Genomic DNA, 57,671 nt, shown 5'->3' on the forward strand with positions numbered 1-57,671 from the left:
GAAGGCGACCTTGCCGGTGAGCAGGCCCTGGTTGTTTCGTGTGGTGTCCATGCGGCAAGCCTGCGTCCGGTCGCGGAGCCCATCCAGGCACCGGCGGTACCTGGTTACGCGCCGCCGCACGCGGGCACACTGGGGTCGTGGACCGACGTGAGCTGGCAGTGTTCCTGCGCAGCAGGCGGGAGCGGATCGCCCCGGCCGACGTGGGCCTGCCCGCCGGGCAGCGCCGCCGCACGCCGGGGCTGCGCCGCGAGGAGGCGGCGCGGCTGGCGTTCATCTCGACCGAGTACTACACCCGGCTGGAGCAGGGCCGGGGTCCGCGTCCGTCGCGGGAGGTGCTGGCCGGGCTGGCCCGCGCGTTGCGGCTCTCCGACGCCGAACGCGACCACCTCCACCACCTGGCCGGGGAGTCGCCGGGGCCGCCGCCCGGGCCACCCCGGGAGGTACGCCAGAGCGTGCTGGACCTGCTGCACCGGCTGCCGCAGGCGGCGGCGTTCGTGACCTCGGCGACGTTCGAGGTGATCGCCTGGAACGACCTCGCGGCAGCGCTCATGGAGGACTTCTCCGCGGTGTCCCGGCGGGACCGCAACCTGGTCCGCCGGGCGTTCCTCGGCCCGCACCTGATGTACGGCGTGTCGGACGCGAGCGAGTTCGCCCGCCACTCGGTCGGACGGCTGCGCGCCGCGGCGGCCCGCTATCCGGACGACCCGGAGATGGCCGCGCTGATCGCCGAGCTGATCGCCGGGAGCGAGGAGTTCGCCCGCCTGTGGGCCTCGAACGAGGTGGGCGGCGCACGGACGCTGTGCAAGACATTCCGGCATCCGCTGGTCGGGCCGGTGACTGTCAACTGCGACGTCCTCGACATCACCGACCGCGACCAGCAGGTGGTCATCTACACCGCCACGCCCGGCTCCCCCTCGGAGGAGGCGCTGCGGCTGCTCTCCGTGATCGGCACCCAGCGGATGACCGTCGAGCACTGACCCGCCCGCCCTCGGTGGAACGCCACGGGTGTCCGGGCGGCCTCCGGCACCCGCGGCGTACCACTCGCGGTGGGTCAGCAGCCGATACGGGTGGAGCCCATCGCCACGTCGTCGTACCAGAGGGTGTCGGCGCCGCCGCCGTAGCTCTCCCAGCCCAGCTTCAGGTCGGTGAGCTGCGGTCGCCAGGTGCGGTTGTACCACTGGCCGTCGATGTCGTGCGTCGGTACGCCGTCGGCGGTCAGCCCGGTCACGGCGACACCGTCCAGCCAGGTACGCAACTGGCCGGCCGAACCGTCCACCATGAACTCCAGGCAGGCCCAGCGGTTGGTGGGCAGCGGCACGCTCTGTGCCACCCCGGCCGGGCTCTGCTCGGGCAGCGTGGCGTCGTCGGAGGCGCGGTTCCACTGCAGCGCGCCGTTCTGGCCGCCCAGCCGCAGGTCGCGGTTGCCGTCGGCGGCATCCGTCATGGTGATCATCGTGGTGTGGTCGGTGGGCTGGGCGGTGGTGTGCCGCACCCAGATCCGGGCGTACCTGACGCCGCCCAGGCCGCTGAGGTTCTTCGTGGTCCGGACGAACACGTGGTTGCAGTACCCGGCCGCGCCGTTGATCCGTACCGCGCGGCTGCCGCTGTGCGTGGTGGACGTGTCGATGGTGGCCGTGCCGGCGCCGGAACAGTCCGGGCTCACCACGCTCCAGTCGCCCGACGGCGTCGAGCCGGTCTGGTTCTCGAAGCCGTCGCAGAGCACCGCCCCCGCGCACCCGCTCGGCGGCGGGGTGGTCGGCGGCGGCGTCGTGGGAGGTGGCGTCGTGGGCGGCGGCGTGGTCGGTGGAGCAGTCGTGGGCGGCGCGGTGGTGGACGGCGGCGTGGTCGGCGGGGCGGTGGTCGGCACCGTCGTGGTGGGCGGCGGCGTGGTCGGACCGGCGCCGTTGCACGGTACGCCGTTGAGGCTGAACCCGGTCGGCGCGCCGCCGGCGGTGCCGTACGTGCCCTGCACGCCGAACCCGGTCGAGCCGCCGGCCGGGATGCTGCCGTTGTACGACATGCTGCGGGCGGTAACCGTCGACCCGGACTGGCTCACTGTGGCGTTCCAGCCGTTCGTGACGCGCTCGTCCCCGGCATACGTCCAGGTGACGGTCCAGCCGGACACGGCGGTGTCGCCCGGTGACACAGTGATGTTCGCGGTGAACCCGCCGGGCCACTGGTTGGGTGTGTAGTCGACCCGGCAGCCCTGTGCGGCTACGGCCGGGCCGGTGAGCAGGGCCGTACCGGCCGCGGTGACGGCGGCCAGCGCGGCGACGGCCGCCACGAGCGGGGCGGGGCGGGCACGGAGAATCGTCATGGGAAGTCCTTCGGCGTCGGACAGGGCGCAGCCGCGCGTCCTCGTCGGACGCGGCGGTGCGCGAGGGTGCGGCGCGGCGGTGCGCCACGGTGAGTGGTCGATGCGTACGACCGATGTGCCCGGCTCGAAGGCGGCCCGGTCAGCCGCCGGGGTCCGGTTCTCGCGGACCTCGGCGGCGCCCGAGCCCAATCTATTTACCGTCGCCTATCCAATCAAGGCCTCCGCCCGCGCGGATGCCCGTCATCCCGGATCGGCGCCCACGCCGCTGCGCAGGGGTTGCCAGCCGTCGCGGTAGCGCACGCCGCCGGGTCGCAGCCGGACCCGGTCGTGCGGCGTACCGGGGACCGGCTCGGTCCGGATCACCTGTGGCCGGTCCACCACGACGCAGACGTCCTCCCCCGGCCACCACCAGCCGCAGGAGCGGGCCAGGTCGGCCCAGGTGTCCAGGTGTCCGGCCTCGTCCGGCCCGTACCGGGCGAGGCCGAGCCGGCGCAGCACGTCGTAGTAGGCGATCCAGGACGCGTCCTGCTGCCCGTACCAGCACACGGGCACCGGACCGTCACCCGCGAGCGCCGCACGCACCGGTAGGTAGAACCCGTGCGCGAGGCTGCGGTGCAGCGCCGCGCGTACCCCCTGGTGCAGCACGACGGCGAGCGGTACGCCGCCGTCGAACGCCCGCTGCGGCGCCAGCTCGGGCCACGGCTCCTTGGCCTTGCCCCGGCGCGCGGGCGACAGCTCGGGATCGGTGTGCACGACGCCCGCGCTGAGCGCGCCCCGGAGCTGGGAGACGACCATGGCGATGTCGCTCGCCAGCAGCGGCGTCCGGGGCGGCCGCACCGCCCGGATGCGCTCGTGTAGCCGGTCGAGGGTGGGCCAGCCGCTCACCAGAGGCAGTGCCTTCGCCGGCGAGTCGACCCATTCGAAGCGAGGTCGCGGCCGCGACGCCCTCGCGTAGACGGCGGTCAGGCAACGCTCGGCGGTCTGCCGGTCGGCCGGCTGTGTGGACAGGGCGTGGTCGAGCCATTCCTGGCGGATCCGGACGGCCTGCTGCCACAGTTCGTACGGGATCTTCGCGGCGTCGTCGCGCCGCGGGGAGGCGCTCATCGCGCCGGGGCGTCGCCGCCCTTCCGGTAGGAGATCATGGAACGACTCTGACCCATGTCTCGGCACCGCTCAAGCGAATTCCGTACCGTGACCGCATCCGCAGTGCCCGGCCCGGAGAGAAGGGAACACCGTTGCCCGTGGACAGTGACCGTTTGACCCGACCCCCTGCCATCACCGCGCAGATGCTCATCCGCCGGCCCGCCGCCGAGGTCTTCCAGGCGTTCGCCGACCCGGCGGTGACCACGAGGTTCTGGTTCACCAGGAGCAGCGGCCGGCTGGAACCCGGTGCCGTCGTCACCTGGGACTGGGAGATGTACGGCGTCTCCACGGTCGTGACGGTCAAGGACGTGGAGGAGAACCGCCGCATCCTGGTCGAGTGGGATCCGGAGTCCCCCACCCGGGTCGAGTGGCGGTTCCTGCCGGGTGCGGACGACACCACGCTGGTCCGGGTCACCGAGACCGGCTTCGCCGGCACCGCCGACCAGGCCGTGAGCAAGGCGATCGACTCGATGGGCGGCTTCACCATGGTCCTCTGCGCCTGCAAGGCGCTGCTGGAGCAGGGCGTGCTGCTGAACGCCGTCGGCGACGCCCACCCGGCGGGCTTCGAGGACTGACCACGCCCGCCGCAAACGAAAGCGGCGTCCCCGCCGTCCGGCCGCCGCTGCCGGCTCGGCGAACCGGTCAGGCGCCGGCCACCGGCGCGAACAGGGGCGGTGCCGGATCGGTTGCCCGGATCGCGGCCACGAGCTGCGCCAGCTGCGGGTAGTCGTCGCGGGCCGCGCGGAGAAGGTGGTCCGCGTCGGCGTGGTTGCCGAGGTACGACTCGGCGGCCGCCCGCAGAAGGAGCGCGACGGCACAGAGGTCGACCGGCTCGGCACCCGGGCGGACGTCGAGGAGCAGCGAACGCGCATCCTCGGGCCGCTGGTTGAGCAGATGTGCCAGGCTCATCGCGATCCGGGCGGAGAACGCGTGCGGCTGTGTCCGGGCGGCGATCCCGGCGAGTTCCGAGATCTCCCGCACCTCCCGCCATGCCACCGGCGAACCGGTCACCACCGCGGCGTACAGGTACCACAGCCCGAACTGGACGCTCAGCATCTGCCCGATGGCCGCGGCGGTCGCGGGATCGGTGCTGCCCGCGCGAGCCAGCGCCGCGAGCCGCTCCGCCTCCGTGATCAGTTCCGCCGACCGGGTGGATTCCGCCATCAGTCTCTGCTGGTAGGCAGCGAGCGGATCGCTGCCGGCCCGCGGCTGAATCCCGACCCGGTGGACGTCACCACCCGCTCGGGTGACCGCCCACAGTGCCCTGATCACCTCCTCCTGGTAGTAACCCGCCCGCAGCCCGTCACGGGCGGCTGCCGGAGCCCGGAGCCAGCGGAGCAGGTTCTGGCCGTCGCTGCAGGTCGAACGCCCCGGAAGGAGGAGGTTGGTCAGGCCGAGCAGCGCCCCGACGAACGCGGCGCAGAGCAACGTCAACCGCGTCAACGCCGTACCGGTGGACGTCGACGCGACGGCGAGTGCCGTCGCGACGCACAGGTTGGTCAGCGGGCCACCGAGATTGAACAGCACCATCCGCAGCGGCAACCCCGGCATCGACGGCGAAGGCCGGACCGCCACCTCGTTGCGCCAACCGTTGAACGGCGCGATGCGGACCGCGACGACCGGTAGACGCAGCAGCTTCGCCACGACGAGGTGCCCGCACTCGTGCAGGACGAGGTGCAGCCACAGCGACGCGCAGGTGAGGCCGGCTGCGGCGATCGCATCCGTCACGGACTCGGTGACGAGCAGCGCGAACGCCGCCGTCTCCACCGCCAGGAGGAGTGACACGGCGACCAGCCGGCGGCGGAGCTTCACCAGGAGAGGGTACGGCCGGACGGGCGGCCGCGGGGGTACACGCGCCCTCGCGCCCGGCCACGACCCTGCGGTACGGCCTGATGCGACCGGAGCTGCGTGCCGAGGCCGGCGCCTTCACGGCCGAGACCGTCTGACGCTCCATTCTCGCTCCGAAGCTGTGTCATCCCGCGTGCGTTGACGCCGGATGACACTCTTGCGCCGATGGACGCGTTCGTCTCACAGTTGCCGGCGCTGCTCGGCGTCGTCGTCGGTGCCCTCGGTACGGGTCTGGTGACCTTCCTGTCCACCAGAAGTCAGTGGAAGCGCGGTCAGTCCGTACGGTGGGACGAACGACGACTGGAGGCGTACGGCGAGTTCGCACAGGTGCTCAAGGAGATCCAGGCGATCTCGCTGCGGGTCCTGTCCGCGGCGGACGGCGACAAGTACCGCTCAGGGTTTGACAAAGCCGCGGCGCTGCCCCGGCTCGCCGACGCCGACATCAGGCACACCCTCGCGTGGGAACGCCTGTTGCTGCTCGGGGACGCCGCCACAGTCGCCGCCGCGCAGGACTGGCGCGAGGCGGTCTGGCGACTGGAGCACCGAGCCCGCGAGGTCGGGGAGACCACCGAGCCGCTGAGCGGCCTCTATCAGCAGGCCAACGCGAGCCGTGACCGCTTCTATGATGCGGCTCGACGCGGCCTGGGCGTGAGCGGCGGATCAGTCGCCCAGTCCGACCGCCTGCAGCAACGCCTCGCATCCCCCGAGGACCACCAGCCCGAGGCCCCCCGCAGCTGATTCTGGACTTCGTCCCGCTCCGGGTGCGATGAGTTCGCCCGCCCTGGCCGGTCTGAACTGTGTATCCGATCGGATACGGAGAACCGGCAGACCGCCAGGAGGGACGAGAACCATGACCGTTGCCGACACCACTCCCCAGCCCGTCGCCCGCGGATTGCACCGGACGCTGTGGGTGCTCCAGGGCTTCCTCGGCGTCTTCTTCATCGTCGCCTCGGCCGGCCCCAAGCTGTTCGGCGAGACGAACGCGGTCCAGACCTTCGAGGACATGGGCGCCGCGCCCTGGTTCCGGTATTTCGTCGGCCTGCTGGAACTGGCCGGCGGCATCGGGCTGCTCGTGCCGAGGCTGGCCGGCCTGGCCGCTGTCGGGCTCGCGCTGCTCATGATCGGCGCCGCCGTCACCCAGGCGTTCATCCTGGACGGCGGCGCGCTGGTCCTCACACCGGTGGTGCTGTTCTTCCTGTTCGTGTTCATCGCCTGGGGCCGACGCGACTCGATAGGCCGGCTCTTCAGGCGATGAGCGGGCGGTCCACCAGGGGGTGCGTCCGGCGGCCGGTCAGGGCGTCCAGCGCACCCCCGGGTTCACCCGCCCGGACCAGTCGAAGAGGGCCATGTTGTCCCACCCGTTCCCGGTTCCGTTGATGTTCGCCGGGTCCCAGCCGTTGCCGGGGACGGCGTACCAGGTGGGTTCCCAGTAGAAGACCCCGAGCGCGCCGGCGTTGCGCGCGGTGTTCTGGACCCAGTCGAACTGCTGGGCCTGCCCGGCCCACGTCGTGCTGATGCCGTCGCAGGTGGCGTCGCCGATCACGTTCGGCTGGCCGTCCGCGTCGTCCCGGGTGAAGGGGTACGCGGTCTCCACGATCACCACCGGCTTCCCGTAGCGGTTCCGCAGGTCGACGATGTTGTTGTAGAGGTTCGCCAGGCTGCCGTGCCACATGCAGTAGTACGACAGGGCCGTCATGTCCCACTGCACGCCCTGGGCGCGGATGCCGTCGTAGAACCAGCGGGCGTTGGCGTTGCTGTCGGCGTTCGCGGTGTGGATCATGACGGGGATGCCGCCGCCGCACGTCTTCACCGCGTTGTAGCCCTGCTTGAGCAGCCCGGCCAGCGGGGCGAAGTCGTTGTTCACGACCTTGCCCTCGTTCCACAGCATCCCGACGTTGATCTCGTTGCCGATCTGCACGCTGTCCGGCAGGGTGCCCTGCCCGCGCAGGGCGGCGCAGACGTCGTAGGTGAAGGCGTACACGTCGTTGCGCAGCTGACCGAGGCTGTGCCCGGCCCAGGCGGCCGGCTTGTACTGCTTACCGGGGTCGGCCCAGGTGTCGGAGTAGTGGAAGTCGATCAGCACCTTGAGGCCTTTGGCCTTCGCGACGCGTGCCTGGGCCAGCACCTTGGTCTTGTTGTTGTAGCCACTGGCCGGGTTGTTCCAGACGCGCAGCCGGACGTAGTTGAGACCGACGGACCGCAGGATGTCCAGCGGGTCACGGGCCACCCCGCCCGCGTCGTAGTACTTCGCGCCCAGGTCCAGGCTGCGCTGCAACGAGGAGACGTCGGCACCGCGCATGCTGAGCGTGTTCGCGGCGGCGACCGGCGTGGGCGTACCCCCGAACGTGGTGGTGACGGCGAGGACGACGGCCGTGACGGCCCCGACCAGGGCGCGGCGGCGGTGGCGTGTGGTCACGAGACTCCCTCTCAGCCGACGGTGCACGGGGCGCCGTTGAGCGAGAACGCGGTCGGCGGCGCGTCGCTGGCGCCCCACCGGCCCTGGAAGCCGAAGGTCGCGGATCCGTTCGACGCGATGACCCGGTTCCAGTCGACGTTGCGGGCGGTCACTGTGGCGCCGGTCTGCCCGACTGTGGCGTTCCAGGCGTTGGTGACCTGCTGGTCGCCGGGGAATCCGAACGTGACGATCCAGCCGTCGACTGGCGCCGTCCCGGTGTTCTGCACCGTCACCGTGGCCACGAAGCCACCGGCCCACTCGGACTGGTTCCGGTAGGTCACCCGGCAGGTCGAGGGCGGCGGTGGCGGTGGAGTGGACGTCGTGGGCACGGTGACCGTGTTGGAGGCGATCGACACGTTGCCGGCGGCGTCCCGGGCCCGCACGTAGTACAGGGTGCGCAGCGGCGTCGACGGGGGCAACGGCCCGGTGTACGTGGTCCCCGGCACGGTGGCGACGAGCGTCGAGGTGAACCAGCCGTCGAACCGGTAGACGTTGTACCCGAGCACGCCGACGTCGTCCGTCGACGGCGCCCAGGACAGCGTGGCGGCGGAGCCGGTGACCTCGCCGACTGTGAGGTTCTGCGGGGCGCTCGGCGGGGTGGTGTCCGGGCCGGTGTCAGTCACCGGGGTGACCACCGTCAGCGTGTCGGTGGCGGCCGAGCGGCGGCCGTCGCCGTCGCGGGCCGACACCCGGAACGAGTACTGCCGGCCCGGCTGGATGTAGTTGGTGATCGTGGCGGTGGTGACGTCGCCGAGGCCGAGGCTGTAGATCACGTCGTCGAACGCCTGGTAGTAGGTGATGTCGTACCCGACGACGGGGCAGCAGCCGCGCGTGGCGGCCGTCCAGGTGAGGGTGACCGAGGTGGTCCGCACCTGCGTGGCGGTCAGGTTCGTGGGCGGGCTCGGCGGGAACGGCGTGGTGCTGGGCGGTTCGGGCGTGCTGGGCGTCGACGTGGGCGGCGAGACGGTCCCGGTCGGGTCCGCGGCGGGCACTGCCGCGCCGCCGGGCGCCGGCGCGGCAGCGGGGTACGCGGTGCCGGCGCCGGCCGACGGCACGGCGATCAGTGCGGTGCCGAGCACGGCGGCGGACAGCACGACGGCGGCCGGCAGACCCGGCCGCAGGCGGCGGAACAGCGAGGACGACGAGACGGCAGCCATACGTCGACGATGCCGCCAATACATCGATGATCGCCAACGTATCCCACGCCTCGGTCGGCGCGGCAGCCCGTCGCGGGGCGCAACCTCTGCCTGATTCATCGTTTTGCGCCGCTTATGTCAGCAATCAGCCACAATCGGGACGACAGGGTGAGCCGCTGCGGAACGGCCACCGCACGCACGAGCGGCTGGACGGGAAGCGGCGATGGCCACCTTCGAGTACCGCTGCCCGCAGGACGGCAGCTTCGACGTCGTGATGCCGGTCGGCACCGCGGGGCCGTCGACGAGCTGCCCCCGATGCGGGTCTCCGGCGACGCGGGTGTTCTCCGCACCGCGGCTCGCCCGCATGCCGGCGGCGCTGCGCGAGGCCGTGGACCGGACCGAGCGCAGCGCGGAACAGCCGGAGGTGGTCGGGCGGGTGCCCGGCCGTCGCCCGGCGCGCCGCTCGACGAACCCGGCCCACGCCCGCCTGCCCCGATGGTGACCACGAGAAGGGCTCAACGCCGTGCCTGAACTGCTGTTCTCTCTCGACTCCACGAAGAGGTTCACCGACCAGGAGAAGGTCGGGCACAACCGCTGGCATCCCGACGTCCCGCCCGTGGCGACGGTACGGCCCGGACAGTCGTTCCGTGTCCACTGCCGCGAGTGGTTCGACGGCGCGATCCACAACGACGACTCCGCCGAGGACATCCGGGACGCCCCGCTGACCCGGGTGCACGCTCTCAGCGGCCCGTTCGCCGTGGAGGGCGCCGAGCCGGGCGACCTGCTCATGGTCGACATCCTCGACATGGGCCCGATCCCCCAGGAGTCCGGTCCGCTGGCCGGCCAGGGCTGGGGTTACACGGGCATCTTCCCCACCGGCAACGGCGGCGGCTTCCTGACCGAGCAGTTCCCCGACGCCTACAAGGCGGTCTGGGACTTCACCGGCCGCAAGGCCACCTCCCGGCACATCCCCGGCGTCTCGTTCACCGGGATATCCCACCCGGGACTGATGGGCACCGCCCCGTCCGCGTCGCTGCTCGCGACCTGGAACCAGCGGGAGGGGGCATTGATCGCCACCGCGCCCGACCGGGTGCCGCCGCTGGCCCTGCCTCCCGAGCCGCAGGACGCGATCCTCGGCAGCCTCACCGGCGCCGACTTCGACCGGGTGGCCGCGGAGGCGGCGCGAACCGCTCCGCCCCGGGAGAACGGCGGGAACCAGGACATCAAGAACTTCACCGTCGGCAGCCGGGTCTTCTACCCGGTGTTCGTACCGGGGGCCAACCTGTCCCTCGGCGACCTGCACTTCTCCCAGGGCGACGGAGAGATCACCTTCTGCGGCGCCATCGAGATGGGCGGCTTCGTCGACCTGCACGTCGACGTGATCAAGAACGGCATGCAGACGTACGGCGTCGCCGAGAACACGATCTTCATCCCGGGCGACACCCCGCCGCAGTTCAGCCAGTGGCTGGCCTTCTCCGGGCTCTCGGTCACCCTCGACGGCGAACAGCGGTACCTCGACTCGCAACTCGCCTACCAGCGCGCCTGCCTGCACGCCATCGACTACCTGACCCGCTTCGGCTACCAGCCGGAACAGGCGTACCTGCTGCTCGGTGCCGCACCGATCGAGGGCCGGCTCTCCGGCGTGGTGGACATCCCCAACTCCTGCGCGACCGTCTACCTGCCCACCGAGATCTTCGACTTCGACATCCGCCCCTCGGCCGCCGGTCCGACCCGGATCGACCCGGGCAAGGGCGCCCCGAAGGCCACCATGAGCTGAGCAGGTGACCACGCCACCGTTCCGGCAGGACAGGGCTGCTCAGGGGGCGGGCGGGCGCCGGAAGCTCCCCGCCGCGCGGGGCGCGGGGATGTCGGCGGTGCGCCGCATCGCTGCGGCGCGACCCGGCGTGTAGCCGTACTCCCGGGCGAAGGCGGAGATGAACGCGGAGGGGCTGGCGTACCCGATGCGGCGGGCGACCTCGCCGACCGGCCGGGTCTCCAGCAGCGCCAGCGACGCGCGCAGGCGCAGCTTCGTGCGCCACTGCGAGTACGACATGCCAAACTCGCGGTCGAAGTCGCGTTGCAGCGTCTTGACGCTGACGTGCAGGCGGTCGGCCCACTCGGCGAGCCCTGTCGTGTCACCCGGGTCGCGGGCCAGGGCCGTGGCGACCGCCAGCGCGACGCCCGTACCGCCGGGCTGCCGGTCGTCGGGGTCGGAGCGGAGGGCGAGCCCGGCCATGATGCGGCTGCGGGCGGCGGGGGCGTCGCGTTCGTCGTAGCCGGCGGTGGTGAGCGCGAGGACGAGCCGAGCGGCCTCGGCGTCGACGGTGGCGACGCCGGCCCCCAGCCCGTCGAGGGCACCGGGCACCTCGCGCAGGCAGATCCGGTAGACCGTCTGCCGGTCCGCCGCGTGCACCTCGTGGGTCACGGCCCGGTGCACCCAGAAGACCTCGTCCGGCCCGAGGAAGGTGGTGTGCCGACCCTGGCGGGCGGAGAGCAGACCGTCCGGTGACCAGTAAAACTGGTGCAGGAAGTCCTCCCGGTTCTCGGCGAACGCCAGCCGGGTCACCGACCGGTAGCGCAGGAGCAGGATGCCGTCGGGGCGGCCGAGGCCATAGCCGAATTCCTCGCAGCTGACCGGATCCGCCGTGATCGGGCCGGTGACCATCACGCTCTGACCTCTCCCCGACATCGGTTGACCTCTCGGCGACATTCCGCCCCCGGAAGTAAGGCTAGCCTAAGCTCTGCAGCCCAGCGGGGCTGCACCTCTGTGTTGAGACCCGAAGGAACTGGCAGATGTCCGTACGACAGCACTGGCGTGTGATCGCCGCCGCCGCGGTGACGCTCGCCGTGGTCACCGGTTGCGGATCCGACGGCGGCGACTCCGCCGCGAAGTCCGGCGACGCCGCGACCCGCGTCTTCGCCGCCGACAACGGTGACATCACGATCCCGGTCGCCCCCCAGCGGGTCGTCGCCACCGGCTACGCGGTGCCGGTCCTGATCGAGGCGGACGCCGCACTGGTGGGGATCTCGAGCTGGAAGCGCGGCCTGGCGCTGATGACCGAGCAGGACCGGGCCACCTACGAACGGCTGCCGAAGGTCGCCGGCGAGGCGGCCGCCGAGACCAACTACGAGGCCGTCGCCGCCGCCAAGCCGGACCTCATCGTGATCGGGGTGCCGAAGCCGGCTCTCGGCAGCATCGACATGAAGCGGCTGGAGAGCATCGCGCCGGTCGTCGCGATCGGCCCCACCACGCCCGCCGCCTGGCGCGAGCTGTCCCGCCGGCAGTCCGACGCCGCCGGTCGCGGCACGAACTTCCAGGCGGCCAAGGAGGCGTACGAGAAGAGGGCCGCGGAGCTGAAGGACAAGTACGGCGCCGCCCTCACGGGCCTGAAGTTCGGGCACGTGGGCAGCTACGGAGAGATCGCCAAGGGCACCTTCCACCGCGAGTTCGCAGGCTCGTGGGGCACGAACATCGCGCAGGACGCGGGCGTGACCTACTACGGCGAGGTCAAGGAGAAGGGCGGCGGCGGGCTCGACGTCACCGAGTACCCGGCGATCGAGGAGCTGCCGACGAGCCTCGGCGAGGCCGACGCCATCACGTACACCGTGCAGCCCGACGGCACCCCCGCCGAGGCGGTGAAGCAGGTGCTCGACTCCGCGCTGTGGAAGAACCTGCCCGCGGTCAAGGCCGGCCGGGTGTTCGGGTTGCAGTACACGGAGGCGGCGACGTACGAGTCGGCCCTCCGGACGCTCGACTCCGTCGACAAGGCATTCGCGCCGCTGCTGGCCCGATGACTGTCGACCGTCACGACCCGGCGGGCCGGGTCGCCGCCCACCACCGCGCGGGCACCGGCACGGTCCGGATCGGCTACCCGATCGGCGTACGCGAGGTCCGGGTCGTCGCCCGGCGGCGGCTTACCCCGCGCATGGTGCGGCTGACGCTCGGCGGCCCGGCCCTCGCCGGCTTCCACACCTACCAGGCGGACGACCACGTCAAGCTCGTCTTCCCGGATCCGGACGGCACCCGGCGCGATCCCGTCCCCGACGGGCGGGGCATGCTCGACTGGCCCCGCCCGCTGCCGACCACCCGCAAGTACACGGTGCGCCGCTACGACCCCGCCGCCTGCGAGATCGACCTGGACTTCGTGTTGCACGACGGCGGCGTCGCGTCGGCGTGGGCGGACGCGGCGGCGGTGGGCGACGGGGTGACGATCGCTGGCCCACCCGGCGCGAAGGCGTTCCCGCACAGCTACGACCACTACGTCTTCGCCGTCGACGCCACCGCCCTGCCGGCCGTCGCCAGGTGGCTGGAGGAGTCCCCGGCCGACGTGTCGGCGCACGTGGTCGCCGAGGTCGACGACCCGGCCGAACGGGACTACCCGCTGGCCGCGCGCGACGGGGTGGCGGTGACGTGGCTGGTGCGTACGGCCACCGGGTCCACGCTCGCTCAGCAGGTGGGTTCGCTGCGCCTGCCGACCGGCCGGGCGTTCCTCTTCGCGGCCGGCGAGGCGAACGACATCAGGCCGCTGCGCGCCTGGAGCGCCGGCCGCCTCGACTCGCTGATCACCGGGTACTGGAAGCGCGGAGTAGCCGGGCTTGAAGACTGACCTGTCCCGCCGGGCGGCGTTCCTGCTCGTGTCCGCCGCGCTGCTCGTCGTCGCGGCGGGCGCGAGCATGGCGGTGGGCGCGCGGCCGGTCGCGCCGGTCGAGGTGTGGCGCGCGCTCACCGACTTCGCGGCCACGACGGACCATCTCGTCGTACGCGACATCCGGCTGCCCCGCACGATCCTCGGCGTCTGCGTGGGCGCCGCACTCGGCGCGGCCGGGGTGCTGATCCAGACGCTCACCCGCAACCCGCTGGCCGAGCCCGGCATCCTCGGCGTGACAGCCGGGGCCGGCTTCGCCATCAACCTGGGCGTGCTGGCGGGCGTCGCCGGGTCGCAGGCCGGGCAGCTCGTGCTCGCGGTGGCCGGCTCGGCGCTCGCCGCCGTCGCCGTCTACGCCGTCGGGCGGGCCTCACCGCTGCGGCTGGTCCTCGCCGGAGTCGCGCTGAGCTGGGTGCTGATGGGTGTCTCGCTCGGGCTGCGGCTGGGCTTCCCCGACGTCTTCGACAGGTACCGGTTCTGGTCGGTCGGGGCACTGGCCGGCGCCGAGCAGACGCCGCTGGTGCTGCCGGTGCTGGTGACAGTGGCCGCCCTGGCCGCCGCGATGGTCGCGACCCGGCCGCTGAACGCGCTCGCCCTCGGCGAGGACGTCGCCCACTCGCTCGGCGCCCACGTGACCCGGACCCGGGTCACCGTCCTGGTGCTCGTCACGCTGCTCACCGGCGTCGCCACCGCGGTCGCCGGCCCGATCGCGTTCGTCGGGCTGATGGTTCCGCACCTGGCGCGGCGGCTGGCCGTCGACTCCATCCCGTGGATCATGGCGTACTCGATGCTGCTCGGGCCGATCCTGCTGCTCGTCGCGGACGTCGGCTCGCGGGTCCTGCTGCCCACTGGCGAGGTCCCGGTGTCGATCGTCACCGCGTTCCTGGGCGCTCCGGTGCTGATCTGGGCGGTCCGCCGCTACGGGGCGGCGGCGCTGTGAGCACCGTGAGGCTGCGGGCGGGACGGCTCGCGATCGAGGTCGAACGGCGCTCGGCCGTCGCCTCGGCCGGGCTCGTCACGACCGCGGTGGTCCTCGCGCTGCTGACCCTGAGCCACGGGCCGGAGTGGGCGACACCGGCCGAGGTCTTCGACGCCCTGTTCCGGGGCGGCGACGCGGCCTTCGTGATCCGGGAGTGGCGGCTCCCCCGGGTGGCCGCGGCGCTGGTCTTCGGCGCCGCACTGGGCCTGGCCGGAGCGGTCTTCCAGAACCTGACCCGCAACGCGCTGGGCAGCCCCGACGTGATCGGTCTCGACGCGGGCGCGTACACCGGCGCGCTTGCCGCGATCACCGTGCTGAACGGCACCGCCGGGCAGCTCGCCGCCGGGTCGGTGGCGGGCGGGCTGCTCGCCGCCGCGCTCATCTACCTGCTGTCGCTGGACTCCGGGCTCAGCGGCGTCCGGCTGGTCGTCATCGGCATCGCGGTCAACGCGATGCTGACCGCGCTCAACTCCTGGATCGTGCTGCGGGCCGAGATCGACGTGGCGCTCGCCGCGACCGGCTGGAACGCCGGCTCGCTCAACGGCGTCGACTGGGCCGAGGTGCGGCTCCCGTTCGCCGTCATCGGCCTGTTCGTCCTGCTGCTCGTCGTGATCTCGCACGCCATGCACCAGGCGGCGCTGGGCGACGAGATCGCGCGCACCACAGGCGTACGCCTGGGCCGGCTCCGCCTGCTGCTGGTCCTGGCCGGTGTGGGCTGCACCGCGACAGTGACAGCGGTGGCCGGGCCGGTCGTGTTCATCGCGCTCGCGGCGCCCCAGATCGGCCGGCGGCTCGCGCGGGCCGCGGGCGTACCCCTGGTGCCGGCGGCGCTGACCGGCGCGGTGCTGCTGCTCGCCGCGGACCTCGTCGCGCAACTGCTGCTCGCGCCGGTCGCGTTGCCGGTCGGCGTGGTCACCACGGCGATCGGCGGCTGCTATCTCATCTGGCTGCTCGGCATGGAGGTGAAACGACGGTGACCAGCCGTCTGACCGCGGAAGACGTCACGCTCGGCTACGGCGAGCGGGTGGTGTCGACGCGGGTGAGCCTGGCCGTGCCGGACGGTGCGTTCACGGCGATCGTCGGCCCCAACGCCTGCGGGAAGTCGACGCTGCTGAAGGCATTCGTCCGGCTGCTCACACCAGCGTCGGGCGCGGTACGCCTCGACGGCCGGGACGTCGCCGAGCACCGGCCGAAGCCGTTCGCCCGCCAGGTCGGCTTCCTGCCCCAGGGCCTCGTCGCGCCGGAGAACATCATTGTGCGGCGGCTCGTCGCCCGGGGCCGCTACCCGCACCAGTCCCTGCTCGGCGCCGGCTCAGCCGCCGACGAGGAGGCCGTCCGGTCGGCCATGGCGGTGGCCGGCGTCACCGACCTGGCCGAGCGGCCCGTGGAGGAACTCTCCGGTGGGCAGCGGCAACGGGTCTGGATCGCCATGGTGCTGGCCCAGGAGACGCCGTACCTGCTGCTCGACGAGCCCACCACCTTCCTCGACATCACGCACCAGTACGAGCTGCTGGCGCTCTTCGCCAAGCTGCGCGACGAGGGGCGCACCGTCGTCGCGGTGCTGCACGACATCAACCAGGCGTGCCGGTTCGCCGACCACATCGTGGCGATGAAGGCCGGCCGCGTCGTCGCGCAGGGCCCGCCGGCCGACGTGGTGGACGCCGACCTCATGCGGGAGGTCTTCGGCCTGCCCAGCGTGGTGATGCCGAACCCGGTCACCGGCACCCCGATGGTGGTGCCGACCGTGTAGCAGGATCCCCGCGTCGGTATGCCAGAGTCGACCTGAGCCGGTCGATCGGCTCGGAAGAACCGGTACGACGAGAGGACGGACACCCTGATGCAGAAGTCATCCCTGACCGCGCTGGCCCGCGAGCAGCTGGAGCGCGCGCACACCTCCTCCAGCGGCCGCAGCAGCTCCACCGTCTACGGCGGTCACGAGCACAAGCTCCGCCAGACGGTGATCGCGCTGACCGCCGGCCAGATGCTCAGCGAGCACGAGAACCCCGGCGAGGCCACCGTCCACGTTCTGCGCGGCCGGGTCCGGCTCGGCGCCGGCGAGACGTCCTGGGACGGCGCACCCGGCGATCTGCTGATCGTGCCGGACCGCCGGCACACGTTGGAGGCGCTCGAAGACTCCGCGGTGCTGCTCACCGTCGCCAAGCGCTGACGGCCGCAAGCCGTTCCGTCGAGACTTGCCGACGGTCCGGCCGTAACCGGACCGCCCGCCCGCCGTCAGGCGCGGGTGCGCTGCCGCTGCCGCGTCGACACGATCGCGACGACAGCCATGAGGACCGCGACGACCAGGGACGGCAGGGCGTCCGGCCGGCGCAGCAGTTCTCCTGTCAACCCGGCGTTGTCCAGCTGGTGCAGCGTGCCCAGCAGCAGGGTGGGGACGACGGCGATCAGCAGCCGCTGGTCGGCCGTCGCCACCCACAGGAAGGCGCCCACCCCGGCGATCACCATGCCGGCGGCGACGATCCGCGGACCCGCGTCGACCATGCGGAGGCCGCCCGCCGGGATCAGGTGCAGGACGAGGATGCCGGCGGTGACCAGGACGGCGTTGGCCCGGGGTGCCGGCGGCACGTCCGCCGGGCGCCGCAGGCCCAGCACGATCAGCGGCGCGGCGACGACCGGCGCCCACCACTGCGGCAGGCCGTTGAGGAACAGGTACGGCGAGATCAGGCTCGGCACCACCGCCGCGGTCACCGCCAGGACGGCGGCGGTGCGGGTACGGCCCGCGACGAGCGCCACCAGCGCGGCGGTCAGCACGACCTCGTGGACGCCCTGGTTGCGCAGGACGGTCAGCGGGTCCGTGAGCCCGCCGTACTGGAACGCCTCGACGAGGTCGTCCAGGCCGATGAGGACTCCAAGCGCCAGCACCGCCAGGGCGCCGAGGTGGAGGCCCTGCCAGAACAACACGGCGGTGGGACGGGCGGCGGTGCTGCCGCCGTACACCCGCAGGCCGCCCCGGACGAGCGAGGCCGCCTCCCGGGCGCTGGGCCAGCGACGGGTGGTGGGTTCGTCACCGATCAACGTGTCGAGCAGTTCGTCGGCACGGTCGCGGCGGTAGCCGGCCGGGTAGGCCCGCAGCAGCATGCGGTAACGCTTCTCCAGGACATCGGAAGTCATGCGGGTCTGATCCTCACGGTGGAAGGGTGACGGGCACTTGCCTGCGATGCGACCCGGCCTGGCAGGCGGTCCATGACCACCCGGGCGGCCTGGGCGAGCCGGTCGGCCTCTTCGGTGAGTACGCGACAGCCCTCGTCGGTGAGCCGGTAGTAGCGACGGGCACGCCCGTTGACGATCTCCTCACCGTCGGCGGTGACGAGGCCCTCGCCGAGCAGCCGGTCGATCACCGAGTACAGCGATCCGGCGGCGAGGGTCACCCGCCCGTCGGACAGCTCGGCCACCCGCTTGATCACGGCGTAACCGTGGAGCGGCCCGCCGAGCAGGGCCGCGAGGACGAAGTACGACGGTTCCCGTAGCGCGGGACGCGATGCCGATCCCATGAACCGAATATACATCCTACTTGAGTATCCGTCCAAGGTGACTGTTCACAGTGACCCTTGCCCAAATCACCTTAATGATTAAGGTAATTGGATGAGCACATCGACTGACTCCTCGGTGGCGATTTCCGGAGCCGGCCTCTCCGGCCTCTGTCTCGCCCAGTACCTGACGCGCGCCGGCATCGACGTACACGTCTACGAGCGGGACCCGGGCCCCTTCGTCCGGCGGCAGGGATACCGGATCATCCTCGACCGGTACGGGCTGGCGGCGCTGCGTGAGAGCCTGCCCCGGCCCCTGTACCGGCTGGCGCTGGCCACCGGTGACGAGCCCGGCGGGCACCTGCGCTTCACCGACAGGCGGCTGCGGGACGCCTTCACGATCACCTTCAAGGACGACCCGCACGAGACCCGTCAGGTGGACCGGCTGACGCTGCGGTCGATCCTGCAGTCCGGGCTGGACGGACGCATCCACTACGGCAAGGACGCCGTCGCGGTGGACAGCGGCGGCCCGGCCGGGCTGCGGTTGCGGTTCTCCGACGGCGGAGCCGCCGCGGCAACAGTCGTGGTGGGCGCGGACGGCGTCGGCTCGGCGCTGCGCGCGCAGCTCATGCCGGACGCCGACCCGGCGGACACCCCGATGGTCGGCATCTACGGCCGGTCGCCGCTACGGCGTGACGGCGCGAGCGTCATCCCGGACGCGCTGCGTACCAGCGGGGTCCTCGCCATCGCCGACCGGCCGGGCAGCGCCTTCTTCTTCACCTCGATGCGGTTCGGCGAGAGCCCGCGGGAGGCGTTCACGCGCCTGGCTCCGGGCAGCTACGCCCCCACCGGCGACGACTACGTCATGTGGGCACTGCTGCTCCGGCGGGACGAGTTGCCCACCGGCGTCCGCGGGGACCTGCGGGCGCTGCGGCACGTGGCCGCCCGGAAGAGCATCGACTTCCATCCGCTCGTCCGGCGGCTGGTCGACACGGCCGAACTGGACGCCACGGTGCTCAACCTGTTCGCCACCGGCCGGCGCCCGCACCGGTGGACGGTGCCCCGGGCGACGATGATGGGCGACGCCGTACACGTCATGCCGCCGTTCGGCGCTCACGGCGGCAACACCGCGCTGCGCGACGCCGCCCTGCTCGGCCACAAGCTGGTCGAGGCCCGGCGGAACGGCACACCGGTGGAGGAGGCGATCGCGCGATACCAGAACGAGATGGTGCCGTACGCCTTCCACGCCGTCGACAACGCCGCGAGGCTGATGCACCGCCTCACCGGCGGCGCCGCCGCACCGCACTGGGTGCTCACCCGCGTGCTACCTCGGCTGCACCGGGTCACCGTGCCGGAGGCATGATTGCCCGCATGTCCCACGATTCGGCCCGCGCTTCCGCGATCGCCGACCTCATGCGCGCCGGGCGGGAGACGTCGCGACTGTCCATGGTGTTCCGGTACGCCATCGCGGAGCGGCTGGGCCTCGCCGTGAGCGACCTGGAGTGCCTCGACTACCTGGCGGACATCGGCTCCGCTACTGCGGGGCAGATCGCCGAGCGGACCAACCTCACCACCGGTGCGGTCACCAGCATGCTCCGCCGGCTCCAGCAGGCCGGCTACGTGACGACCGAACGCGACCCGGCAGACCGGCGGCGGGTCGTCGTCACCATACGGCCGGAGCGGATCGCCGACCTGGAGCGGCCGTACGAACGTTTCGCCGAGCGGGCGGGACGGCTCGTCGAGGGCTACAGCGCCGAGGAGGTCCGGCTGCTGGTCCGGCACCACGACCGCCTGCAGGCGATGTACCTCGCCGAGTTGGATCACCTCCGCGACGGCGACACCGCGCAACGGTCCGTCTGAGCCGGCGTCTCCCGCCGCTCCACCGCTATCCCACGGTCGCCAGGAAGTCCGAGTAGAACAGGCCCAGGCCGGCCGCGACGCAGACACCGGCCACGATCCAGAACCGGACCACGATGGTGGACTCGCTCCATCCGGCCAGTTCGAAGTGGTGGTGCAACGGCACCATCCGAAAGACGCGCCTGCCGGTGGTCCGGTACGAGACGATCTGGATCACCCAGGTCGTGGTGATGATGACGAACAACCCGGCGATCAGGATCGAGAGCAGCGTCGTACGGGTCACCACCGCGAGCCCGCCGATCAGGCCGCCCAGCCCGAGCGCCCCCACGTCACCCATGAAGATCCGCGCCGGGGAGGTGTTCCACCACAGGAAGCCCACGCAGGCACCGGCCGCGGCGGCCGCGATCATCGCGATCTCCAGCGGGTCGCGGACCTGGTAGCAGTACTCGTTCACGCGGGCGTACCCGTCGTCGGCGCACCAGTGCCGGTACTGCCAGAAGCCGATCAGCGAGTACGCGCCGAGCACCAGGATCGACGCGCCGGTGGCGAGGCCGTCGAGGCCGTCGGTGAGGTTCACGCCGTTGGACATCGCCGTGATCACGAAGATGAAGACCATCACCGCGCCGACCTTGCCGACGTCCAGCCAGCTGATGTCGCGGATGAGCGAGATGTGCTCGCTGGCCACGGTCTGGCCGTTGGTGCTGGGCACGTACAGCGCGGCCACGCCGAACCCGCCGCCGACGAGCGCCTGGCCGAGCAGCTTGCCCTTGGCGGACAGCCCGTCGGAGTTGCGCCGGCGCACCTTGAGGATGTCGTCGAAGAAGCCGACCGCGCCGCAGAAGACGAACAGCCCGAGCAGCACCAGGGCCGTCATGGTCGGCCCCTCCTGCGCGATCTGCCGTTCGGGCAGCGTGGTCAGGGCGAGGTGCCCGGCGACGTACGCGAGGACCGTCGCCACGATGAAGACGACGCCGCCCATCGTGGGCGTGCCCACCTTGTGCTCGTTGCTGGCGAGCCCGATGGACCGGATCGGCTGACCGGCCTTCAGCGCGGTGAAGACGCGAACCGCCACCGGCGTGCCGAACAGGGAGATGACGAACGCGACAGCGGCCGCGACGATGACGGCCCTCACCGGCGTACCTCCACGAGGTCCGGATCTCGTACCGCGTTCCCACCGCTCTTCGCGAAGTCGTCGACCACGACACGTGAGCTTGCCATCCGGCGGCGGACGGAGCAGCCCCCCGACCGTCACCACGCCGAGGCTGGCGCGTACGCCGTAGCGTCGACGGCATGAGAACGATGGTGGTGTCGCTCGCGATGATGCTGGTGCTGGTGCTCGCGCTCGTCGTCTTCGTCGCCCGGCGCGACCGGACGAGGCGCCCGTCGGACGAGGATTCGGCTGCGGTCCGCCAGGCGGGCGCCGACCGGCACCGGCACGACGCGCAGCGGCAGGTCGCGTCGGGCCTCGCCGAGCGGCACCGCAACCCGCCGAGCACATAGTCGCGACCCGGCGGTGTGGGCCGGTCTTATCGGTGGCCCCGCGGCGACCCATCGCGCAGGATCACCTGGTGGTCCCACCCGACACGGTTCTCTCCGACCTCCGCGAGGCGTGGCGCCGCACGTTGGCGGACAGCCTTCTCGGCCTGTACCTGCACGGCTCGATCGTGACCGGCGACTTCGACGTGAACCGCAGCGACCTCGACCTGCTCGCGGTGCTCGCGAGTGACCCGGACGAGGAGCTCCTCGACGTCCTCGCCGACCTGCACGCGGACCTCGACCGGCGGCACCCGCTGTGGGCCGGCCGGATCGAGGTGGAATACGTGTCGCTGGACGCGGTGCACGCCGGGCCCGGCCGGAACCACATGATCGCCCGGATCAGTCCCGGGGAGTCGTTGCATCTGCTGCCCGCCACCACCCACCGCGTCGTGACCTGGGCCGCCGTGCACGACTACGGCCGTACGCTGCTGGGACCGCCGGCAGACGAGCTGCTGCCCGCCGCCGACCCCGGCCTGGTCCGCGCGGCCCTGCTGGACCACGTCCGCGACTGGCCGGCCTGGGTCCTCGAGATGACCCCACCCGGAGCCCAGTCGTACGCGGTGCTCACGCTCTGCCGGGCCTTCCAACGGCTGCGCAACGGCCGGCAACTGTCCAAGCGGCAGGCCGCCGAGCAGACCGCCGCCGCTCTCCCGCGATGGGCGGACCTGATCTTCTGGGCACGCGACTGGTGGTACGACTCCGGCCAGGACAGCGATCCCGGCCGGTTCGACGAGGTCAAGGCGTTCGTGCACGAGGTCAGCGCCGCCATCCTGGCCGAGGAACCCGACACGGCGGTCGAGACGGTGAGCTCGGCGATGGCCGCTCTGCTGCAGGGCATGACCGAGGCGTCCTGGGCCGTCGAACGGGCCTTCACCGAGATCCGCTTGAACTACGACCTCTTCGTACCGGACGCCGACGGCGGGCGCTGCCGGTTCGACGGCACCGACGACGAGGTGCTGGTCTGGGGCAGCCGGCTGCTGTTCGACCCGTACGACGGGGTGGGCGAGCCCTCGCTCGGCGGACACCTGCAGTTCGACGCCCTGACGATCAGGCTGCCGCACGTGCCGGTGGAGGTCACGGACGACCCGTCTGAGATCCGCCTCTACCTGCGGCTGACGCTTCGCGAAGACGGCCTCACGCTGACCGCCGGCATCGACGTCGACCTCCTCCAGCCGGTGTTCCACTATCCGGCAGGCGAGCACACCGTCATGCGGATCACCGAGGAACTCAGCACTGTGGACGAGACTGTGACCGCCGCCCACCGGGCCGTGGACGCCTTCGCCGGTCATCACTCGCTGTTCGACGACATCGGCTTTCCCCGCCGGCCGTGGGCGTCCTCAGTGACTGCAGGGTAAAGACGTAGCTGACCGACCGTGTAGTGCCTCCCCAGCCCTCCGACTGAATTCGCGTCGGGTCGGTCAGCCGGCGGATGCGTCGGATCCTGTTCGCCCCTCGTAGCGGTCGAGCAGGATCGGCACGCCCGTATGCACCCACCACGGCGCGTGAACGGCACCGGCTGACATACCGTGGCCCGGATCGAACTCGGGGACGTACACGATGGCCCTGGAGTCGTGCCACGATTCTGATTCGCAGTTGTCGAAGCGCTCGCCGATCACCTGCGCGATGGCATCCGTGATGAGCGTCCTCAACTCGAACCAGTTACTCGGCAGCGGGGTGTCGGCGAACCGCGCGCGAAGCCCCCGCCACAGGTAGGCATCACCGGGCAGAGAGTATTGAGTCGGCTCGCGCTCGAGCAACGCGCCGACGAGTGGTGGACATCGAAGCAGGAGCGACGCTCGGATCTGCCGGTACAAGGCATCGTCCGATGCGACGAGCCGCACCTCGGCGACGCGAGTCCGAGCAGTAGCGATGGTCTCGATCGCCACGACAACGGCATCGGCGCGAGGCCAGCCATGCCTACCCGCGCCGAGCAACGGAAACGCCACGCTGCGTGCATCGACCTCATCGGCGACCTCCAACGCTCGCCGGTAGCACGCCGCCAACACGGATGGGTCGCGTCGGCCCGCGCTGTAATTCGGGCCGACCGTGTGGATGACCGCTCGGGCGGGGAGATCCCCGGCTGTCGTTCAGCCGGCCTCGCCTAGGGCGAGGCCGTTCGGGAACCGCAGGACGTATTCGCGCAGGATCGTCGGCCCTCCGCGACGATGGATGGCACCGTTCATGCCGCCACCCACGCGCATGGCACTGTTCGCCGAGCTGACGACGGCGTCCACCGCCTGCGTCGTGATGTCTCCGAGGACCGCGGTGATGGCCGGCACCGCGCCATTCTGTCAGAGCGACCGCGGCGCCGTGCGCTCGCGCAGTCGGGCGAACCCGTCGAAGCCTCGATCCGCGCGTTCCGATCGCGGCGCCCCGCACGGTGATGTCTCCTCGATCGAGGTGGAGGGTCAGGACTTCCGCCACATCTGTTCGAAGTCGGTGAAGGCGAGCTGTTGTTGATGGTTGACCACGTTGTCTCTCACGTTGAGGATCAGGCACCGCTCAGTGCCGTTGTTGCGCGGCCCACGCAGGCCGCGGCCGATCATCTGCTGGTACACGTTCGGACTGTAAGTCGGCCTGGCCACGACGACGACGCGGGTCGCCGGCGCATCGAACCCTTGGTGCAGTACGCCGTAATTGGTGAGGACTCTGATCCTGCCCCTGCCGAACTGTTCGATGACCTGTTGACGACGCTTCGTCGGTGTCTCGGAGTCCACGGACGCGGAGCGCACGCCCTTGTCGTTGAGGACAGCGGCCAGGAACCGTGCGTGGTTGACGGAGGTGGCGAAGACGAGCACCGGCCATTCCCGGTCGAGATCGAGCAGAGCGTTGATCAGGGTCCGGTTACGCGAGTGGTCTTCGGCGAGACGCCGTTCGGCGTCGGGTGGGAGGGTGCCTCTGCCCATGGACATCATGCCGAGTTCCTGCGACGTGAGTTCGAGCTCGCCACCTTCGAGGACATCGTGGTCCGTGCGGGCGAGGATACCCATGTCCTGCAGCCGGCCGTAGGGGTTCTCGCCCAGCGCTCCTTCGTCGAGACGGTTGCTGCCGTAGCGAGTGATCAATCGTTTCGTCTCGTCGGTGCTCTTGCCGCGGAACGGGGTGGCGGTCAGCCCGATCAGCGGTCGTGTCAGACGGTGGTGGGTGATGCCCATCCGTTCGAGCAGCGTGGTGTAGCCCTTGGTTGTCGATCCGTGGGCCTCGTCGACGATCACCAGCAAGGGCTCGCGCAACCACTGGTACGCAGGCTGGTGCAGCCGGGCGGTCAGCTGGTCGTCAGTGGCCACGACCAGGTGCGGGTTACCGGTGATCTGGGTCGCGTCACGACTGTTCCAGAAACGGCTGATGCTGAGACGGGTGCCGCCGAGACCGCTCTTCTCCCAGACGTACTTCCAGCTCTGGACGGCCTGCTCGCACAGCTCGTTCGACTGGGCGATCCACAGGATGGGCCGGCCCGGGCCGTCGGCGCCGAACGTCTTGAGGTAGCGGATGACCGCCTCGGCGGCAACGCGCGTCTTGCCCGCACCGGTGGGGAGGCTGAGCATGCCGCGCATCGGCTGCTTCTGCATCAGCAGTTGCAGCATTCGGGAGGCGAGTACCTCCTGGTAGTCGTGCAGCGGGTAGTACGGAGTGGGCCCCTCGGCGGTCTCCAGCGGCGGCCGGGTCTCCTCCTTCGTACCCGCGTACCGTTCGTCGAACCCGAGATCGGCGACCTTCTGTCGGGACTTGGTGTCCCCGGTGAATGGCAGCTTCAGACTCTCGTCGATCAGTTTCAGGTCGCCCCGGTGGTGGCGCAGAATGGCGTCTCCGTGGGCGTGCAACGCGAGTTCGGCGATACGAAGATCCTCGATCACTCCGCCCCTCTGCGCCTTCTCCCAGGCTAGCAGGCCCTCGGGGAGCCCTCGCCGCAGCCGTTCGGCGCCGACGAGCAGAAGAATCTTCTCGATGTCGTCGTCCGTGGCGCGGACCCGCTTGAGAGTGTCCTGGTTCTTGGCCTCCTCTCGCATGTCGAGGATCGTCTGCACCTCGGCGGGCGACAGTCGCAGGTCGAGCTCCTTCGAGACCGCCTGCAGGATCTTCCGGTCGTCGGCGGGGTGGCGCACGTAAACCACCCTGTCCCGGCTCGCCGACTCGAGTGAGGTCGTCCGCATGCCGGCGGGAGTGCGCTTCACCTCGTCGAGTTCGCCGCACACCACATAGGACCATCCGTTGGCGAGCCTGCTCCGCAGAACGGTGAGGTGCGGGAACTCTGTTACGACGGGGACCGGTTCGGTCTCCTCGGCGGTACGGATCTCCATGCTGACGGCGTCGGCATATCTCAGCATCCCCCACGTCTCGACCATGTTCTCCACGTCGGCGACAGTGGGTGCCAGCAGCGCGGGAACCCTCTCCATGACGAGGGTGTCGTACTCGACGCGGTCTGCGGTGACGCAGATATGGTCGTCCGGTCGTGTACCCCAGGTGTCGCCGATGCGGCACCGCGTCTCGCCTCCGGGCCAGTCGACGCCCGAGCGCAGGACGAGCGCGTAAGCCTTGCCGGGGACCGCGTCCTCCTGTGAGCTCTCAACCGTCTGCACCACGTAGCGCCACAACGGGCCCGGGATCCGATCGACCGTGGACGGCAGCCCGAGCACGTCGGCGACGTCGCTGTCGACGCTAGCCACAGGCAACACGTCGGCGTACTCCTGCATGCCCGGGTTGACCGTCATGGGTACGGGCAGCAAGCCCTGACTGCTGTCGATCCTGCCGTGCCGGCGGACCATCCACACCAGCGGAGACGGGATGTGAAGCGTGCTGCTGTGGGCCCGAGCGGTCCAGTCGCGCACCAGTCGCCCGCCGGGCAGGTGTGTGACGAACAGTGCCTTGCCCTCGTCGCTGAGTTCGGTGAGAACGCCGAGCGGACCGGGCGGGGTGGTGCCGTCGACCTCGAGCGCCGACATCTTCCGCAGCCGGACGTGCTTGTCCAGGCTGTCGTTCAGACGCTTCAGCGCGAACTCGCGGTACTCCCCGAACCAGTCGTCCTCGCGAGGATCCACGCTCATGTCGGGCACGTCGGACATCCCGAGTGCCGTCAAAGTCGGCCGGTCGAGGCCGTGGACGCGCAGGTCGACGGCCAGATCCTGGTCACGGCTGCCGTCAGCGGGAACCACCCGCCCGGGCAGCAGACACTGCGCCAAAGGCCGGAACCGTCCCGCGACGGTGCACACCCGAAACGTGCGCAGGGGGTCAGGGAGGGCCTTGCGGACCGCGTCGGCCGCATCCTCGGGTGCCACCCGGCGCACGAGGGCCCACAACGCCTGCCAGTCCTTCTCGCCGTATCCGTCGACGCCGCGGTCCAGAACCGCCCTGAGCTTGCCCAACGGCGTCGCCTCTCGGACCCCCAATTCGTTGAGGTCGCTGCGCAGACCGATCTCGTCGGTGACGACCGCGTCGACATAGACCAGGTCGTCGGCGAGTTCGTCGAGGCCACTGCGCTGATACAGGCCGGGGTGGTCGACGGAGACCATGCCGTGGGACTCGGTCAGCACGATCCGGGCCGCGCGGGCGGTCGCGGCGTGCTCGGAGTTCTCACGGTGCAGGCCGGCGAGGATGCGGATCGCGCAGACGGACGCCTCAGCGGTGCCGTCGTGTACCAACGACTGCAGCCACCGCACGACCGACGCCTCACTCAGGTCGGCGTTGTCGAAGATCAGGCGCGCTCGGGCGCGGCGCTCGCGCTGCTCGATCGACGGGTGGGTCCAGTCCAGCGGGCGCCCGGTGTACCCGACCCACAGCTGCATCAGGGCAGCGGGGATGTTCTCCGGAGGCATGGAGAGCTCGTTGGGCCTGCGCAGCACGCCGAGCTGGTCGGGCAGCGACGGACGCACCGCGGTCGTCTTCCAGACCTGCCTGGTCAGCCGATCGTCGGCCCACTGCGGCGCCTCCCTGCCCCGTCCGGGCAGCAGAGTCAGGTAGGAACCAGGATCGGCGGAGTCGACCAGCTCCGGCAAGGATTCGACGATGAGGAGCGCCGCCTGCACGATCAGTTCCTCGTTGAACGGGTTGTTGTCGTACAGGTTCTGCCGGTCCTCGCTGGTCTTCCACGGTGCGTTGAGCAGGCCGCGCAGTGTCGTGGCGTAGTTGGTGGGGAAGAACGCCCAGAAAGTGCCCCGCTCACCGCGACCCTTGTCCTCCGGCACCGCCCACGACACGTCGATCTGCGGACGGTCGTGCAGTTCACCGGCGCCCTGCTGAGCGGTCGCAGAGGGATGGAACGTGCGGGTGAACACCCTCCAGCGAGTGGTCTCGTCCTTTCCCGTGGTGGCACTGCTCTGGAGGGTGAAGCTGCTGCCGTCGCTGCGCACGAACAGTTCCCGGACCATCGGCAGGCGGTTGCCGGAGCGGTCCTCGAGGATCAAAGACCGGACGTGCGGTGAGAACAGTTGGAACTCGGCGGGAAAGCCACGCAGGTCGCGGCTGAGCCGGGCGGCCTTGCCGGGTAGCAGCGGCAGCCGCACGACGGTGGCGGCCCACTCGAGCAGCTCGGCGAGGATCGGATCGGACGCGGCCTCCAGAGCAGTGTCCAGGACTCTGCCCATTCGCAGGATGGGGATGTCGACGGCGCCGGGGACGACGGCCCGGATGGTCTGTTCGGCCCAAGCCCGGTCGAAGCCGAAGGATCCGGTGGTACTGAAAAACTGAGGTGTGTCGCTGACGCTGAGCACGGACTTGACACCCACACCGAAGCGGCCGATCTGCCCACCCCGTTTGCGGGACACGCCCATACGCAGGATCGTGTCCGCCCCCGCGGGGGTCATCGGGTTACCGGCGTTGGCGCAGTAGAGGTAGTAGTCGGTGAGGATCACCCGGATCTCACCGTCCGGCAGGCCTCGCATCTCGTCGGCACCGTTCTGGACGAGCTCGTAGACCTGGCGGTCACCGTATCCGCCCTGGGTGATGCGCCGCTCGCCGTTGGCGTGCTCCTGAACCATCCCGGCGTCGATCTCGTAGTGCCGGAGCGCGACGGCGGTGAGCGCTTCGACGGCCTCGCGGACGGACGCGTATGGCGATGGGGTGGAAGAGCTCATCAGATCCCGCCTCGAGCCGAACAGAGCGAAGATGCCGAGCACGGCACGGCAGCGGACGCCAGACTCGCCTGCGGACTGCGATCCTGGAAGCTTCGCAGCTCGAAGGCCCCCGCTTCGACCGAACACTCGCGCTCAAACGCCCGCTCACGGTAGCACCACTGTTAACATTGTCAACACGGCAGAACGTCTGAGGTTTTGTCAACGAGTTCCGCCTATGACGGTCGGTACGGCGGAACGCTGGGCCGGTGTGGACGAGCGGGGCCGGCCCTTCAGTGGTAGCAACGACCAGCCGTCGGCCCGTTGCAGGACAGCACCTCAGCCCTGAGGACGCCACAGATACTCGAAGTCACGGAAGGCGAGTTCAGCGCCGAAGTGAGCGATGTTGTCGGCCACGTCCAGAACGAGACACTCCTGCGTGCCGTGGTTGCGGGGGCCACGTAGACCCCGCCCGATCATCTGCTGATACACGTTCGGACTGAATGTCGGCCGGGCTACCACGATGGCCCGCGTCGCCGGCGCGTCGAAGCCCTGGGTGAGCACGTTGTAGTTGGTCAGCACCCTGATCTCCCTCTCACGGAAGCGACGGATCGTCTGCCGGCGCAGACCGTCCTCCGTCGACCCGCTGACCGCCGCCGAACTCACCCCACGCCGATTGAGGAGGGCGGCGAGAACGTGAGAGTGCTCGACGGAGGTCGCGAACACCAGGATCGGCCAATGCTGCGGCAGCGCCGTGATCTCCTTGACCAGCATCGCGGTGCGCTCCTGGTCCGCCGCCAGACGGTTCTCCGCACTGGTCGGCAGCCAGGGATGAACCGCCGCATCGGCGCGTTCACTCTCCGACAACTCGATGGTCGCCCCGTTCAGCTCACGATGACGAACCCGGGCCAACACACCCATATCCTGCAGGCTCCGATACGGCCGAGGCCCCAGCACCTCCCGCCCGTCGACATCGAAGTCGAGCCGATTGGTGTTGTAGCGGCGGGTCAGGCGCTCCGTCTCCCGCTCGTTGGTGCCGACGAACGGGGTCGCGGTCAGCCCGATCAACGAACACCTCGTGCGATACGGCGTGATGCCGAGCGAAGCCAGAACCGACGTGTACCGCGGGCTCAGGGACCTGTGCGCCTCGTCGATGACCACGCACTGGGCATCCCGCAGCCACTCGTAGTCGGGTGTTTCGATGATCAAGGCAAGCTTGGCGTCGGTGGCGACCACCAGATGGAAGCCTTCCGTGATCGGATCGGCAGCATTTCCGGACCAGAGCCTACTGATGGTCAGCCGTGCGGCGCCGCCTAGACTCCGCCAGGCGGTCTGCCAGCTGTACACCGCCTGCTCGCACAACTCCTCCGACTGCGCGATCCACAGGATCGGTCGCGACCGCGCCAACGCCTCCTCGCGCATGGACTCGATGAGAGCCTGGACCGCGGTGCGCGTCTTGCCGGCACCGGTCGGCAGACACAACATCCCGCGCTGCGGCGGCCGCGACTCGGCGACCGAACGGACCCGCCGTACCATGATCTCCTGATACCCGTGCAGCGGCGGGAACGAGGCCGGCCCGTCGACCACGACACTGGCCTCCAAAGCGGACTGCCGCTCACCCGCGTACGTCGCAGGGAAACCCAGCTCGGTCACGAGCCTTCGGGCCCGATGGCCACCTGCCCACTGCTCCGGCACGTCGAGGCCCACGCGGTCGAGGTCGCTGCGGTACTCCCGCAACACCGTGGAACCGAAGACGTTCAGGGCGAGCTCGGCTACGGTGCGGTCGTCGAGCCGCCCCTCGGATGCGGCCACGGACTCCAGGACCGGTTGCGGAATCCTGGTGCGTAGAACGTCGGCGCCGAGCAGGACTAGCAGTCGAGCGACGTCGTCGGGCTGGTTGCGGACGGCGACCAGGCGCTCGTCCCGGCGCACCTGGTCGTTGTGGGCCAAGATCTGCCCGACCTGCTGATCGGTGACCTGAAGACCGAAGCCGCTCCGGAGCCGACGCAGCAGCGTAGCGTCGTCGTAGGGTTCCAGGCAGTAGACGACGTCATCGGACCTCAGCATGGACGCCGGTCGTGCCCGCCGCCCGTTCGGCCCACTGACCAGTTCCTCCAACTCGCTGCACGCGACGATCCGCAAACCGTGCATGGGCCGACCAGGAAGGAAACGCAGCCGTGGAAACAGGTCCTCCAGCGGCACAGGCTCACGCACGGGCACCGCTCGCACCTCGTTGCTGAGCACGTCCTCGAGGACAGAAACGCCCCATGCGGCCCTCAACCCGTCGACCGCCTCCGGCGGCACCGGCAGCATCGGGACGTCGTGGTCGCGAAGCCGGCGCCGCTGCCCGGCATCGACGGCCATGGTGACCTCGCCGGGCGCGGCCCACCTCGGTTCGGCGCCGACCAGGCAGCGGATCCGACGCGGCGCGGCGGCCAGATGTGAACAGGCCAGCCCGTAGAGTTCCCCCACCTGCTCGATCTGCAGGTGCTCCTCCGCATAGGCGACCAGCCGCCGCCATCGAGCCTCGCCGACGTCGTCGATGTGCTGCGGCAGTTCCAGAGCCGTCGCCAGATCGGCACCCACATCTGCCGCCGGCAGCACTCCCGTCGGAAGAGCCAGCGCGGGACCGACACTGTCCTCGACGGGTAGGAGACCCCACGAGGTCTGCAGATGGCCGTAGCGCCGCGCCGCCCAGACCAGCGGCGACGGCACGTCGACCCGGAGACCGGCGCGGGTGGCGGCACTGACGTGCCATGTGGTTACGACTCCGGCGGGTGGCACATGCTGCAGGAACCGCGCCGCCTCCGACGGGGCGAGAGTACGCAGCAGTCCGAGAGGGCCCGCGGGCGCTATACCGGCGATCTTGATCCCGCGCTCGGCCGGCCTGCTCGCCTCCGGCGGCAGCGACCCGTAGAAGCGGGAGATCATCTCGCGGCGGTAATCCTCGAGCCTGCTGTCCCGGCCGGGATCGTCTGACTCCCTCGGCACGTCGCTCAGGCCCAGCAGCGTCAGCAACGCCGCGTCCTCGCGGTGGAAGTCGACGTCGACGGCGGCCGCCGAGCCAGGGCGCACCACGCGACCGGGCATCAGGCAGTCACGCAGTCCCACGAACGAGCCCGAACCGGCACGGACCCGCACCCGGTCGGCGAACTCCTGCTCGTCGATCATCGCGGCCGCGACGGACGGGACGAGGCGTCGGGTCAGGGCCCAGAACGTCTCCCACGACTCGTCGTCGGCAGTCGACAGGTCACAGTGCAGCAGGGACAGCAGTCGCCCGGCGGCGTCGGCCTCGTGGATCCCGAGATCGGCCAGGTCCTCGTCGAGATCGGGATCCTCATCGAGGCGCCGGTCGATGTAGGTCAGGCCGTCTGCTTCGGGCTCCCCTGGTGTCCGGCGGAAGATCTGATCCGACAGTGTCAGGACCCGACCGTCGGCGACGAGCACGATCCGCGTGCGCGCCAGATCCACCAGAGGATGGCCCCGTTCGGTGATCCGCGCGACGATGCGCAGCGCAGCCGCCGACCCGGCCTGGGAACCGGGCACCGCCACCGCCTGCAACCACTGCAGCAGCGTGGCCGGCCCCCTGGCGGCACCGAGGAGTATCTGCTCCGCCCGCGACCGCCGCACCGTCTCCTCGACCGAGTGATGGCACCAGTCGTCGGGACGTCCGGCCACGCCCCGCCACAGCGACAACCACTCCGGATCGAGCCGGGCCGGATGCAGCCGCAGCTCCATCGGGGCGCGCAGACGACCGCTCTGGTCCGGCAGACTCGGCCGGTCGGCGGCGAGCCGGTAGACCTCCGTACTCAACACCTTATCCGCCCAGTTACGAGCTTCGCGCCCCCGCGCGGTGATGAACAGCAGGTGGCGGGACGGGTCCTCGTCGGTGCTCAGTTCCGGCAACGAGTCGACGATCACTTCCGCCGCGGCCGTCATCAGCTCCTCGTTGAACAGATTGTCCTTGAGCAGGTTCTGCCTGTCCTCGTTGGTCTTCCACGGAGCGTTGAGGATGCCGCTGAGCGTGGTCTCGTACGTCGTCGGGAAGAAGGACCAGAACCTCCCAACCCCCTGGCCGGAGCCGGAGACCGGCACGGCCCAGGACACCGGGACCTCGTCACGGTCGTGGAACTCGCCTGCGTCGCGGCGCGCCTGCTCGCTGGGACGGTGGATCCGTTCGAAGACCTTCCACACGGTGGTGCGCTCCGCGCCGCCGGACTGCTCCACGACGACCCGGTCGGTGCCGTCTGCGCGGACCGTGACGGTCTTCCGCTGTGGGACGAGCCCGGTCCGGTCGTCGAGCTCCAAGCAACCGATGTGCGGGGAGAAGATCACGAAGTCGGCGGGGAACTCCTCCAGGTCTCGGGTGAGTCGGTCCAGGTGTCCGTCGAGCAAGGGCAGCCGGATCACCGTGGTGGCCCAGGACATCAACTCGTCGAGCACCGAGTCGCAGGCGCGGGCTGCGCCCGCATCCAGCACCCGCGCCACCCGCAGCACAGGCGTCGGCCCCGTGATGCCCGTATGGGCGCGGATCGTCGCCGCGGCGTGGCTTCGGTCCCACCCGAAGGACCCGCTGCGGCTGAAGAAGTCCGGGCTGTCACTGATCGACAGCACGGACTTGAAACCGAGCCCGAACCGGCCGATCTCCGTCCCTCGCTTGCGGGACAGGTGTGACGCCAGAATGGTCTCCGCGCCGTCCCGGGTGATCGCCGTCCCGCGATTCGCGCAGTACAACGCGTCGGGGGTCAGCACGACGTGGATTCCGCCACCGGGTTCGCGTTGCAGCTCGTCGGCGCCGTTCTGGATGAGCTCGTACAGCTGACGCCGGCCGTAACCGCCCTGGGTGATCGACCGCTCGATGTTGGCGTGTTCCTCGATCAGTCCGGGGTGGGCCGTGTAGGCCCGGAGGCACTGATCCGTCAGCTCCGTCACCCGACGGGCGACCGCGCCGTCGGGTCCCTCCCAGAGCGGCTCCGGCACCATTGTCTCAGTCCTCCAGCCGGGCGAGCCGGTAGAAACCCGGGGGAATGTCCGGGTCGTCCTCGTGGCTGTGGATCAGCCAGCCCTCGTCGATCAACGCCTGCAGGTCGGTGCGCCACCCGGCTGACCTCGCGACGCGCTCGAGCCGGGCCGCAGCGACCGCCCACGGCGCGACATGGAACAGGTACTCGATGAGGCGGTCCTTGGGGTTGCCGCCCCTGATCTGCGTGATCAGTACGTCGTCGTCGACAACCGATCGATCGAGGTGGTCGGCTCTCAGCCGGTAGGAGCGCCCCGGTCCGCTGCCGAGGGCCTCGATGTCCCAGCCGAGATCACGCAGTTCGCGGATGCGACGCGTCCACTCCTCAATCCCGGAGACTCCCTCGAGTTCCCCCGCGGTTACCGCCTGGCCGACCCGTTGCCGCAGGTATGCCAGCACTGCCGTACGCGCCCCACCCAGCAACTCTTGGCGTACCCCGGCCAGGGCGTCGCGTTCACCGGCGATCAGGCGCCCGATCTCGGCGGAGGTCGTCAACCAGCCGGTGGCGGTCTGTTCCGTGCGCCGAGCCCGGTGGACCAGGCCGAGCGCCTCGGTCAGCCTGCGTTCCAACAGGTCCAGATGAGCGGCGACGTTCGTCCTCGACACGGACTCCCCTTCCTCCCAGCGTGTCAGACGCCGCTGAAGAACCCGCCGGCGGGATGCGTCGGCCAGCCGATCAGCAGGCCTCTGTCCAACAGAGTGTTGTTGTGCTCGCAGCTGGTCTCCGGCAGCAGGCTGCACACGTGGCAGGCGGCGAGATTCAGGCTGTCCGCCCCTCCGGTCTCGGATTCCATGCACAGCGGGTCCGCCGAGCACCACTCGGCTCGTCGAAGCGCCGACCGCAGCGTGCGCGTCAGGCGGTCCGGATCCGCCTGGCGCACGATGCCGCCGAGGCTGCCGGCGGAATCGCTCGTGGCCGTGTAGATGAGCAGACCGGCCATCTCACCATCGGTGTAAAGCCGCTCACGCATCGCCGACGCCGAGTATCCGGAGTCCAGGCTCCACTCGTTGATCAGCACGTGCGCCAACGTGTGCAGCAGGATCGCGCGGGCCGTCAGCCGTGACGGCGGGGCGAGCCGGCCGGCGGCCTCGGCACGCCGTCGCAACAGTGCGTCGTGGTTGGCCATGAGCAGCCCGGCGCGATCGATGACGGCCTTACGCTGTTCCCATTGCCGCAGCACCTGCTCGCTGATCCGCAGGAAGACACCCTCACCGATGACCTCCATCGCCGGCAGCCACTCCGGGTCGCCCAGCGTCAGTGCCGCGTGTCGGGTTGCCGTGTCCGCAGCGCTCGGCGGCTCGACTCGGGTGAACGACTGCAGGACGCGCACCTCGCGCAGTCGGGTCACCTTCATCACCTGACCGATCTGCGGCACCGGCAGGACTCCCGCAGCCGGGTGGCATTCGAAGTCCGCGTACTCCTCGTCACCGCTGGTGCCGGCGCACAGTTGCTCATACTCCTCGGCACGCAACTCGGCGTCCAGGTCACCCGACTCCGCTGTGGCCCCCTCCTCCTCGAAGCGAGCCCGTTTCCGTACGGCGGCGACGACCTGCTCGCTCGTGATGCCCTTCCTCAGGACGCCGGCGGCCTCAGCCTGTTGGGCGATGACCTCGTCGCTGGACGTGCGCCACATCGCGTAGTAGCGGTCGATGGCCGTCTGTACCTTGTCCGACCACGGCGGGATCGCCAGGGAGGAGCGCACCATGCCGAACCAGGCCGCCGAGGAGCCTCGCTGCAGGGTCCGCGGCGGTCGGACGCAGTCGACCTTGGCCGCATCGCGCAGCCACGGACGCGCCCCCGTGCAGCGGATCCCCAGCCTGCGCAATTCGCTGCGCCGGAACGCGCCCTCCATGGACGCCTTGCGGCCGCATCCGCACTCGATCTGGATGGACCGTAGGCTCGCCGTGCGTCCCGTGGTGACCATCTTGAGGTCCTGCATGCAGGACACGACTCCGTCCGGGGAGCCGCGGTGCACCCATTTCCGGTACGGGAAATCCTCCAGGTGCCCGTCGTCGCAGGCGAGCACGAAGCGGCTCGGGATGAGCGAGCCGCCGCAGGCGCACGTCGAGCCGCGCCCACCGAAGCGCCCGTACGGCTGCAACAGATGGCATTTCATACAGGTGTACATCTCGGGGAACCGCTTGAGGCCCGCACCGTGGTAGTCACTCTCCGCCGGCGGGAGGTAGAGCTTGTCGACACGCAGTGCACGCTGCAGCCGCGGCTCGCTCGTCTCCTCCCGGTCGTTGACCCGCCAGCTGTCCAGGCCGAGCACGATGTACGAGGCCTCGTCGATCGCGATCATCGATCCGACGCCGTACGTGGTGATCATCTGGGAGCGGCGGGCCTTGCCGATCGGCGGCCTCCTGGCCGGTGCGCTGCGTGTCGGCCGTTGCGGCCTGCGTCCCGGCATGCTCATCGCCCCTCTCGTGGGAACAGGCTCGTCTCCACGTCGACGTCGCGGAGACTGTTCATCGTCTGGAAGGAGTGCGGTAGGTCGTCGTCCTCGAAGGTGCACAGCAAAGCGGAGTGCTCCGGTCGTGCTCTGGGGTCGGCGGGGCTCCTGCCGACCCGATACTTCAAGCCGTTGTTCCAGTCGGCCAGCTCGGCCCACCGCTGAATGATCTCGTCGAGGTGTTCGGCCGTCGCCTGCACCTCGTCGGGGGCCACCCGACGCACCCGCTCCAGGATCCGGTCGGCCAGATCCCTCAGGTCGGCCTCGAACACGTCCAGGTTCCCTGCGGCGTCGTTGTCGCGGGCGTCGGCGACCGTCATGCGTACGGCGCTGATCAGCGCCGCGTGCAGCGCCCGGTCACGGGCACGGGCGGAGAACGGCGTGACGCTGGTCGACTCCACCTGGCGGTACAGCGCCGAATGGTACGAGCGGAAGTTCTCGTAGTGCGAGCGGTCGCGCGATCGCGCGGCGTTGTAGAGCATCACCACGGTCCCGGGGTGCTTGCGTCCGACCCGGCTGGTCGCCTGGATGTACTCGGCCGTCGTCTGCGGCTGGCCGGTGACGGCCATGAGGCCGAGTCGGTCGACGTCGACCCCGACCGAGATCATGTTCGTGGCCAACACGACGTCGAGCGCACCCGGATGCCCGTACGGCACGTCGAGCTGGCGCAGCAAACCCGGGATCTCGCTGGCGTTGGCCCGGCTGGTCAACTCGCGGGTCTCGACATCGCGCGGCTCACCCCCGCCCTCCTCAGCCAGGCGCTGCAACCGCAGCACCACGTCGTCGTTGACCTGGAGTTCGGCTGCCGCCAGCAGGCGCAGACTGTTGAAATAGCCGATCAGCGTCCAGTAGGCGTCCCGGACCTCGTCCTTGGCGTCGATCTGCACGGCATGGTGCAGCAGGGCGGCGTACGCCCGTACCAGCAGCGTCGCCTGGCTGGTCCCTGGCGCGAACAGGCCGACGTAGCGGCGCGTCGGCTTGCGGTCCGCCGGCGCCTGCACGGCGAACCACGAGTCACGGGCGTCGAGCCCGGACGGCGGGAACTGGTGCACGTCCCGGTCGAACAGCGCCCTGCCCTGTTCCCTGGCCCGCCGGATCGTCGCCGTCGAGGCGACCACCTTCGGCCGGTCACAGGCGATGTCGAGGGCGGACTCGTACAGCCCCACCAGAGTGCCCAGCGGACCCGAGATCAGGTGCAGCTCGTCCTGGATGATCAGCTCCGGAGGCGGTGTGTCCGCGGGCGCTCCGACCCGGTTGAACAGCGCCGCCGGTTCCGGCTTCCACGCCATCTGCGCGAACTTGTCCACCGTGGCGATGACGAGCGTCGGGCGGTACGCGTACACCGCCTGATCGACCAGGTGCACAGGCAGACCGTCGCGGAACTCGCACTCGTCGTCGCCACACGCGACGACCATCCTGGTCTCAGGATGATCGACGCGGTAGTGAACAGCGTCGATCGCGATCCCGCACCAGGGACAGCGCCGCAACTGGACGGGGTTCTCCTCGCGCAGGATCTCCCCGTCGCGCAGCCTGCGCAACGCCGTCTCGGCGTCCTTGAGGTAGTTCGGGGTGGCACTGGAGCCCACCCACATCCCGATGGACACCTCCTCGGTGCCCAGGTCCGGCTCGTCATGTCTGATCCGCTCCATCGCACAGATCAGCGTCGCGGCGCGCTCGAACTGTTGGAGGGTGAGCAGCCGCAGCGTGTAGCGCATCAGGACGGTCACTCCTGCGCCGTCTGCGCCGCGGCGCAGACGGCGCAGGAAGACGGTGAACGCGACCAGCCCCAGATACGCCTCGGTCTTACCACCGCCGGTCGGGAACCACAGCAGGTCGGCGACCTGCCGGTCCTCGTGGTCGGGATCGGCGATCCCCCGCAGGCACAGCAGGATGAAGCCGAGTTGGAACGGATACCACCGCCCGGCCGTCAGGTCCAGGCCCGCGGTGCGGTCGCGCATGCGCAGCGTACGGGCGCGTTGCAGCGCCATGGCCCGGTTGGCCAGTTGGAAGGCTCGAAGCACCTCGGCGTCCCCGGCGAGCAGGTCGACACCCGCCACCATCCGGTCGTGGGCGCTACGGCACAGCCGTGCCTGTTCGACGGCTACCTCGGCATAGGCGGTATCGGCCAGCGCCGCTGCCCTGGCCTCGAGTTCACCGACCCACTCCCCGTATCCGGACAGCAACGCCCGCAGCCTGCCGACGACATCGTCGCGGGCACCGGTGGCCAGCGCGTACATACCGAGCCCGGAAGCGTCGATGCGGCTGTTCGACTCTGACAGCAGAACGTCGAACGACGGCACGAACGACGAGCGCACCTCGGCCACCCGCCGGGGGCGATCCGAGGCATCCGGCTCGACCGGATCGCTCCATTCGGCCGCGCAGCCGTGTCCGGTGGCGAACGACGGGGCATGCCGATAGAGCAGTTCGGCCAGCAGCGTCTCCTGATCGTCGCCCGCGGTCGGGGCCGGCTGTTGGACGATCGCCGGTGCGGCGCCCTGCGACGCCACGGTCAACGCACACTGGAAGAAGCAGTACGGATCCCGCATGGGCCCGGCGGCGACGTGGACGTCGACGACGGTGACGGTGACGGTCACGAAGCCTCGCCGGTCCGCCGGTCGCACCAGGGTGCGCACCTCGAGGCCGGGCACCGCCTGCACCGTGTCGGCACCGGTCCGGCTCAGGTCCAGCGGAATCGGTGGCATCGACACACTGCGCCGGCGCCACCGTACGGTCGACTCCTCCGTGGAGCGGGCCGCCTGCGACTGCGCCTCGGCCGGGCGTCCCTCCGCATCGATCGGCTCGTACACACCGGCCGCGACCCGCACCTCCAGCGATCCGGCACGCGGATCCGCCACGAACGTCAGTCCCATCGAGGAAGGGCTCTGCACGTTGGCCATCGACACCCCGGTGTCGGGCCGTTCGTCGGTGTCCAGTCGGGCGGAGGCCAGGTCCACATCCGACTCCGCCGCGTCCTCGATGCGTAGTACGACGTCGCGCTGCGGGAAGAGCACCCCGGTCAGGTAGCTGGTGACGGGTGGGTCGGTCAGAATCTCCTCATCGCCGCCGACGGGCCCGAGCAGGTCCAGCATGAGTCGTTCCGTCAGCTCGTCGCGGAACCCGTAGTGTTCGTCGAAACCGCTCACCGGCGACTCACCCTTCTGCCTTCTCGTAGTGGAAACGGCTCAGGCCGCTGATCCGCGGTGCCAACCAGACCCCGTGGTCGCCCAGACCCGCACGCGCGCCCTCCGCGGTGCTACCGGCGGCCACCTCGACCGCCTCGACGTGGCAGTCGGTGATCGTCTCCGGCCAGGCCCGACGGTCCCCGGCCCTGCGGCCGCCCAGATGCCTGCCCATCGCCTCACGGAACGCCCTGGACACGACCGCGATGAGCCTGCCCTGGTGTTCCACGCCGTACAGCGGTGCCGGGCAGTCGTCGACATCACGGGCCAGCACCGTCATCCGCACTTCGTCGCCGGACCGGACCGCCTCGGCCAGGTATCGCTGCACGGCGCCGGGGTCGTCGCTGAATCCGCGCACGCCCGCCGGGAATTCGTGGTCGATGTCGTGCCCTTCCACGGCCATCCCCAACCAGGGGCGGCGGCTGCCGCCGAATCTGGCCAGCCCCCACCGCCCGGACTCCCCGGACTTCCGCCGGTAGACGGGTGCGCGGTCGGGCAACGCCGTGAGCCGGAACAGGTCCTCACGTGATCGGGTCATGGCCATGTACGTCAGCCGGGCCTGCTCCAGCGGATCCTCATCGTCCCGGGTGTCGCTGTCGAGCAGGAATACACGGTCGAACTCCAACCCCTTCGCCCGGTGCAGCGAGGAGACCGTCACCGCCACCAGCGGTGTGGGCAGCCGCAGACGGCCGAGGCCGCGGGCAGCGATCAGGGCACGCAACCGGCCGAGATCGATGCGGTCGCGACCGCGCCCGAGCACCTGCAGCGCCTGCCAGGTCGCCTCCGCCGCATCGGCGTCCAGGCCGCAGACGGCGAGGAAAGCGTCATGGCTGATGCTGAGGGCGGATCCGTTGCGGAACAGTTCCAGAAGCCAACGAGGGTTGAGGTCGTCGCCCGACCGACGCTGCAGCTGATGCCCGACGCCGGCCGCGTGCAGGACGGCGGAGACCTCGAGTGCCTGGCCGTTGTCGCGGCACAGCACCGCACAGTTCCCGTCCAGGTACGAGAAGCCGCTGACGATGTCCTGCAACGCCCCGGCCGCGGGCACGTCCAGCAACTCCCGCCGCATGGACGTGGCGATCCGCCCGGGGTCGTCGAGTCCGGTCGGCGAACGCAGCGCCTCAGCGCATGCGAGAAGTCCTGCCGGGCGCGGGGTCACGGCCCGGAAGTCGTGGGTGAGCGACAGCTCGACCAGATCATCGCGGTAGCGGTCCCGGAGCCAGGAGAAGACGTCGCCGATGTCCTGCATGTCACGACGTTGAAAGTCGTAGACGGCCTGGGCGGGATCACCGACGGCGGTGAACCCGGTGTCCAGGGCCTCGAGCAGCGCCTGAACGAGTCGACGGCGGACACCCACCAGATCCTGGACTTCGTCGAGCATCACGTGCCGCAGACCGTCCAGGAATTCCTCGGCGTCCCCGGCGAGGATCGCGTCGGTCGCCGTACGGATCCGCTCGTCGAAGCCGAGCAGGTGCCAATCTCCCGGATAGGTCTGAGTCAACAGCTCCAACGCCCAGGCGTCGAAGGTGCGAGGCCTGACGAACCGGCCCGCGCCGTCGGACCGGCTGGACCGCCGCTCCAGTTCGTGTACCGCGGCGCGGGAGAACGACAGCACCAGCACCTCGTCGGCGTCGAGGCCTTGCGCGGACAGCCGGCCCAGGCGCTGCACCAGCGTGAAGGTCTTGCCGGTACCCGCAGGTGCGATCACCAGTGTGCGGGCGTCCCACGGCTGCTCGATGACACACCGCTGCTCGACGGTCGCCTGATCCTCACCGACTCGCCCGGCGCTCACCTGATAACCCACGTGATCTCCGAGTCCACCCACACCAGTCCCCCACTGAGTCTCACATCTCCGTCCGGGCTTGACCTCGGCCGTACCGGCCGGGGCACGTACTGATCCGCCCGCCCACATCGCCGTCAGAACCGCCCCGCCGTCCTTCGGACGGGCACTCTCGGCTCGACCGATAGGTGAGTTCGAGCGCCTGTCGCGCCGGCGGCTCGAACGCTCCGCAGGACCGTCCGCCGTCCTGGCATGGGCGCCACACTAAGCGGACCTGTGAACGAAGTCAACAGACGGATTCGGACTCGAAGATGTAAACAATAGTAGGGTGCCGAGGGTGGCTCACGAGGAGCGCGACATCCATGCCTCACCATGCGAGGGCGGGGCCTCAGTATCGTCTCACTGCGACGACCGGCTCGACGGGCCCGGGATCCGACCCCGTCGGGCACACGCTGCAACCGACGCGTCTCGGGGCGATGCTGCCGTGGATGACGGATACGGGAGACTGCACGGCGGACACGTCGCCGCGCGACGGATCGTGAATGCCCGGTGGGTGGATGGTCGACGGGGGGCGAGGAACCGAGTGCGAGCGCTGACGACGTGGGATCCGCGCTGGATCGGCCGCAACCGCCGATACGAGATCCTCGCCGAGCTGGGCGCCGGCGGCATGGGAAAGGTGTATCTCGGTCGCTCGCGCACCGCTGAGCTGGTCGCTGTCAAAGTCATCCAGCCGCACCTGCTCGACGACGACATCGTTCTACGCCGCTTCCGCGCCGAGATCTCGCACCTACGCCGCGCCCAGGGCCTACGCGTCGCGCACTACCGCGGTTGCGAGCTGAACCGGGACGACCCGTGGCTGGCGGTCGAGTACGTCAACGGCTCGACCCTGCGCCGATACGTCATCGACAACGGCGTCCTCGACGGCGCCACGACGGCCGCCCTGGGTGCGATGCTGGCCGAGGGCCTGGAGACGATTCACAGTGCCGGGCTGCTGCATCGTGACCTCAAACCGAGCAACGTCATGCTGGGCTCGGACAGCCCTCGGATCATCGACCTCGGCCTTGCCGTCCTGCGCGAGCACCGCGATCGTCTGACGCAGCTCGGCCACGTGGTCGGCACCGTCGCCTACATGGCTCCGGAACAGGCGGCCGGAGAGACCGAGTTGACCGAGGCCGTCGATGTCTACGCCCTCGGCGCCACCCTGTTGTACGCGAGCACCCGACACCACCCGTACCCGCAGGCCGCACCCGTCGTGCTCGCCGGATGGATCACCGACCCCGAACACGCCCCGGATCTGACCGGGGTGCCCCGCGACCTCCGTCCGCTGCTGACCGCCATGTTGGCGCATCGTCCCGACTGCCGCCCCGCCGTCGCCGACCTCATCACGGAGTTCTCCCGCATCGTCGAGGCTCAGCCGGGCGGATTCGTCGCCGTACGTCGTCGCCTGCTCGACCACACACCGCCCGAGCCGCTTCCCGAACCGCTCCGGTCCGTCGCTGACGCCGATGACACCGACCCGTGGCCGGACGGTCCCACCGAACTGGTCACCGCCGGCAGACCCGTCCGAGCATCTCGCACGGTCGGGCATCCCGGACCGCCCATGCCGTCGAAGGAGCAGCCCATGACCGGAGGGGGACGACTGCGCGTACTGCAGAGCGCCGAGAAGGAGATCCTCAAACTCTCCCGGGCCGACGTGGGCGCGGTCTACGAGTTCCAGCACAAGTTCCGGTCCAACCCTGACAATCCAGGGCTACGGCTCAAGCAGCTCAAGGGCGGCGACCGGTTGTGGTCGGCGCGGGTCAACGCCGATCTGCGCGCGATCCTGCTGCACATCACCGAACGCGAATATCTGTTGGTCGACGTCAAACACCGCGGCGAGGTCTACGAGGGGCTGGACCGTTACGCCTACCGGGTCAACCGGGTCACCGGGGCGCTGGAGGTGGTCGACCTCGAACCCGTGCCCGACACCGTGCTCGTCAGCGTTCTGCCCCCCGAAGCGCCTCCTCTGTTCAACGGCCATCCGGATACCGTCCTGCTGGACCTCGGCGTCGCCGAACCGCTACTGCCACGGATCCGCGCCCTGCGCACCGAGGACGAACTGCTCGAACTCGTCGAGATCGCACCTCAACTGACTGCGGACGTGCTTCTCTCGCTGTACGACGGAACGTCGGTCGAGGATGTGCGCCGGCTGATCACCGAACCTGTGCGCATCACCGAACAGGTCGACCTCGAGGACCTCGCCGCCGCACTGGTACGTCCCGCCACGCAGGTCACCTCCGACGACAAGGCAGTGCAGGTCGTTCTGTCGGAGTCGTTCGAGTCCTGGCAGGTGTTCCTGCATCCGACCCAACGCAGGCTGGTCGAGCGGGCGACCAGCGGCCCCACCCGCGTCAGCGGAGGGCCCGGCACAGGCAAGACCATCGTGGCTCTGCACCGCGTGGCGCACCTGGCCTCCGGCCTCGAACCCGGCGCCCGGATCCTGCTCACCACCTTCAGCCGGAACCTCGCAGGCGATCTCCGCAACCGTCTCGCGTCGCTCGCAGGTGTGGAGGCGCTGCAGCACGTCGACGTGATCAACATTGACCGACTGACGAGACGGATCGCGACCGATTCACCGTCCGGTGCCGGTCGCACTCTCGTCGGCGAGCACCGCATCATCGACTACTGGCGGGCCTTCCTCGGGCGAGAGGATCCGGGATGGGCGCCGGAGTTCCTCTCCGCCGAGTGGACCCAGGTGGTGCTCGGGCAGATGCTCGAAAGCGGAGACGAGTACGCCGTCGCACGCCGGCCGGGGCGCGGGCGCCCGCTGAGCCGTCCGGACCGGGCCAGGATCTGGGAGCTGTGTCGACGTTTCGAGCAGTGGACTGCCGAACAGGGTGTCTGGACCCATGCCCAGATCGCCGTCCACGCCGCACGCGTCGAACAGGAACGCCTGCTACGCCACGGCACGCCCGCCCGCTACCGTCACGTCGTCGTCGACGAGGCTCAAGATCTCAGCACCGCGCACTGGCGCCTGCTGCGGTCCCTGGTACCGGCCGGACCCGACGATCTGTTCGTCGTCGGTGACACCCACCAACGCATCTACGACAACCGCGTGAGTCTGTCGCGCTTGGGAATCGACATCCGCGGCCGCTCACACCGGCTCACCCTCAACTACCGCACGACCCGCCAGATCCTCGCCACCGCTCTCGAGTTGATGAGCGGCGAACGATACGACGACATGAACGGCTCGACCGACACGCTCGAGGGGTACCGGTCCCTGCTCAGCGGGGAACATCCGACGCTGCGTCGTGCCGGCGACTGGCCGCAGGAGATGGACCTCGTCCGGCGACAGCTCAAGGCATGGGGCGACGAATCCGACGGCTCCGTCGCGATCTGCGTACCCACGCACGACCTGGCGGTCGATCTGACCGCTCGCCTGACCACCGACGGTGTCGACGTCGTCGAGGTCGGCCCGGACGGCCCGCACCGCCCAGGTGGCGTGCACGTGGGCACCATGCACCGGTTCAAAGGCCTGGAGTATCGCCGGATGATCATCGCGGGTGTCCGTGAGGGCCTTGTCCCACATCAGCGCATCAACGGCTTCCGGGAGTCCGACCCCACCCGCTACCGGCAGGAACGGCAGCGTTACCGTTCCTTGCTCTTCGTGGCCGCGACCCGCGCTCGTGACGATCTGGTGATCTCGTGGCACGGCATCCCCAGCCCGTTCCTCACCCATCATCAGGCCACCGGCGCATGAGCGTCACCGCCCGCGGCGCGAGGACACCCTCGCGGACGATCGCGCAGCGCTACGAGCTGTCAGGCCCACCGGTACGGGGCAGCATGGGCGAGCTCTACCCGGCCTACGACCTGTCCCTCGATCGCGAGGTCGCGGTCAAGCTCATGCGCGACGACCTGACCGACGACGATCAACGCACCGAACTCGTACGCCGCTTCCGCCGCGAGGCACGGCTGTTGGCCAGGATGCGGCATCCCGGAACGCCCACGGTTCTCGACACAGGGGACGACGACGGCCGGCCGTTCCTCGTCATGGAGTGGGTGGACGGCGCGACGCTGCGCAATCTGATCGACGAGGTGCAGCCTGTCCCGCGGGAGTGGACGTTGTACGTCGTCGCACAGATCTCTGCCGTGCTGGCCCGGGCGCACGAGCTGTCGCTCGTGCACCGCGACCTGAAGCCGGACAACGTGCTGCTGTGCGCCGACGGCACGGTGAAGGTTGTGGACTTCGGGTTGGCAATCGTCGTCGACAGCAGCTCGACCCACCTGACTCCGCCCGGAGTCGTCACGGGGGACTGGCGCTATCGGGCACCCGAATGCGACTTGGGCGTAGCGTCACCGCGCACGGACCTCTACGCCCTCGGCCGTATCCTCGAGGAACTGCTCGGGGACGGCTCCACCGACGACCCCCTCCGGGAACTGGCCGCCGAGCTCACTCACGACCTTCCTCAACGGCGGCCGAGGGGCGCGACCGCTGTCCTCGGTCGCCTGACTCCCCTGCTACGCCGTCCGTCGCCCCTACCGGGCTTCGTCGCGGCCACGACGCCCGCGGGCTACGTCGAAGCCACCGGTTGCCTGACCCGGTCCACTCCGTCGACCCGAGTCGCATCCACCGACTGGACCCCGGCGAGGGTGCGACACGTACGCGCTGCGGCGGCGGAACACGCCGAGCAGGGCCGTCCCGCCCGAGCGGCCGATCTGCTGCGCACCGTACTCGACGATCCGGACGTCCCGAGAGACGCCCTCATCGACATCCGCCGTGATCTCGCGACCCTGCTCATCGAGGCCGGTGAGATGGATGACGCCCTGCGTGCCTGCGCCGACGCGCTCACCGCCATGACCGGTCGGCTGTCTGTGGATCACCCCGCCGTCGTCTCACTACGTCTGGCACTGGCTCGGCTCTACGCACGCGCCGGTGACGTCACGACGGCCGCCGACATGTACGCCGCGATCTCGAGAGACCTCGGAGGGCGGATGTCGACGCGTACCGAACGGGCGACCGCCACCCGCGAGCTCGCGATGACGCAGGCGGGCGCGGGGGATCGGGCTGCGGCCGAGGCGGTCCTGACGGAGTTGCTCGCGGACCTTCGCGGCGTGGCACACGTCGACCACGAGCAGATCGAGGCCACCGTCGACGCTTTGATGCTCGTGCGTGCGGCCGGGCGCCTGCCGCCCGCGCGTGGCGCAACCGACTGACGGTACCGCGTCGGAGACGCTGCGAGCGCGGGGCGGGTGGTGCGGCCCACTCAGGCCGGCCGCAGCCTACCCGAGGCCAGGGCGTCCGCTGTGAGCCGTGTGATGTCTGCGCCCAGCGCCGCCGCGTCACGGATCGTCTCGGTCAACTCGTGCAGCCGCCGGAAGACTTCGCCCTGTCGCCGCTGCTCGATCACCGCCGTCCTCGGCAGTTGCACCCGACGCACGTCGAAGCGCGACGTACCCAGTAGGCCGGCGGCCAGTCTCTGGTTCACCGTGGTGCACAGATTGCCTACGAGGAACCAGGAATCCAGTAGCTGTGGGTCTGGCCGTAGCAGCCAGAGATGCCTGCCGAGCAGCAGATCCGACTCGGTGTTCACCCGGGCAACGATTCGTCGTTCGCTGACGGACACCACTACGTCCCCCGGCTGCAGGGCGATCCGCGGGTTGAGGCGATCGTCGGCCGTTCCCGAGGCGGGCCGACCGTCCGTCACGTCGTGGACCGTGAGGGTCAGTCCCCCTACCTTCTCCCCTTCCCCACCACGAACGGGTCCAAGGATCTGCAGCGATCCGCTTCGGAGCAGGTCGCCTACCGTGATCGATGAGACGACGGTCTCTCCGGAGCCGTTCTCCAGACCGGGGAGCAGTCCGGGCATCCGGGCGGCCGACTCCGCCAGGCGGCGACCGGCATCGATCAGTCGCGGTCCCGCGTCGGTGACATCGGCGTCGGCGAGGTGATGCCGTCCGGGTGACAGGTCGACCTCCTCGTCGAGCAGGTCCAGCACGGGAACCGTGTGCGCTTCGACGAGATCCGTGTGGTCTCCGGAACCCAGGAACGCCGCGACGAGGTCAGCGACACTACGATAGGCCGCCTCGAGATCGCATTCGGTGGTGTCGAGCAGCAATACCTCCGTGGCGCCGCGGCTCGCCTTCTGCAGGACCCACAGGTGCAGCGGCACCGCGTGCGGTGGGGCGGCACCGGGCGGCAGCGCGACCACCGCACGCAGAGCCCCGCGGCGCAACATGTTCGCCCGGATACGGCGGCCGGCGCGACGCGCCGCGACCGACGGCGGCATGAGCAGGACAGCGCGTCCGCCGGGTCTCAGATGAGCGATCGCGTGCTGCGCCCAGGCCAATTCCGGTTCGGTGCGCGGCGGCGGCCCGAACTCCCACGGAGCGTTGCTCAGTTCCTCGTGTCCCCAGTTGGTCTGCCCGAACGGCAGGTTCGACACGACGGCGTCCACGGCGGCGTCGGGGAAGGCGTCCGTACGCAGGGAATCACCCGTGCGCACCTGGCCATCTATGCCGTTGATTGCGAGCCACAGGTCGGCGAGCCGCGTCAGTCTGGGGTCGTCGTCCTGTCCGTACAGGTTCGCGGCTCCCGCCCGGGCTGCGGCACGCAGCACTCCCCCAGCGCCGCAGGCCGGATCGAGGACGGACGCACCGGCGGCGCCGGCCAGCTCGACCATCAGATCGGCGAGATCGTCAGGAGTGATCACGGAACGTTGTGTGGGCAGGGCGGCGTAGCGACGCCACAACTCGTCGAACGTCGCGACGGGTCCGTGAACCTCGACGAGGTCGTCGAGCTCGGGTCGCAGGAGGTCGAACGGCAAGGCCCGCTGGCCGAGCAGGTGCTCACCTGCTGCGGCCAGTGCCTCGGCGGGTTCGCCGGAGGCGGCCAGCAGGTTGCGCCACAACCGGTCCTCGTCGGCGACCGAGGGTGCCTTGCCCTGGTCGGCGAGCCACTGTTCGACCTCTTCGAGGTCGAACAGTGGGGACGCAGTGGTCCCACCCACCGGTGCGGGAAAGTCGTCGTACCGCTTGCGCCAGTTGCTGACCGCTGCCCGCCCCACGCCGGCGAGGCGCGCGATGTCCGCTGCGGCGACCCTCGCTCTTCGATGCACGCCAGGAGTGTACATGGCCCTCGAGGCACTCGGCTGTTTACACAGATGTCGTAGACCGACGTCATTTCCCACGTTGTATCGACTGACCAAGGGTGAACACGGTCACGGAAGCGATCAGACGCGGCCGAGCGCGTGAGAATGTCGACGACGGGGGCGCAAGCCGTGGGACCCGACACTCGGGCCGACGGCACAGGCGTGGGTGAGGGTCCGTATCAATGACGCGAAGCACCGTCGCGCAGGGCCGAGACAGTAGCCGCGATCCTGGCGGCCGCCTCGGCGGCCGGTTCGTGCTCCCAGACCCGGACGACCTTCCAGCCCTGTGCCATGAGCCGCTCGTTCGTGTCGGCGTCGCGGCGCCGATTCGCGGCGACCTTCTCCGCCCAGAACGACGCGTTGGTCTTGGCGACTGTGTGATGGCTGGGGCATCCGTGCCAGAAGCAGCCGTCGAGGAACACCGCCAACTTCAGCTTCGGGAACAGCAGGTCAGCGGTGCGGCGCACCGCTTTGATCGGCCGGCGATTGACGTAGTAGCGCAAGCCCAACGCGTGCACGGCACGCCGCAACGCCAGCTCGGGCTTGGTGTCGCGACCAGTGTTGGCCTGCATGGATCTGCGGACGCCGATCGACGACGCCCACGAACCTTCGGACATGCGTTCTACCTCACCAGCGCGGCTCGCGTGTCACAGACGTGACGACAACTATCATGTCGCACGTGAGTGATCGCTTGAGCTTGATCGACCTCTTCGCCGGATGCGGCGGAATGACCGTCGGCTTCCACAACGAGGGCTTCCGTCCGATTCTCTCGGTCGAGTGGGATCGTGCGGCGGCCTCCACCTATGCCGCGAACTTCGGCGAGGGACACACCCGGTGGGAGGACATCGAGAAGATCGCTGACGACGAGATCCCCGATGCCGACGTCATCATCGGCGGGCCTCCTTGCCAGGGCTTCTCCAACCTCGGCACCAAGTCGGTGGAGGACCCGCGCAACAAGCTGTGGAAACAGTATCTACGCTTCGTAGTCAAGGCCAACCCGCAGGTCTTCGTCATCGAGAACGTCGAACGGTTCTCACGCACGAACGAGTTCCAGCTGTTGATGGAAGAGGCCGACCACGGCATCCTCAAAGGCTACGTACTCACCGCGGGCGTCCTCCTGTCAGCCGACTACGGCGTCTCGCAACGTCGGCCTCGTACGATCGTGATCGGATCCAGGATCGGCGAGATCCCACTCCCCGCCGCGACCCATGCGAAGACACCCTCGGGAGAACTGAAGCCGTGGCGCACGGTACGCGACGCCATCGGATGGGTCGATGAGCATGTGACGACCACCGAGCTTCCATCGAGGGACACGACATTCTTCGGACAGACCATCCGAGGCGACTTCTCCGGGTACGACATCCACTTCGGGCGACAGCCGACCCCGATGTCGCTCGCGCGCTACGACCACATCCCTCCCGGGGGCGGCCGGTTCGACCTGCCCGATCATCTGCTGTCACGGTGCTGGCGAGAGAAGAAGACTGGTACGACCGACGTGATGGGCCGAATGCGGTGGGACGCGCCGTCGCTGACCATCCGTACCGAATTCTTCAAGCCGGAGAAGGGCCAGTATCTGCACCCGCAATGGGAGCGGAGCAGCCCGGGGAGACGCGTGAACCGGGTCATCACCCACTACGAGGCCTCGCTGCTGCAGGACTTCCCGAAGGACTACAAGTGGTGTGGCTCCAAGACGGAGATCGCCAAACAGATCGGTAACGCCGTTCCGTCCGGCCTGGCTGCGGCCATCGCGCGACACCTCAAGGACTACCTCAATTGACCGGAGACTCCGGCAGCCGCCTCGGCACCGGGTGTTTGACCGGCAGTCGACCGCTCTGACACCCTGCCCACGTGTCGATCGTCCAGGGCGAGCTGTTCGAAGACGATGAAGTATGGGCCGCACTTCCGCGCACCCTGCAGGTTCAGCGCTCCAGGGTCCTGCCGATCCGGCCCCTGACCTCGGGAAGGCCACGGATGGCGACCGAACCGTCGTCGTTCCGCACCGACGCCCGACCACCCACGCCCGCCGAGGACTCTGAGATCTGGGCGGTCCATTCGGTGATGCGATCGATCGACCCCTACGGCGTCCGTACGGGCTATGCCATCCGGGAGGCGCTCGACCAGATCTACGACGGCCAGCGAACCGGGCGGTGGGATTACACGCAGCTCCTGAAGACGGAGAAGACGCACGTCGGCACTCTCGTCGAAATCTGGCTGCAGAGAGAGTTCCGGTTCGACGACGGGCAGGACCTCGACTATCGGATCGCCGGCGTCGAGGTGGACTGCAAGTGGTCCCTGAACCTGTACGACTGGGAGATCCCGCCGGAGATGTACAGCCGAGGAGACAAGGTCGCGCTACTGGTCTGGGCCAACGAGTACACCGCCCGCTGGGCGTCAGGCCTGATCCGCATCAGCGAGGATGTGCTTCGTCCGCTGGGCAGGCAGCGCGACGGCAAACGCCGATTGAACGATCGAGGCCGAGACCGCATCCTCTGGGTCCACGGCGGCGCGGATCTGGTCAAGAACACCCTGCTACACATCACCGATCCGAGGAAGCTCGAACTCATCGCCTACGCCACACACGGCCAGACTGCGGTCACGAACCTGTTCAGAGAGATGACCGGCGAGCTGATCAACCGAGCGACGGTATTCACCGCCGCTCAGCAGGTCGACAGCGCCAAACGAGTTCGGGATGCCCGCCGCATACTCCGGCCCGAAGGCATCGTGATATTCGGCCACTATCAGCCTCACCCACGGATGGCTGCACAGCTCCACCTCCCGGTGCCCACACTGGGCAGGTTCGTCAGCACCCGACTACACCCCTGGCAGCCCGGCGATGAGGAACCACACACCGAGATCGAGGGCTCGCTGTGGCGCCGTGCACGGCCGAAGGACCCGATCGTGCCGGCACCCACGCTGCCCAGCCAGGGCGGCGCCGACGGATGAGCGCGCTGTCTCCCGGGCCGTTGTGATATCGATGCCAGGCACTCACGGGTGGCATCGGCCGTCGGACGCCGATGGACGGTGACACCGCTCCTACTCCTTCAGGCCGATGTTGTCGATCGGCGGAGCGCTGAGCAGCCGCCGGACGGGCCACACCGTGCTCACCAACGCCAGCAGTGCCGTACCGCCGAGCACCGCCGCCCACCCGAGCGGCGGCACGTACGGGATCGGGCTGCCGGTCAGTCCGTTGACGATCGCGCTCAGCGTCAGCACCGCGATCGTCGCGCCGATCAGCACCGCGGTGCCGAGCAGCCCGGCCTGTTCGGCCCGGACCATCCCGCGAATCTGACGCCGGGTGACCCCGACCAGTTGCAGCAACGCCAGCTCGCGGCGGCGGGCCAGTGCCGCCATCACCATCGTGGTGGCCGCCGCCAGCGCCGCGTACCCGACCATCACGCCGATCAGCAGCCGGTTCAGCCAGGCGCCGAGCGCCAGATCGGTGCCGAGCAGGCGCGTACGGGTCGCGGCGTCGAGAATCTCGGTGCCGGGCCGTGCCGCCGCCCACGTGGCCAGCGCGGTGCCGGCGTCCGGGCCGCCGCGGACCAGCACCTCGTCGACGGTGTTCCCCGCCGTGTGCCCGGCGACCGTCCCGGCGGCCAGCGTGACGTCGCCGAAGCCGAGGCCACGGTCGTAGATCGCGATGACGTCCAACGTGACCGGGGTGCCGTCGCCCAGCCAGAGGTCCGCCTTGTCGCCGACGTCCCAGCCGGACGAGGACGCCTGCATGGTGGACAGGGCGACGGTGCCGGCGCGCAGGTCGGCCAGGGTGCCCTTGCGCACAGCGAGGTCCATCGTCGACGTGACACCCGCCGGGTCGACTGATTGCGCGCCGACCGGCTCGATGCCGCCGAGCGCCCGCACCACGACCTGGGTGCGGCGTACCCCGGTGGCTGCCTGCACCCCGGCCAGCTCGCGGATCTCCCGCGCCGCGTCCGCCGGCAGTCCGCCCGGAGCGGTGAGCACCCGCTCGGCGAGGGTTCCCGCGCTGCTCTGCGTGGCGGTCTGCCGTTCCAGGTTGTCCTGCAGGAACCAGACCGAGCCGCCGAACCCGACGGACAGCACGAGGGCGGTCAGGACGGTCGCCATGCCCTGCGCGTTCGCCCGCAGATTGGCTGCGGCCAGGTAGCCGCCGGCCCGCCAGATGCGCGGCAGCACCGGTGTGAGCAGGCGTGCCGCGTACGCGTTGATGTGCGGTGCGAGCAGCGCCACCGCGATGACGAACAGGTAGAGCATGCCGACCGCGCCGGCCAGCGCCCCGGCCGACCCGGCGGCGCCGAGCGTGAACGCCCCCGAGCTGCCGGCCGCCATCAGCGTCAGCACGCCGGCGATCAGCCGTACCGGGCCGCTGCGCCGAGGTTCGACGGCGATCTCACCGAGCGCCTCGATCGGCTTGATGGCGGTGACCCGGCGTGCGGCGATCAGTGCGGCGACCACCGCGACGAGGACCGCCGTACCGATGGCGGCCGGCACCGCGAACAGACCGCCCGCCATCGGGAAGCCGGCCGGCACGAACCCCCGCCCGACCAGTTCGCCGTGCACCCAGCGGGCGGCCAGCAGGCCGGCCGGGCCGCCGATCGCGGAGCCGGCCAGGGCGAGCACCGCGGCCTCGGCGACCAGCATGCGGCGTACCTGCCCCGGTGTGGCGGCGACCGCGCGCAGCAACGCCAGATCACGCCGTCGGTGCCGGACGGACAGCCCGATGGTGCCGGCCACCACGAACACGATCAGCAGGACGACGTACCCGCCGAAGGCCGACCCGGCACTGACCAGCAGACTCCGGGCGGCCAGGTTCGCCGACTGCTCGGCGTTCCCGCGGTCCTTCCCGGCGTACGTCGTGGCGCCGGCCGCCGTCGCGATCTCGCGCACCGCGCCGAGGTCGGCGCCGGGCGCCATCCGTACGCCGATCGCGTCCACCCGGCCCGGGTGGGCGGACAGGCGCGCGGCCTGCGCGTCGGTGAAGAACACCTCGGCCGAACCGGTATCGGCGGTCCCGCTCACCCGGTACGACCGGCCGATCCCGCCGACGACCAGCTCGATGCGGTCGCCGGGTGCCACCCCGAGCCGGGTGTCGGCCACCACCTCGCCGTCGTTCTGCGGTGCGGCGCCGGCGGTGAGGGGACGACCGGTGAAGACGTACGTGTCCCAGCCGTGTCCCACGGCGGCGGGTGAGCCGATCAGCACCCGGTCGTCACCGGTGACTGCGGTGACGCCCGGCACCCGGCGGATCCGGTCCACCAGGTCGGCGTCCACAGTGCCGCCCTCGGGCAGCGTCACGGTGCTCGTGGTGGTCTCGCCGTCGAACTCCCGGAACGTGTGGCTGATCGTGCGGTTGGCGACGACCACGTCGGCGCTCGCCCAGAGCCGCGGCTCCGGGCGGAACCGCAGCCCTGATTCGACGAGCGTGCCCATCGCCACCAGGATCAGCACGCCGACGATCAGGGCCAGCAGGGTCGCGGCGGCGGGGCCGGTGCGGTGCCGCAGCAGGCGGGCGGCGAGGCCGGTCATCGGAGGACCCGCCCGTCCAGCGACGCCAGGTGCTCGGCGATCCGGACGGCGCCGAGCTGCGGGAGGTCCGCGACCATCGCACCGTCGGCCAGCACCAGCACCCGATCCGCGTACGACGCGGCGATCGGATCGTGGGTCACCATCACCACCGTCTGCCCGTGTTCGTCCACGACCGCGCGCAACAGCGCCAGCACCTCCGCCGCGGTCCTCGAGTCGAGGGCGCCGGTGGGCTCGTCCGAGAAGATCACCTCGGGGCGGGTGGCAAGCGCCCGGGCGATAGCCACCCGCTGCTGCTGACCGCCGGACAGCGCCGCCGGCCGGTGGTGCAGCCGATCGGCGAGGCCGACCCGCTCGACCACGTGGGTCAGCCAGGCCCGGTCCGGGCGGACGCCGGCCAGGCGCAGGGGCAGCACGATGTTCTCCTCGACGGTGAGCGCGCCGATCAGGTTGAACGCCTGGAAGACGAACCCGATCCGGGTACGACGCAGCTCGGTCAGGCGCGTCTCGGACAGCCCGGACAGGTCGGTGCCGCCGACGACCACCCGGCCGTTCGTGGGGCGGTCGAGCCCGGCCGCGATCTGCAGCAGCGTGCTCTTGCCGGAGCCCGAGGGCCCCATCACCGCGGTGAAGGTGCCCCGGCCGAAGCCGACATCGACGCCCGCGAGCGCGGTCACCTGGTTGCGGCCGGTGCCGTATACGCGGGTGAGTTGTTCGACGCGTACCGCCGGCTCGACGGTCTGTCCCATTCTGGTGGCCTCTCTCCGTGTCATCGGCAGCAACTGCGCGCACCAGAAACGCTATTGAGCTGGGGGAACAGCGACCATCCAGCGGGCTGCCCAGTCCGGGTACAGCAGGCACTACCACCACCGCCTCAGCGGGCCGGCGCCGGAAGGTGGAGGCGGCCGTCGTGGACCTCGGCGATCTGGTCGACGGCGGTGAGGTGCGTGCGGTCGTGGGTGACCAGGACGGTGGCGGTGCTCTGCTGGTGGGTGAGACGGGTGATCAGGTCGATGACGGCGGCGCCGCGTTCGTGGTCGAGGGCGCTGGTGGGTTCGTCGACGAGCAGGACGGTGGGGTCGTTCATCAGGGCGCGGGCGATGTTGACGCGCTGGCGCTGGCCGCCGGAGAGCTGGTGCGGCCGGCGGTCGGCCTGGCCGGCGAGGCCGACCGCGTCGAGGAGTTCCACGGCGCGGGTACGGGCTCCGGCCGGTGGGCGGCCGTCGATCTGGGCCATCACCTGGAGTTGCTCGGCGGCGGTGAGGGAGGGCAGCAGGTTGGGCTGCTGGAAGACGATGCCGATCTTGTGGCGGCGCAGGTCGGCGAGTTCGCTCCGCGTCAATCCGGTGGTGGGGGTGCCGTCGATGGTGACGGTGCCGGAGTCGGGCGTGATGAGGGTCGCGGCGACCGCGAGGAGGCTGGACTTGCCGGAGCCGGAGGGGCCGATCACGGCGGTCAGGCTGCCCTTGGGTACGTCAAGGGTGACGCGGTCGAGGGCGGTCAGGCGGCCCTCGCCGTCGGGGTAGGTGAGGGTGATGTCGGTCAGGTTCAGGCTCATCGGGCGCTCCCCAGGGCGGTCAGCGGGTCGACGGAGGTGATGCGGCGGATGGCCAGAGCGGCGCCGAGGGCGCCGAGGACGACTATCACGGCCGCGGGAAGGAGCACGGTCACCGGGGTGAGGAGGAACGGCACCGTGGACCCGGCGACGAGGGCGCCGAGGGCGGCGGCGATGCCGGTGCCGAGCAGGGTGCCGCCGGTGAGCAGCACGACGGCCTGTCCGAGGGCGTCCTTGAGAAGGTTGGCGGTGGGGGCGCCGAGTGCCTTGAGCACTGCGACGTCGCCGCTGCGCTGGATGGTCCAGACGGTGAAGAAGGCCCCGATGACGAGGGCGGAGATGGCGAACAGGAAGCCGCGCATCAGCTGCAGGGAGCCGTTCTCGGAGGTGTAGGAGCCGATCGCGGACAGCGAGTCGGAGACCGAGACCGTCTTCGTGCCCGCCTGCCGGTCGGTGGCCCCCGGATCGGCGTCGGAGGTGGTGGTCAGGGCGACGACGGTGGCCGTCGGGCCGCCGTCACCGGTGCCGGTGGGAGGCGCGCTCCTCTGCCACACGCCCAGGCTGATCCACACCACGGGCGTATGGCTGAAGGAGGCGTCGCCGCGTACGGCAGCCACCGTGAGTCGCTGCCCGGCCAGGGTGACGGGGTCGCCGGCCTGCACCCCGAGGTCGTCGGCGGCCTTGGTGGACAGCACTGCCGAGCGGTCGTCGATCCGGCCGCTGTCGGGGGCCAGGCGGGAGCCGGGCTGGACGCCGAAGGCGGAGACCCCGGCGCTCCTGTTTCCGGCGGTGGCCCTGGTCGTGGTGATGCCCAGCGGTTCGGCGCCGGTGACGCCGGGGGCCTCGGCCCACTGCCGCCACTGCTTCTCGGTGACCGTGGAGTTGGAGTACGACACGTCCTGGCCCTCGCCGGGCGCCTGGAAGGCGATCCTGTCGACGGGCAGGTCGGTGATGGCGGAGATGTTCTGCCGGCCCAGTCCGGCCGTCAGCCCGGACAGCAGCCCGACCAGCAGGGTGATCAGCACGATGACGGTCCCCATCAGGGCGAAGCGTCCCTTGGCGAACTTCAGGTCTCTCCAGGCGACGAACACGGCAGTGGCCTGTCCTTTCGGCGGTGGAAGCGGTACGACTCCACCATCGCGGCCGGCGCCCGTGTCCGCGTCTGGCGTAGGGCGGCACTTCGCGGGCCGAAGGACGGCGCCCGGGTTCTAACTTTCGATTGAGGCCCTCGGGGCGCCGGCGTCGGTAACGTGGGACGCACTGTGAGCACCGCTGCCCCTGCCCTGACCCCGACCACCCGAGCCCTGGCCTGGTGCCTGCACCTGCTGATCGTCGGCCTGCTCGTCCTCGCCGCGGGCCGGGCGGTGGCCGACGACCGGCCGCACGCCGGGTCGATCGTGGCCGTGGCGGTGGCGTGCGGTCTGGCGTACGCCATCGGGCCGCTCCTTCCCCGCATCCGGCGTTCGCGGCGGGCCGCCGCCTGGTGGCTGGCCGCCGTCGGGGCCGTGTGGCTGGTGTTGCTGGGCCTGTCCCCCGACGCGATCTGGGTGGCGTTCCCGCTGTACTTCCTCCAGCTCCACCTGCTGCCGCGCCGCGCCGGCCTGGCCGCCGTGATCGCAACCGCCGTGGCGGCCGTCGCCGGGTTCGCCGCCCACACCGGCTCCTTCACCCCGGCCGTGGTGATCGGTCCCGCGCTCGGTGCCGCCGTCGCCGTCGGGGTGGTGTGGGGATACCAGGCCCTGTATCGGGAGAGCGAACAGCGCAGGCAGCTGATCGAGGAACTCACCGCCACCCGGGCCGACCTGGCCCGGGCCGAGCACACCGCCGGCGTACTCGCCGAACGCGAGCGTCTGGCCCGCGAGATCCACGACACCCTCGCTCAGGGCCTGTCCAGCATCCAACTGCTGCTGCGCGCCGCCGAGCGCGCACTGCCCGGCCGGCCCGACGCCGCCGCCGGTCACGTCGACGCGGCCCGCCAGGTCGCCGTGGACAACCTCGCCGAGGCCCGACGCTTCGTCGCCGCACTCACCCCGCCCGCCCTGGAAGGCACCACCCTGGCGGGCGCCCTGGAACGCCTGTGCACCACGACCAGCGCCCGCCACCGCCTCACCGCCCGCTTCCACCTGATCGGCGACCCCGTGTCGCTGCCGACCGCCCAGGAGGTGGCGCTCCTGCGTATCGCCCAGTCCACAGTCGCGAACACGGTCCGCCACGCCCAAGCCACCACGGTCGAGGTCACCCTCAGCTATCTCGGCGACCGCATCGTCCTTCACGTCGTCGACGACGGGCGCGGCTTCGACCCGGAACAGACGCCCGTCCCCGACGTCGACGTCGACGGCGGCGGCTTCGGCCTGGCGGCCATGCGCGCCCGCATGGCCGCCCTCGGCGGCACCCTGGCCGTCGCGTCCGCGCCCGGCCAGGGCACCGCCGTGACCGCCGAGCTTCCCCTCACCCCGCCCACCAGCACCGAGCCCGAGGGCCGCCCGTGACCGACGACGTCCCCGTCCGCCTCCTCCTGGCCGACGACCACCCGGTCGTACGGGCCGGACTGCGCGCCGTGCTGGAAACCGAACCCGGCCTGGTCGTCGTAGCCGAAGCCGCCACCGCCGA

45 protein-coding genes and 1 pseudogene (2 of these 46 cut by a window edge) are annotated in these 57,671 nt (G+C 70.4%); 22 read left to right on the forward strand and 24 right to left on the reverse strand.

Annotated elements, in window-relative coordinates:
- On the reverse strand, nt 1-51 hold the 5' end (the start) of the coding sequence (locus SM452_RS11210) for an SDR family NAD(P)-dependent oxidoreductase (RefSeq protein ID WP_355512046.1). Its footprint begins 729 nt before the window's first position; only the first 51 of its 780 coding nucleotides appear in the window; the start codon lies at nt 49-51; its stop codon lies off the left edge, out of view.
- Between the two features lie 86 nt (nt 52-137).
- Here SM452_RS11210 and SM452_RS11215 point away from each other — a divergent pair, with 86 nt between their 5' ends.
- Nucleotides 138-977, forward strand: coding sequence for a helix-turn-helix transcriptional regulator (locus SM452_RS11215; protein WP_355512048.1), 840 nt, complete (start codon nt 138-140; stop codon nt 975-977).
- 74 nt (nt 978-1,051) lie between these two features.
- Here the strand turns inward: SM452_RS11215 and SM452_RS11220 are convergent, their stop codons facing one another.
- Both SM452_RS11220 and SM452_RS11225 read right to left on the reverse strand, forming a co-directional pair.
- Nucleotides 1,052-2,317 carry a cellulose-binding domain-containing protein gene (locus tag SM452_RS11220; RefSeq protein ID WP_355512050.1) on the reverse strand — a complete coding sequence of 422 codons (1,266 nt, stop codon included), beginning with the start codon at nt 2,315-2,317 and terminating at the stop codon, nt 1,052-1,054.
- 240 nt (nt 2,318-2,557) lie between these two features.
- Nucleotides 2,558-3,421, reverse strand: a complete 864-nt coding sequence (locus SM452_RS11225; protein ID WP_463839857.1) for a DUF6745 domain-containing protein — start codon at nt 3,419-3,421, stop codon at nt 2,558-2,560.
- A gap of 152 nt (nt 3,422-3,573) precedes the next feature.
- On the opposite strand from SM452_RS11225, the gene SM452_RS11230 reads away from it, so the two are divergent.
- Nucleotides 3,574-4,035 (forward strand): SRPBCC family protein, encoded by a 462-nt coding sequence (locus tag SM452_RS11230; RefSeq protein ID WP_355512054.1) that lies wholly within the window; start codon nt 3,574-3,576, stop codon nt 4,033-4,035.
- A 67-nt stretch (nt 4,036-4,102) separates the two neighbouring features.
- Here the strand turns inward: SM452_RS11230 and SM452_RS11235 are convergent, their stop codons facing one another.
- Nucleotides 4,103-5,272 carry a zinc metalloprotease gene (locus SM452_RS11235; protein ID WP_262012092.1) on the reverse strand — a complete coding sequence of 390 codons (1,170 nt, stop codon included), beginning with the start codon at nt 5,270-5,272 and terminating at the stop codon, nt 4,103-4,105.
- A 201-nt stretch (nt 5,273-5,473) separates the two neighbouring features.
- Between SM452_RS11235 and SM452_RS11240 the strand changes: the two genes are divergently transcribed.
- Both SM452_RS11240 and SM452_RS11245 read left to right on the forward strand, forming a co-directional pair.
- A complete protein-coding gene (locus SM452_RS11240; protein WP_262012090.1) occupies nt 5,474-6,046 on the forward strand; it encodes a hypothetical protein in 573 nt (190 codons plus the stop codon).
- Between the two features lie 112 nt (nt 6,047-6,158).
- Nucleotides 6,159-6,563: a DoxX family protein gene (locus SM452_RS11245; RefSeq protein ID WP_355512058.1), complete on the forward strand. Its 405-nt coding sequence runs from the start codon at nt 6,159-6,161 to the stop codon at nt 6,561-6,563.
- 36 nt (nt 6,564-6,599) lie between these two features.
- Here the strand turns inward: SM452_RS11245 and SM452_RS11250 are convergent, their stop codons facing one another.
- Both SM452_RS11250 and SM452_RS11255 read right to left on the reverse strand, forming a co-directional pair.
- Nucleotides 6,600-7,724, reverse strand: coding sequence for a glycoside hydrolase family 53 protein (locus SM452_RS11250; protein ID WP_463839858.1), 1,125 nt, complete (start codon nt 7,722-7,724; stop codon nt 6,600-6,602).
- An 11-nt stretch (nt 7,725-7,735) separates the two neighbouring features.
- On the reverse strand, nt 7,736-8,920 hold the full coding sequence (locus SM452_RS11255; RefSeq protein ID WP_463839859.1) for a cellulose binding domain-containing protein: 1,185 nt from the start codon (nt 8,918-8,920) through the stop codon (nt 7,736-7,738).
- 202 nt (nt 8,921-9,122) lie between these two features.
- Here SM452_RS11255 and SM452_RS11260 point away from each other — a divergent pair, with 202 nt between their 5' ends.
- Both SM452_RS11260 and fmdA read left to right on the forward strand, forming a co-directional pair.
- Entirely contained in the window at nt 9,123-9,401 is a 279-nt protein-coding gene (locus SM452_RS11260) for an FmdB family zinc ribbon protein (protein ID WP_402812482.1), read from the forward strand.
- A gap of 21 nt (nt 9,402-9,422) precedes the next feature.
- Nucleotides 9,423-10,676, forward strand: a complete 1,254-nt coding sequence (fmdA, locus tag SM452_RS11265; RefSeq protein WP_463839860.1) for a formamidase — start codon at nt 9,423-9,425, stop codon at nt 10,674-10,676.
- 39 nt (nt 10,677-10,715) lie between these two features.
- Here fmdA and SM452_RS11270 read toward each other — a convergent pair whose 3' ends face one another.
- Nucleotides 10,716-11,588: a helix-turn-helix domain-containing protein gene (locus SM452_RS11270; RefSeq protein ID WP_355512068.1), complete on the reverse strand. Its 873-nt coding sequence runs from the start codon at nt 11,586-11,588 to the stop codon at nt 10,716-10,718.
- A gap of 104 nt (nt 11,589-11,692) precedes the next feature.
- Between SM452_RS11270 and SM452_RS11275 the strand changes: the two genes are divergently transcribed.
- From SM452_RS11275 to SM452_RS11300, 6 genes are all read left to right on the forward strand, one after another.
- Nucleotides 11,693-12,694 carry an ABC transporter substrate-binding protein gene (locus SM452_RS11275; protein ID WP_355512070.1) on the forward strand — a complete coding sequence of 334 codons (1,002 nt, stop codon included), beginning with the start codon at nt 11,693-11,695 and terminating at the stop codon, nt 12,692-12,694.
- Complete coding sequence (locus SM452_RS11280) at nt 12,691-13,506, forward strand: siderophore-interacting protein (RefSeq protein ID WP_355512072.1); 816 nt, start codon at nt 12,691-12,693, stop codon at nt 13,504-13,506. Before SM452_RS11275 ends, SM452_RS11280 begins: the two co-directional genes overlap by 4 nt.
- Nucleotides 13,496-14,485: a FecCD family ABC transporter permease gene (locus SM452_RS11285; protein ID WP_355512074.1), complete on the forward strand. Its 990-nt coding sequence runs from the start codon at nt 13,496-13,498 to the stop codon at nt 14,483-14,485. The genes SM452_RS11280 and SM452_RS11285 overlap by 11 nt, the downstream gene beginning before the upstream one ends.
- Nucleotides 14,482-15,501 (forward strand): FecCD family ABC transporter permease, encoded by a 1,020-nt coding sequence (locus SM452_RS11290; RefSeq protein ID WP_355512076.1) that lies wholly within the window; start codon nt 14,482-14,484, stop codon nt 15,499-15,501. The genes SM452_RS11285 and SM452_RS11290 overlap by 4 nt, the downstream gene beginning before the upstream one ends.
- Entirely contained in the window at nt 15,498-16,274 is a 777-nt protein-coding gene (locus tag SM452_RS11295; RefSeq protein ID WP_463839861.1) for an ABC transporter ATP-binding protein, read from the forward strand. Before SM452_RS11290 ends, SM452_RS11295 begins: the two co-directional genes overlap by 4 nt.
- An 87-nt stretch (nt 16,275-16,361) precedes the next feature.
- Nucleotides 16,362-16,691 (forward strand): cupin domain-containing protein, encoded by a 330-nt coding sequence (locus SM452_RS11300; RefSeq protein ID WP_116509229.1) that lies wholly within the window; start codon nt 16,362-16,364, stop codon nt 16,689-16,691.
- 65 nt (nt 16,692-16,756) lie between these two features.
- Here the strand turns inward: SM452_RS11300 and SM452_RS11305 are convergent, their stop codons facing one another.
- Nucleotides 16,757-17,653 carry a hypothetical protein gene (locus tag SM452_RS11305; RefSeq protein WP_355512080.1) on the reverse strand — a complete coding sequence of 299 codons (897 nt, stop codon included), beginning with the start codon at nt 17,651-17,653 and terminating at the stop codon, nt 16,757-16,759.
- Nucleotides 17,650-18,033: a PadR family transcriptional regulator gene (locus SM452_RS11310; protein ID WP_366623794.1), complete on the reverse strand. Its 384-nt coding sequence runs from the start codon at nt 18,031-18,033 to the stop codon at nt 17,650-17,652. Before SM452_RS11310 ends, SM452_RS11305 begins: the two co-directional genes overlap by 4 nt.
- A 91-nt stretch (nt 18,034-18,124) precedes the next feature.
- Here SM452_RS11310 and SM452_RS11315 point away from each other — a divergent pair, with 91 nt between their 5' ends.
- Together SM452_RS11315 and SM452_RS11320 are read left to right on the forward strand one after the other, a co-directional pair.
- Nucleotides 18,125-19,372 (forward strand): FAD-dependent oxidoreductase, encoded by a 1,248-nt coding sequence (locus SM452_RS11315; protein WP_463839862.1) that lies wholly within the window; start codon nt 18,125-18,127, stop codon nt 19,370-19,372.
- 8 nt (nt 19,373-19,380) lie between these two features.
- Nucleotides 19,381-19,869 (forward strand): MarR family transcriptional regulator, encoded by a 489-nt coding sequence (locus tag SM452_RS11320; RefSeq protein WP_262012078.1) that lies wholly within the window; start codon nt 19,381-19,383, stop codon nt 19,867-19,869.
- 25 nt (nt 19,870-19,894) lie between these two features.
- Here the strand turns inward: SM452_RS11320 and mraY are convergent, their stop codons facing one another.
- Nucleotides 19,895-20,998, reverse strand: a complete 1,104-nt coding sequence (gene mraY / locus SM452_RS11325; protein ID WP_262012077.1) for a phospho-N-acetylmuramoyl-pentapeptide-transferase — start codon at nt 20,996-20,998, stop codon at nt 19,895-19,897.
- A 158-nt stretch (nt 20,999-21,156) separates the two neighbouring features.
- Here mraY and SM452_RS11330 point away from each other — a divergent pair, with 158 nt between their 5' ends.
- A complete protein-coding gene (locus SM452_RS11330; protein ID WP_463839863.1) occupies nt 21,157-21,366 on the forward strand; it encodes a hypothetical protein in 210 nt (69 codons plus the stop codon).
- A 68-nt stretch (nt 21,367-21,434) separates the two neighbouring features.
- On the forward strand, nt 21,435-22,757 hold the full coding sequence (locus SM452_RS11335) for an aminoglycoside adenylyltransferase domain-containing protein (RefSeq protein WP_463839864.1): 1,323 nt from the start codon (nt 21,435-21,437) through the stop codon (nt 22,755-22,757).
- Nucleotides 22,758-22,820: 63 nt separating this feature from the next.
- Here SM452_RS11335 and SM452_RS11340 read toward each other — a convergent pair.
- The 8 genes and pseudogenes from SM452_RS11340 to SM452_RS11375 form a co-directional block, all read right to left on the reverse strand.
- Nucleotides 22,821-23,477, reverse strand: a pseudogene (locus SM452_RS11340) (macro domain-containing protein); the annotation flags it as partial.
- Between the two features lie 12 nt (nt 23,478-23,489).
- Nucleotides 23,490-23,681 (reverse strand): macro domain-containing protein, encoded by a 192-nt coding sequence (locus tag SM452_RS11345; protein ID WP_463839865.1) that lies wholly within the window; start codon nt 23,679-23,681, stop codon nt 23,490-23,492.
- Between the two features lie 129 nt (nt 23,682-23,810).
- The gene (locus SM452_RS11350; protein ID WP_463839866.1) at nt 23,811-28,511 is read right to left on the reverse strand and encodes a DEAD/DEAH box helicase; all 4,701 of its coding nucleotides are present in this window, start codon (nt 28,509-28,511) and stop codon (nt 23,811-23,813) included.
- A 273-nt stretch (nt 28,512-28,784) separates the two neighbouring features.
- Complete coding sequence (locus SM452_RS11355; RefSeq protein WP_463839867.1) at nt 28,785-33,428, reverse strand: DEAD/DEAH box helicase; 4,644 nt, start codon at nt 33,426-33,428, stop codon at nt 28,785-28,787.
- A gap of 4 nt (nt 33,429-33,432) precedes the next feature.
- The gene (locus SM452_RS11360; RefSeq protein WP_463839868.1) at nt 33,433-34,071 is read right to left on the reverse strand and encodes a hypothetical protein; all 639 of its coding nucleotides are present in this window, start codon (nt 34,069-34,071) and stop codon (nt 33,433-33,435) included.
- Between the two features lie 23 nt (nt 34,072-34,094).
- Nucleotides 34,095-35,882 carry a DrmB family protein gene (gene drmB, locus SM452_RS11365; RefSeq protein ID WP_463839869.1) on the reverse strand — a complete coding sequence of 596 codons (1,788 nt, stop codon included), beginning with the start codon at nt 35,880-35,882 and terminating at the stop codon, nt 34,095-34,097.
- Entirely contained in the window at nt 35,879-39,061 is a 3,183-nt protein-coding gene (locus SM452_RS11370) for a helicase-related protein (RefSeq protein WP_463839870.1), read from the reverse strand. The genes drmB and SM452_RS11370 overlap by 4 nt, the downstream gene beginning before the upstream one ends.
- Before the next feature lie 7 nt (nt 39,062-39,068).
- Complete coding sequence (locus tag SM452_RS11375) at nt 39,069-40,901, reverse strand: UvrD-helicase domain-containing protein (RefSeq protein WP_463839871.1); 1,833 nt, start codon at nt 40,899-40,901, stop codon at nt 39,069-39,071.
- Nucleotides 40,902-41,460: 559 nt separating this feature from the next.
- Here SM452_RS11375 and SM452_RS11380 point away from each other — a divergent pair.
- Together SM452_RS11380 and SM452_RS11385 are read left to right on the forward strand one after the other, a co-directional pair.
- On the forward strand, nt 41,461-44,616 hold the full coding sequence (locus tag SM452_RS11380; RefSeq protein ID WP_463839872.1) for a protein kinase domain-containing protein: 3,156 nt from the start codon (nt 41,461-41,463) through the stop codon (nt 44,614-44,616).
- Nucleotides 44,613-46,070: a protein kinase domain-containing protein gene (locus tag SM452_RS11385; RefSeq protein ID WP_463839873.1), complete on the forward strand. Its 1,458-nt coding sequence runs from the start codon at nt 44,613-44,615 to the stop codon at nt 46,068-46,070. Before SM452_RS11380 ends, SM452_RS11385 begins: the two co-directional genes overlap by 4 nt.
- Nucleotides 46,071-46,120: 50 nt before the next feature.
- Here the strand turns inward: SM452_RS11385 and SM452_RS11390 are convergent, their stop codons facing one another.
- Together SM452_RS11390 and SM452_RS11395 are read right to left on the reverse strand one after the other, a co-directional pair.
- Entirely contained in the window at nt 46,121-47,971 is a 1,851-nt protein-coding gene (locus tag SM452_RS11390) for an N-6 DNA methylase (protein WP_463839874.1), read from the reverse strand.
- 212 nt (nt 47,972-48,183) lie between these two features.
- On the reverse strand, nt 48,184-48,621 hold the full coding sequence (locus tag SM452_RS11395; protein WP_463839875.1) for a very short patch repair endonuclease: 438 nt from the start codon (nt 48,619-48,621) through the stop codon (nt 48,184-48,186).
- A 53-nt stretch (nt 48,622-48,674) separates the two neighbouring features.
- On the opposite strand from SM452_RS11395, the gene SM452_RS11400 reads away from it, so the two are divergent.
- Nucleotides 48,675-49,781, forward strand: a complete 1,107-nt coding sequence (locus tag SM452_RS11400; RefSeq protein WP_463839876.1) for a DNA cytosine methyltransferase — start codon at nt 48,675-48,677, stop codon at nt 49,779-49,781.
- A 71-nt stretch (nt 49,782-49,852) separates the two neighbouring features.
- The gene (locus SM452_RS11405; RefSeq protein ID WP_463839877.1) at nt 49,853-50,947 is read left to right on the forward strand and encodes a NaeI family type II restriction endonuclease; all 1,095 of its coding nucleotides are present in this window, start codon (nt 49,853-49,855) and stop codon (nt 50,945-50,947) included.
- 90 nt (nt 50,948-51,037) lie between these two features.
- On the opposite strand, the gene SM452_RS11410 is transcribed toward SM452_RS11405, so the two are convergent.
- The 4 genes from SM452_RS11410 to SM452_RS11425 form a co-directional block, all read right to left on the reverse strand.
- Nucleotides 51,038-53,509 carry an ABC transporter permease gene (locus tag SM452_RS11410; RefSeq protein ID WP_463839878.1) on the reverse strand — a complete coding sequence of 824 codons (2,472 nt, stop codon included), beginning with the start codon at nt 53,507-53,509 and terminating at the stop codon, nt 51,038-51,040.
- Nucleotides 53,506-54,255, reverse strand: a complete 750-nt coding sequence (locus tag SM452_RS11415; RefSeq protein ID WP_463839879.1) for an ABC transporter ATP-binding protein — start codon at nt 54,253-54,255, stop codon at nt 53,506-53,508. Before SM452_RS11415 ends, SM452_RS11410 begins: the two co-directional genes overlap by 4 nt.
- Nucleotides 54,256-54,380: 125 nt before the next feature.
- The gene (locus tag SM452_RS11420) at nt 54,381-55,064 is read right to left on the reverse strand and encodes an ABC transporter ATP-binding protein (RefSeq protein ID WP_355512095.1); all 684 of its coding nucleotides are present in this window, start codon (nt 55,062-55,064) and stop codon (nt 54,381-54,383) included.
- The gene (locus SM452_RS11425) at nt 55,061-56,152 is read right to left on the reverse strand and encodes an ABC transporter permease (protein WP_463839880.1); all 1,092 of its coding nucleotides are present in this window, start codon (nt 56,150-56,152) and stop codon (nt 55,061-55,063) included. Before SM452_RS11425 ends, SM452_RS11420 begins: the two co-directional genes overlap by 4 nt.
- A 171-nt stretch (nt 56,153-56,323) precedes the next feature.
- Between SM452_RS11425 and SM452_RS11430 the strand changes: the two genes are divergently transcribed.
- Complete coding sequence (locus SM452_RS11430; RefSeq protein ID WP_463839881.1) at nt 56,324-57,550, forward strand: sensor histidine kinase; 1,227 nt, start codon at nt 56,324-56,326, stop codon at nt 57,548-57,550.
- Nucleotides 57,547-57,671 carry the 5' portion of a response regulator gene (locus SM452_RS11435; RefSeq protein ID WP_463839882.1) on the forward strand. It continues 514 nt past the right edge of the window, so only the first 125 of its 639 coding nucleotides appear in the window; its start codon is at nt 57,547-57,549; its stop codon lies off the right edge, out of view. Before SM452_RS11430 ends, SM452_RS11435 begins: the two co-directional genes overlap by 4 nt.

It is taken from the genome of Micromonospora sp. SYSU B005, assembly GCF_055362685.1.

What these genes read in the sequence shown, in the direction of transcription:
- SM452_RS11315 (WP_463839862.1), top strand. Translation starts at nt 18,125, where the DNA reads ATGAGCACATCGACTGACTCCTCGGTGGCGATTTCCGGAGCCGGCCTC.
- SM452_RS11305 (WP_355512080.1), bottom strand. Translation starts at nt 17,653, where the DNA reads ATGACTTCCGATGTCCTGGAGAAGCGTTACCGCATGCTGCTGCGGGCC.
- SM452_RS11270 (WP_355512068.1), bottom strand. Translation starts at nt 11,588, where the DNA reads ATGTCGGGGAGAGGTCAGAGCGTGATGGTCACCGGCCCGATCACGGCG.
- SM452_RS11255 (WP_463839859.1), bottom strand. Translation starts at nt 8,920, where the DNA reads ATGGCTGCCGTCTCGTCGTCCTCGCTGTTCCGCCGCCTGCGGCCGGGT.
- SM452_RS11275 (WP_355512070.1), top strand. Translation starts at nt 11,693, where the DNA reads ATGTCCGTACGACAGCACTGGCGTGTGATCGCCGCCGCCGCGGTGACG.
- SM452_RS11410 (WP_463839878.1), bottom strand. Translation starts at nt 53,509, where the DNA reads ATGACCGGCCTCGCCGCCCGCCTGCTGCGGCACCGCACCGGCCCCGCC.
- SM452_RS11260 (WP_402812482.1), top strand. Translation starts at nt 9,123, where the DNA reads ATGGCCACCTTCGAGTACCGCTGCCCGCAGGACGGCAGCTTCGACGTC.
- SM452_RS11355 (WP_463839867.1), bottom strand. Translation starts at nt 33,428, where the DNA reads ATGGTGCCGGAGCCGCTCTGGGAGGGACCCGACGGCGCGGTCGCCCGT.
- SM452_RS11400 (WP_463839876.1), top strand. Translation starts at nt 48,675, where the DNA reads ATGTCGCACGTGAGTGATCGCTTGAGCTTGATCGACCTCTTCGCCGGA.
- SM452_RS11280 (WP_355512072.1), top strand. Translation starts at nt 12,691, where the DNA reads ATGACTGTCGACCGTCACGACCCGGCGGGCCGGGTCGCCGCCCACCAC.
- SM452_RS11310 (WP_366623794.1), bottom strand. Translation starts at nt 18,033, where the DNA reads ATGGGATCGGCATCGCGTCCCGCGCTACGGGAACCGTCGTACTTCGTC.
- SM452_RS11320 (WP_262012078.1), top strand. Translation starts at nt 19,381, where the DNA reads ATGTCCCACGATTCGGCCCGCGCTTCCGCGATCGCCGACCTCATGCGC.
- SM452_RS11385 (WP_463839873.1), top strand. Translation starts at nt 44,613, where the DNA reads ATGAGCGTCACCGCCCGCGGCGCGAGGACACCCTCGCGGACGATCGCG.
- SM452_RS11220 (WP_355512050.1), bottom strand. Translation starts at nt 2,317, where the DNA reads ATGACGATTCTCCGTGCCCGCCCCGCCCCGCTCGTGGCGGCCGTCGCC.
- SM452_RS11245 (WP_355512058.1), top strand. Translation starts at nt 6,159, where the DNA reads ATGACCGTTGCCGACACCACTCCCCAGCCCGTCGCCCGCGGATTGCAC.
- SM452_RS11300 (WP_116509229.1), top strand. Translation starts at nt 16,362, where the DNA reads ATGCAGAAGTCATCCCTGACCGCGCTGGCCCGCGAGCAGCTGGAGCGC.
- SM452_RS11225 (WP_463839857.1), bottom strand. Translation starts at nt 3,421, where the DNA reads ATGAGCGCCTCCCCGCGGCGCGACGACGCCGCGAAGATCCCGTACGAA.
- SM452_RS11415 (WP_463839879.1), bottom strand. Translation starts at nt 54,255, where the DNA reads ATGGGACAGACCGTCGAGCCGGCGGTACGCGTCGAACAACTCACCCGC.
- drmB (WP_463839869.1), bottom strand. Translation starts at nt 35,882, where the DNA reads ATGAGCATGCCGGGACGCAGGCCGCAACGGCCGACACGCAGCGCACCG.
- SM452_RS11420 (WP_355512095.1), bottom strand. Translation starts at nt 55,064, where the DNA reads ATGAGCCTGAACCTGACCGACATCACCCTCACCTACCCCGACGGCGAG.
- SM452_RS11240 (WP_262012090.1), top strand. Translation starts at nt 5,474, where the DNA reads ATGGACGCGTTCGTCTCACAGTTGCCGGCGCTGCTCGGCGTCGTCGTC.
- SM452_RS11395 (WP_463839875.1), bottom strand. Translation starts at nt 48,621, where the DNA reads ATGTCCGAAGGTTCGTGGGCGTCGTCGATCGGCGTCCGCAGATCCATG.
- SM452_RS11330 (WP_463839863.1), top strand. Translation starts at nt 21,157, where the DNA reads ATGAGAACGATGGTGGTGTCGCTCGCGATGATGCTGGTGCTGGTGCTC.